This is a genomic window from Stenotrophomonas lacuserhaii (assembly GCF_039674585.1).
Taxonomy (GTDB): Bacteria; Pseudomonadota; Gammaproteobacteria; order Xanthomonadales; family Xanthomonadaceae; genus Stenotrophomonas; species Stenotrophomonas pennii_A.
The window spans coordinates 1-55600 of record NZ_JBDJNU010000024.1 but is presented as its reverse complement, the minus strand read 5'-3'; the positions used below and the strand labels follow the sequence as shown (position 1 = coordinate 55600).

The 55600-nt window shown below is 68.3% G+C and carries 57 protein-coding genes and 1 tRNA gene (1 of these 58 cut by a window edge); 28 read left to right on the top strand and 30 right to left on the bottom strand.

What is annotated here, in order from left to right:
• Positions 1-555, top strand: partial view of an ATP-binding protein gene (locus tag ABE522_RS10915; RefSeq protein ID WP_101099588.1) — the final stretch only. It extends 870 nt beyond the left edge of the window; 555 of the gene's 1425 nt are visible here — the last part of the coding sequence; its start codon lies off the left edge, out of view; it ends in the stop codon at positions 553-555.
• Positions 556-665: 110 nt separating this feature from the next.
• Here the strand turns inward: ABE522_RS10915 and ABE522_RS10910 are convergent, their stop codons facing one another.
• Together ABE522_RS10910 and ABE522_RS10905 are read right to left on the bottom strand one after the other, a co-directional pair.
• Positions 666-1451 carry a M90 family metallopeptidase gene (locus ABE522_RS10910; protein WP_346591713.1) on the bottom strand — a complete coding sequence of 262 codons (786 nt, stop codon included), beginning with the start codon at positions 1449-1451 and terminating at the stop codon, positions 666-668.
• Complete coding sequence (locus ABE522_RS10905) at positions 1418-1696, bottom strand: hypothetical protein (protein ID WP_057507554.1); 279 nt, start codon at positions 1694-1696, stop codon at positions 1418-1420. The genes ABE522_RS10910 and ABE522_RS10905 overlap by 34 nt, the downstream gene beginning before the upstream one ends.
• Positions 1697-1827: 131 nt before the next feature.
• On the opposite strand from ABE522_RS10905, the gene birA reads away from it, so the two are divergent.
• The 8 genes from birA (at position 1828) to ABE522_RS10865 (ending at position 6495) form a co-directional block, all read left to right on the top strand.
• Positions 1828-2793, top strand: coding sequence for a bifunctional biotin--[acetyl-CoA-carboxylase] ligase/biotin operon repressor BirA (gene birA / locus ABE522_RS10900; protein WP_346591712.1), 966 nt, complete (start codon positions 1828-1830; stop codon positions 2791-2793).
• Positions 2790-3530, top strand: a complete 741-nt coding sequence (locus ABE522_RS10895) for a type III pantothenate kinase (RefSeq protein WP_346591711.1) — start codon at positions 2790-2792, stop codon at positions 3528-3530. The genes birA and ABE522_RS10895 overlap by 4 nt, the downstream gene beginning before the upstream one ends.
• A 9-nt stretch (positions 3531-3539) precedes the next feature.
• Positions 3540-4328, top strand: a complete 789-nt coding sequence (locus tag ABE522_RS10890; RefSeq protein ID WP_346591710.1) for an SPOR domain-containing protein — start codon at positions 3540-3542, stop codon at positions 4326-4328.
• 46 nt (positions 4329-4374) lie between these two features.
• Positions 4375-4450, top strand: a tRNA-Thr gene (locus tag ABE522_RS10885).
• 223 nt (positions 4451-4673) lie between these two features.
• The gene (rocF, locus tag ABE522_RS10880; RefSeq protein ID WP_346591709.1) at positions 4674-5591 is read left to right on the top strand and encodes an arginase; all 918 of its coding nucleotides are present in this window, start codon (positions 4674-4676) and stop codon (positions 5589-5591) included.
• A gap of 142 nt (positions 5592-5733) precedes the next feature.
• Positions 5734-5886, top strand: a complete 153-nt coding sequence (locus ABE522_RS10875) for an entericidin A/B family lipoprotein (protein WP_042613759.1) — start codon at positions 5734-5736, stop codon at positions 5884-5886.
• A 65-nt stretch (positions 5887-5951) separates the two neighbouring features.
• Positions 5952-6089: an entericidin A/B family lipoprotein gene (locus ABE522_RS10870; RefSeq protein WP_042613760.1), complete on the top strand. Its 138-nt coding sequence runs from the start codon at positions 5952-5954 to the stop codon at positions 6087-6089.
• Between the two features lie 184 nt (positions 6090-6273).
• Entirely contained in the window at positions 6274-6495 is a 222-nt protein-coding gene (locus tag ABE522_RS10865; RefSeq protein WP_346591708.1) for a CsbD family protein, read from the top strand.
• Between the two features lie 68 nt (positions 6496-6563).
• Here ABE522_RS10865 and ABE522_RS10860 read toward each other — a convergent pair whose 3' ends face one another.
• Positions 6564-7382, bottom strand: a complete 819-nt coding sequence (locus tag ABE522_RS10860; RefSeq protein ID WP_346591707.1) for a hypothetical protein — start codon at positions 7380-7382, stop codon at positions 6564-6566.
• A gap of 111 nt (positions 7383-7493) precedes the next feature.
• On the opposite strand from ABE522_RS10860, the gene ABE522_RS10855 reads away from it, so the two are divergent.
• The 4 genes from ABE522_RS10855 to ABE522_RS10840 all read left to right on the top strand — a co-directional run bounded on the left by ABE522_RS10855 (position 7494) and on the right by ABE522_RS10840 (position 11866).
• Entirely contained in the window at positions 7494-8783 is a 1290-nt protein-coding gene (locus tag ABE522_RS10855) for a tryptophan--tRNA ligase (RefSeq protein ID WP_182656455.1), read from the top strand.
• Positions 8784-8814: 31 nt separating this feature from the next.
• Positions 8815-9117 (top strand): hypothetical protein, encoded by a 303-nt coding sequence (locus ABE522_RS10850; RefSeq protein WP_346591706.1) that lies wholly within the window; start codon positions 8815-8817, stop codon positions 9115-9117.
• Between the two features lie 87 nt (positions 9118-9204).
• Positions 9205-10137, top strand: coding sequence for an MBL fold metallo-hydrolase (locus tag ABE522_RS10845; protein WP_346591705.1), 933 nt, complete (start codon positions 9205-9207; stop codon positions 10135-10137).
• Between the two features lie 76 nt (positions 10138-10213).
• Entirely contained in the window at positions 10214-11866 is a 1653-nt protein-coding gene (locus ABE522_RS10840) for a M28 family metallopeptidase (RefSeq protein ID WP_346591721.1), read from the top strand.
• 44 nt (positions 11867-11910) lie between these two features.
• Here ABE522_RS10840 and ABE522_RS10835 read toward each other — a convergent pair whose 3' ends face one another.
• Complete coding sequence (locus ABE522_RS10835) at positions 11911-13179, bottom strand: uracil-xanthine permease family protein (RefSeq protein WP_346591704.1); 1269 nt, start codon at positions 13177-13179, stop codon at positions 11911-11913.
• Positions 13180-13375: 196 nt separating this feature from the next.
• Here ABE522_RS10835 and yedA point away from each other — a divergent pair, with 196 nt between their 5' ends.
• Complete coding sequence (yedA, locus tag ABE522_RS10830) at positions 13376-14275, top strand: drug/metabolite exporter YedA (RefSeq protein WP_346591703.1); 900 nt, start codon at positions 13376-13378, stop codon at positions 14273-14275.
• On the top strand, positions 14272-15177 hold the full coding sequence (gene rarD, locus ABE522_RS10825; protein WP_346591702.1) for an EamA family transporter RarD: 906 nt from the start codon (positions 14272-14274) through the stop codon (positions 15175-15177). The genes yedA and rarD overlap by 4 nt, the downstream gene beginning before the upstream one ends.
• Positions 15178-15257: 80 nt before the next feature.
• On the opposite strand, the gene ABE522_RS10820 is transcribed toward rarD, so the two are convergent.
• From ABE522_RS10820 to ABE522_RS10805, 4 genes are all read right to left on the bottom strand, one after another.
• Complete coding sequence (locus ABE522_RS10820; protein WP_346591701.1) at positions 15258-16577, bottom strand: ABC transporter permease; 1320 nt, start codon at positions 16575-16577, stop codon at positions 15258-15260.
• A 10-nt stretch (positions 16578-16587) separates the two neighbouring features.
• Complete coding sequence (locus ABE522_RS10815) at positions 16588-17745, bottom strand: ABC transporter permease (protein ID WP_346591700.1); 1158 nt, start codon at positions 17743-17745, stop codon at positions 16588-16590.
• A gap of 14 nt (positions 17746-17759) precedes the next feature.
• Positions 17760-18449 (bottom strand): ABC transporter ATP-binding protein, encoded by a 690-nt coding sequence (locus tag ABE522_RS10810; protein WP_042613307.1) that lies wholly within the window; start codon positions 18447-18449, stop codon positions 17760-17762.
• A gap of 76 nt (positions 18450-18525) precedes the next feature.
• Complete coding sequence (locus ABE522_RS10805) at positions 18526-19752, bottom strand: efflux RND transporter periplasmic adaptor subunit (protein ID WP_346591699.1); 1227 nt, start codon at positions 19750-19752, stop codon at positions 18526-18528.
• Between the two features lie 198 nt (positions 19753-19950).
• Here ABE522_RS10805 and ABE522_RS10800 point away from each other — a divergent pair, with 198 nt between their 5' ends.
• The 4 genes from ABE522_RS10800 to ABE522_RS10785 are packed head-to-tail and all read left to right on the top strand — an operon-like array spanning position 19951 to position 23455.
• Positions 19951-20847 carry an ABC transporter ATP-binding protein gene (locus ABE522_RS10800; protein ID WP_346591698.1) on the top strand — a complete coding sequence of 299 codons (897 nt, stop codon included), beginning with the start codon at positions 19951-19953 and terminating at the stop codon, positions 20845-20847.
• A complete protein-coding gene (locus ABE522_RS10795; protein ID WP_346591697.1) occupies positions 20844-21620 on the top strand; it encodes an ABC transporter permease in 777 nt (258 codons plus the stop codon). Before ABE522_RS10800 ends, ABE522_RS10795 begins: the two co-directional genes overlap by 4 nt.
• Before the next feature lie 6 nt (positions 21621-21626).
• The gene (locus ABE522_RS10790) at positions 21627-22856 is read left to right on the top strand and encodes a sensor histidine kinase (protein ID WP_346591696.1); all 1230 of its coding nucleotides are present in this window, start codon (positions 21627-21629) and stop codon (positions 22854-22856) included.
• On the top strand, positions 22853-23455 hold the full coding sequence (locus ABE522_RS10785) for a response regulator transcription factor (protein ID WP_346591695.1): 603 nt from the start codon (positions 22853-22855) through the stop codon (positions 23453-23455). The genes ABE522_RS10790 and ABE522_RS10785 overlap by 4 nt, the downstream gene beginning before the upstream one ends.
• A 6-nt stretch (positions 23456-23461) precedes the next feature.
• Here ABE522_RS10785 and ABE522_RS10780 read toward each other — a convergent pair whose 3' ends face one another.
• From ABE522_RS10780 to ABE522_RS10740, 9 genes are all read right to left on the bottom strand, one after another.
• A complete protein-coding gene (locus ABE522_RS10780) occupies positions 23462-24001 on the bottom strand; it encodes a cytochrome b (protein WP_346591694.1) in 540 nt (179 codons plus the stop codon).
• Complete coding sequence (locus ABE522_RS10775; protein WP_346591693.1) at positions 23998-25104, bottom strand: catalase family peroxidase; 1107 nt, start codon at positions 25102-25104, stop codon at positions 23998-24000. The genes ABE522_RS10780 and ABE522_RS10775 overlap by 4 nt, the downstream gene beginning before the upstream one ends.
• Before the next feature lie 132 nt (positions 25105-25236).
• Positions 25237-26604: a leucyl aminopeptidase family protein gene (locus ABE522_RS10770; protein WP_346591692.1), complete on the bottom strand. Its 1368-nt coding sequence runs from the start codon at positions 26602-26604 to the stop codon at positions 25237-25239.
• Positions 26605-26608: 4 nt separating this feature from the next.
• Positions 26609-27328 (bottom strand): HAD family hydrolase, encoded by a 720-nt coding sequence (locus tag ABE522_RS10765; RefSeq protein ID WP_346591691.1) that lies wholly within the window; start codon positions 27326-27328, stop codon positions 26609-26611.
• A 31-nt stretch (positions 27329-27359) separates the two neighbouring features.
• Positions 27360-28457: an AI-2E family transporter gene (locus tag ABE522_RS10760; RefSeq protein WP_346591690.1), complete on the bottom strand. Its 1098-nt coding sequence runs from the start codon at positions 28455-28457 to the stop codon at positions 27360-27362.
• 67 nt (positions 28458-28524) lie between these two features.
• Entirely contained in the window at positions 28525-29052 is a 528-nt protein-coding gene (locus ABE522_RS10755; RefSeq protein ID WP_346591689.1) for a protein sip-5, read from the bottom strand.
• Entirely contained in the window at positions 29049-29528 is a 480-nt protein-coding gene (locus tag ABE522_RS10750; protein ID WP_346591688.1) for a phage holin family protein, read from the bottom strand. The genes ABE522_RS10755 and ABE522_RS10750 overlap by 4 nt, the downstream gene beginning before the upstream one ends.
• A gap of 8 nt (positions 29529-29536) precedes the next feature.
• Entirely contained in the window at positions 29537-29902 is a 366-nt protein-coding gene (locus ABE522_RS10745; protein ID WP_042613320.1) for a hypothetical protein, read from the bottom strand.
• Positions 29903-30015: 113 nt separating this feature from the next.
• The gene (locus ABE522_RS10740; RefSeq protein ID WP_346591687.1) at positions 30016-31443 is read right to left on the bottom strand and encodes a Do family serine endopeptidase; all 1428 of its coding nucleotides are present in this window, start codon (positions 31441-31443) and stop codon (positions 30016-30018) included.
• Between the two features lie 425 nt (positions 31444-31868).
• Here ABE522_RS10740 and ABE522_RS10735 point away from each other — a divergent pair, with 425 nt between their 5' ends.
• Both ABE522_RS10735 and ABE522_RS10730 read left to right on the top strand, forming a co-directional pair.
• The gene (locus ABE522_RS10735; protein WP_346591686.1) at positions 31869-32810 is read left to right on the top strand and encodes a histone H1-like repetitive region-containing protein; all 942 of its coding nucleotides are present in this window, start codon (positions 31869-31871) and stop codon (positions 32808-32810) included.
• 106 nt (positions 32811-32916) lie between these two features.
• Positions 32917-33603, top strand: coding sequence for a hypothetical protein (locus ABE522_RS10730; protein WP_346591685.1), 687 nt, complete (start codon positions 32917-32919; stop codon positions 33601-33603).
• Positions 33604-33607: 4 nt separating this feature from the next.
• Here ABE522_RS10730 and ABE522_RS10725 read toward each other — a convergent pair whose 3' ends face one another.
• A complete protein-coding gene (locus ABE522_RS10725) occupies positions 33608-33964 on the bottom strand; it encodes a DUF1428 domain-containing protein (RefSeq protein WP_346591684.1) in 357 nt (118 codons plus the stop codon).
• Positions 33965-34283: 319 nt separating this feature from the next.
• Between ABE522_RS10725 and ABE522_RS10720 the strand changes: the two genes are divergently transcribed.
• Entirely contained in the window at positions 34284-34856 is a 573-nt protein-coding gene (locus tag ABE522_RS10720; protein ID WP_346591683.1) for an OmpO family porin, read from the top strand.
• A gap of 96 nt (positions 34857-34952) precedes the next feature.
• Here ABE522_RS10720 and ABE522_RS10715 read toward each other — a convergent pair whose 3' ends face one another.
• Positions 34953-35342, bottom strand: a complete 390-nt coding sequence (locus tag ABE522_RS10715) for a DUF6165 family protein (protein ID WP_346591682.1) — start codon at positions 35340-35342, stop codon at positions 34953-34955.
• Between the two features lie 177 nt (positions 35343-35519).
• Between ABE522_RS10715 and ABE522_RS10710 the strand changes: the two genes are divergently transcribed.
• Positions 35520-36218: a TorF family putative porin gene (locus ABE522_RS10710; RefSeq protein WP_406846340.1), complete on the top strand. Its 699-nt coding sequence runs from the start codon at positions 35520-35522 to the stop codon at positions 36216-36218.
• A 120-nt stretch (positions 36219-36338) separates the two neighbouring features.
• Here ABE522_RS10710 and ABE522_RS10705 read toward each other — a convergent pair whose 3' ends face one another.
• Complete coding sequence (locus ABE522_RS10705; RefSeq protein WP_346591681.1) at positions 36339-36821, bottom strand: YehS family protein; 483 nt, start codon at positions 36819-36821, stop codon at positions 36339-36341.
• 121 nt (positions 36822-36942) lie between these two features.
• On the opposite strand from ABE522_RS10705, the gene ABE522_RS10700 reads away from it, so the two are divergent.
• A complete protein-coding gene (locus ABE522_RS10700; RefSeq protein ID WP_346591680.1) occupies positions 36943-37428 on the top strand; it encodes a hypothetical protein in 486 nt (161 codons plus the stop codon).
• A 79-nt stretch (positions 37429-37507) separates the two neighbouring features.
• Positions 37508-38260 (top strand): SDR family NAD(P)-dependent oxidoreductase, encoded by a 753-nt coding sequence (locus tag ABE522_RS10695; protein WP_346591679.1) that lies wholly within the window; start codon positions 37508-37510, stop codon positions 38258-38260.
• A 315-nt stretch (positions 38261-38575) separates the two neighbouring features.
• On the opposite strand, the gene ABE522_RS10690 is transcribed toward ABE522_RS10695, so the two are convergent.
• The 4 genes from ABE522_RS10690 to ABE522_RS10675 form a co-directional block, all read right to left on the bottom strand.
• Complete coding sequence (locus ABE522_RS10690) at positions 38576-39451, bottom strand: SPOR domain-containing protein (RefSeq protein WP_346591678.1); 876 nt, start codon at positions 39449-39451, stop codon at positions 38576-38578.
• A 20-nt stretch (positions 39452-39471) separates the two neighbouring features.
• Entirely contained in the window at positions 39472-41160 is a 1689-nt protein-coding gene (argS, locus tag ABE522_RS10685; protein WP_346591677.1) for an arginine--tRNA ligase, read from the bottom strand.
• 138 nt (positions 41161-41298) lie between these two features.
• Positions 41299-42006, bottom strand: a complete 708-nt coding sequence (gene radC, locus ABE522_RS10680) for a RadC family protein (RefSeq protein WP_346591719.1) — start codon at positions 42004-42006, stop codon at positions 41299-41301.
• Between the two features lie 58 nt (positions 42007-42064).
• Positions 42065-42709: a response regulator transcription factor gene (locus ABE522_RS10675; RefSeq protein ID WP_346591676.1), complete on the bottom strand. Its 645-nt coding sequence runs from the start codon at positions 42707-42709 to the stop codon at positions 42065-42067.
• 186 nt (positions 42710-42895) lie between these two features.
• Here ABE522_RS10675 and coaBC point away from each other — a divergent pair, with 186 nt between their 5' ends.
• The 3 genes from coaBC to ABE522_RS10660 all read left to right on the top strand — a co-directional run bounded on the left by coaBC (position 42896) and on the right by ABE522_RS10660 (position 47002).
• Positions 42896-44164 carry a bifunctional phosphopantothenoylcysteine decarboxylase/phosphopantothenate--cysteine ligase CoaBC gene (gene coaBC / locus ABE522_RS10670; RefSeq protein WP_346591675.1) on the top strand — a complete coding sequence of 423 codons (1269 nt, stop codon included), beginning with the start codon at positions 42896-42898 and terminating at the stop codon, positions 44162-44164.
• Positions 44161-44649: a dUTP diphosphatase gene (gene dut, locus ABE522_RS10665; RefSeq protein WP_057687433.1), complete on the top strand. Its 489-nt coding sequence runs from the start codon at positions 44161-44163 to the stop codon at positions 44647-44649. The genes coaBC and dut overlap by 4 nt, the downstream gene beginning before the upstream one ends.
• A gap of 76 nt (positions 44650-44725) precedes the next feature.
• Positions 44726-47002, top strand: coding sequence for a phosphomannomutase/phosphoglucomutase (locus tag ABE522_RS10660; RefSeq protein WP_346591718.1), 2277 nt, complete (start codon positions 44726-44728; stop codon positions 47000-47002).
• A 277-nt stretch (positions 47003-47279) separates the two neighbouring features.
• Here ABE522_RS10660 and ABE522_RS10655 read toward each other — a convergent pair whose 3' ends face one another.
• From ABE522_RS10655 to ABE522_RS10630, 6 genes are read right to left on the bottom strand one after another with little or no spacing between them, the layout of a single operon-like run.
• Positions 47280-47996, bottom strand: a complete 717-nt coding sequence (locus tag ABE522_RS10655) for a response regulator transcription factor (RefSeq protein WP_346591674.1) — start codon at positions 47994-47996, stop codon at positions 47280-47282.
• Positions 47980-50640, bottom strand: coding sequence for a sensor histidine kinase KdpD (locus ABE522_RS10650; RefSeq protein ID WP_346591673.1), 2661 nt, complete (start codon positions 50638-50640; stop codon positions 47980-47982). Before ABE522_RS10650 ends, ABE522_RS10655 begins: the two co-directional genes overlap by 17 nt.
• A 36-nt stretch (positions 50641-50676) precedes the next feature.
• The gene (gene kdpC / locus ABE522_RS10645; protein ID WP_346591672.1) at positions 50677-51342 is read right to left on the bottom strand and encodes a potassium-transporting ATPase subunit KdpC; all 666 of its coding nucleotides are present in this window, start codon (positions 51340-51342) and stop codon (positions 50677-50679) included.
• Entirely contained in the window at positions 51339-53387 is a 2049-nt protein-coding gene (kdpB, locus tag ABE522_RS10640) for a potassium-transporting ATPase subunit KdpB (protein WP_346591671.1), read from the bottom strand. Before kdpB ends, kdpC begins: the two co-directional genes overlap by 4 nt.
• Positions 53388-53397: 10 nt before the next feature.
• Positions 53398-55098, bottom strand: coding sequence for a potassium-transporting ATPase subunit KdpA (kdpA, locus tag ABE522_RS10635; protein WP_346591670.1), 1701 nt, complete (start codon positions 55096-55098; stop codon positions 53398-53400).
• Between the two features lie 12 nt (positions 55099-55110).
• The gene (locus ABE522_RS10630; RefSeq protein ID WP_042613345.1) at positions 55111-55203 is read right to left on the bottom strand and encodes a potassium-transporting ATPase subunit F; all 93 of its coding nucleotides are present in this window, start codon (positions 55201-55203) and stop codon (positions 55111-55113) included.
• Between the last annotated feature and the right edge of the window lie 397 nt (positions 55204-55600).

The following is a 55600-nucleotide window of genomic DNA, read 5'->3' as shown; positions in this document are numbered from 1 at the left end:
CTGCGCGAGGAACTGGACGTGCAGCTGCAGCGCATGAACAACCTGGTGTCCTACCAGCTGGCACGCGCCGCGTCGTCCGGGCACAAGCTGTTCTCCGCGCCGCTGCCGATCGAATCCAACGCCGAAGAAATCGTGCGCGGGCTGGAGAAGGTCTACGCCGCCAAGGGCGTGCTGTGCGAGTTCGACATCGATCCGGGCTCGCGCTTCCACGGTGAACCCGGCGACCTGCAGGAACTGCTCGGCAACCTGCTGGAAAACGCCTTCAAATGGGCCAACCGTCGCGTGCTGCTGACCGCGCAGCCGCAGCCGGCACCGAACACCCGTCGTCCTGGCCTGCTGCTGGCGGTAGACGACGACGGCCCCGGTATCGCTCCGGAAGACATCGCCAAGGTGCTGCAGCGCGGCGTGCGTGGCGATGAGCGCGTGCAGGGCCACGGCATCGGCCTGTCGATCGTGCAGGACCTGATCAAGGATTACCGCGGTGAACTGCTGGTAACGCGCTCTTCCGAACTGGGCGGCGCGCGCTTCGAAGTGCGGCTGCCGGCCGGCCCGTAAGCGCCGCGCGGGGCGCTACCACGGCCGCATCGCCGCATGATCTTCCGGAACGGGTCCGGGTAGTGTCGTGATTGCTCGACACCCCGGCAAACAGTCGAGCAAGCTCGACACTACGCGCCCGCCGGCGGCTCACCGTAGAACCGCCGCAGGTGCACGGCCACGCGCGGTAGCGCCTCGGCCAACACGTCCGGTGCGGAGAAGTGGTATTCACTGACCACCGCGAAGAACTCTTCCGGCGCCTCGGCCGCATACGGATCGATCAGCGTTTCCTCCCCCGCATCCACCTGCACGCAGAACGCGTCGTAGGCGCGCTGGAAATCGGCCGCCCACTCGCGCTGCCAGGCACGTGGCAACGGCGGCGTGCCGTCGATCGCGCCATCCAGCGCATCGATCTTGTGCGCCATCTCGTGCACCGCCACGCAGTAGCCATCGAACGGCGCCTGCAGGTCGGCCTGGATATCCGCCCACGACAGGATCAAGGGACCGCTGTCCCAGCTCTCGCCGATCAGCTCGTCGTCCCACTCGTGCAGTACGCCGGCGGCGTCGACATGGCTGCGCTGCACCCGGAACGCGTCCGGGTACAGGATCAGCTGCGACCAGCCACGCAGGCCGGCGTCGCCCAGCCCCAGCAGCGGCAGGCAGCACACCGCCGCCAGCAGCACGATGTCTTCGTCGCGCAGCACCAGGTCGCCCAGCGGGCTGATGGTCTTTTCGTGCAGGAAGCGGGTCGCCAGCGTGCGCAGCGCATCCAGTCGATCGGCGGGCAGGCCCTGCAGCCACGGAACATCGCGGCAGGCCTGCTGCCACAGCAGTTCGGGAATGGCACGGGGGGCTGGCCGCAGCCAGCGCGACAACGCCTGGATCAGCGGAACATACCCGGCAGGAAGCTGTGCCACTTCGGCGCGCGCAGGCGCTGCAGCACGTCATCGTCGCCCCCGCCACCGCCACTGCTGGTGGCCTGTGCAGGCACCGGCTTGGGCGTGCTGGGCACCGCGGCGGCGGCACTGCGTGCGGTCGGCGGGCGTTCGGCATCGGGCGTTGAGTAGACACAGTCACCGCGCCCTTCACTGGCCATCACGGTAGACGCGGTGGCAAGCAGCGGGGCCATCAACAGGACCAGGCAATGGGCAGAACAGCGCATCGACGACATCCGTGGTTAAGGGCGGGTGAGTTCCCGATTCTAGCCCGAATCCGGGCGCCCATTGGAAGCCCCGCCGGACAGGGGCAATTCCTTTGCCGCATACTTTCCCTGTTTATCTGACGGAAGCTGCCGTGGACGACCGCGAACTGCTGGCAAAACTGGCCGCCGGACCCTTGTCCGGTGACGCCCTGGCGCGCGAGCTGGGCCAGACCCGGGCGGCCATCTGGAAGCGTATCCAAGGGCTCAGGACGGCCGGGGTGGCGATTGAAGGCCGCGCCGGCGACGGCTACACGTTGTCCCAGGCGGTGGACCTGCTGGATGCTGCCCGCATCCGCGCTGCGCTTCCCGCCGCCGCCGAGGCGCTGCTGGACGACCTGCAGGTGACGTGGAGTACCGTGTCCACCAACACCGAATTGTTGCGCTGCAGCGCGCCTCAGCGCGGCAGCCGTGTCCTGTTGGCCGAGCGCCAGACCGGTGGCCGCGGCCGTCGTGGGCGGGATTGGGCCTCGCCGCTGGCCGCGCATATCTACCTTTCGGTGCTGCGCGGATTCGCCGGCGGGCTGGCCCAGCTGGGCGGATTGAGCCTGGTGGCCGGCGTGGCGGTGGCTGAAGCCCTGCGCGGGCTCGGCCATGCCTGTGTGCAGCTGAAGTGGCCGAACGACCTGGTGGTGGACGGCCACAAGCTCGGCGGGCTGCTGGTGGAAGGCGGCGGCGAGTTCGCCGGACCGGCGCGCGCGGTGGTCGGCATCGGCCTCAACGTACACATGCCGCCGGCCTTCGCCGAACGCATCGACCAGCCGTGGACCGACCTGGATCAGGTGGCGGGCGAGCCGGTGCAGCGCAACCAGGTGGCAACCGCAGTGCTGGCCGCGCTGCTGCCCGCGCTGGAACAGTTCGAAGCCGAGGGCCTTTCCCCGTTCCTGCCGCGCTATGCCGCGCTGGACAGCCTGGCCGGGCGCGACGTGCGCGTGGAACTCGGTGGCGCCTGGCAGGACGGCCGCGCGCTGGGGCTGGCCGAAGATGGCGCGTTGCGGGTGGACATCGATGGCCGCGAGCAGCCTGTGCACGCCGGCGAAGTCAGCGTGAGGGCACGATGAGCGACTGGTTGTTCGACCTGGGAAATTCCCGTTTCAAGTACGCCCCGCTGCTGGGAGACCGCGCCGGCGAGGTGCAGGCGTGGACCCACGGCGCCGAGGACCTGCGCGGCGAAGCGCTGCGCACACTGCCGCAGGGCGGTACCGCCTACGTGGCCAGCGTGGCCGCCACCGGACTGACCGCCACCATGCTGGAGATCCTGCGCATGCGCTTCCAGCACGTGCACGTGGCCCGCACCGAAGCGGCGTTCGCCGATGTGCGCATCGCTTACGCCACGCCCGCGCGATTCGGCGTGGATCGTTTCCTGGCCCTGCTGGCAGCCGCGCGCACGCAGCGCCACGTGCTGGTGGCTGGCGTCGGCACCGCGTTGACCATCGACCTGCTGGACGCCCACGGCCAGCACCACGGGGGTCGCATCGCGGCCTCTCCGACCACCATGCGCGAAGCCCTGCATGCGCGCGCGGCGCAGTTGCCGGCCAGTGGCGGGCACTACCGCGAGTTCGCCGATGACACCGATGATGCGCTGGCTTCCGGCTGCGACGGCGCGGCGATCGCGCTGATCGAACGCAGCCGTGAGCAGGCACGGCAGCGGCTGCAGGCGCCGGTGGACCTGCTGCTGCACGGCGGCGGCGCACCGGCGCTGTTGCCGCAGCTGCCGGCCGATGCGGGCCACCAGCCGCTGCTGGTGCTCGATGGGCTGGCCCGCTGGGCCGTTCACCTGCCGACGGCGACAGGCTAGGATCGGCAGATGCTGACCCGTGCCCTGATCGTGTTCCTCGTGCTGCTCAACGTGAGCGTCGCCCTGTGGTGGATGCTGCGCGGTGGGCCGGTCGTGCCGGATGTGCAGCCGCCTTCCGGCGTGGCCGAACTGCAGTTGGTGGATGCGGCGGCACCGGCGACTGCGCCCTCGCCAACGGCGTCCACTGCGCCGTTGACCGATACCACGCCCATCGCTGCCGAACCTGCCGCGGCGGTGGCGGCTTCACCGTCCACCGAAGCGCCCGCCACGGCCCCAGTCGCCGCCGCACCGGCACCGCCGGCACCCGCAGCGGAACCCGCGCCTACCCCCGCAGCGCCCGAGCGTTGTGTCGCGCTGGGTCCGTTCGCGGACCAGGCCGCCGCCCAAGGCGCCCTGGCCAAGGCCGGCGCGGCGCTGACACGAACGCGCCTGCGCGAACAATCAACGCCCGGCGCCACCTCCCGCTACCGGGTGATGATGCCGCCGGCAGAGACCCGCGAAGCCGCCCAGGTCACCGTGCAGCGGATCGTCGCCGCCGGCCTGAGCGACTACTACGTGATTGGCCAGGGGCCGGACGCCAACGCCATCGCGCTGGGCCAGTACCGCAATCGCGAAGGGGCCGAGCGCCGGCTGGCGGCACTGCGCGCGGCCGGATTCCAGGCCCAGCTCAGCGGTGGCGAAGGCGCCTCCACGTGGTGGCTGCAGGGCGCGCTGGCCGACGGCAAGGCCGATCCCGGCCTGCGCCAGCGCAGCGGGGCGGCGCAGCAACGCTCGCTGGACTGCGCCGGTCTGCGGTAGAATCGCCGTGCTTCGCGGCTTGGCCACGAACGCGTCGTACCCCCGTGCCGCTTTAGCTCAGTTGGTAGAGCAACTGTCTTGTAAACAGTAGGTCATCCGTTCGATTCGGATAAGCGGCACCACGCCATTACGCCCCATTCCCACTTGTGCGCCCGGAACCTGCAAGCCGGCCGAGAGGGGCGCGGGGTCATGCGTTTCCTTCCTGCGCAACCGCGACCATGCCCGGCCCTGTCGATGACCGCCGACGCGTCGCCGCGACGGCAAACAGCCGCGCCTGCTGCACCGCCGCGAGTACACCCGGGGCGCGCTGGCTAGACTGCTTCTTTTGTCCAGAACGAGGTCTCCATGTCGCATCAACCTGTCTCGCTGATTGGCGTGCCTACCGATATCGGGGCCGGCGATCGCGGTGCACGCTTGGGCCCCGAAGCCCTGCGCATTGCCGGCCTGGCCGAAGCATTGATTGCCCGCGGCGTGGACGTGCGGGACCTGGGCAACCTGGACGGGCCGCGCAATCCGTGGACCGCGCCGGTGCAGGGCTACCGGCATCTGGACGAGGTGGTGGAATGGAACCGCGTGCTGATGGAGGCCAGCCTGGCCGAGCTGCGCGCCGGTCGCATGCCGATCATGCTCGGCGGTGACCATTGCCTCGGCGTCGGTTCGGTTACCGCCGTGGCGCGCTGGTGCCGCGAACAGGGCAAGCAGCTGCGCCTGCTGTGGCTGGACGCGCACTCGGATTTCAACACCAGCGATGTCACTCCGTCCGGCAACGTCCACGGCATGCCGGTGGCCTGCCTGTGCGGTCTCGGCCCGGATGCATTGACCCGGCTCGGCGGTGATGCGCCGGCGATCCTGCCCTCGCAGGTGCGCCAGATCGGCATCCGCTCGGTGGATCCGGAAGAGAAACGACTGATCAAGACCCACCGCGTGGACGTGTATGACATGCGCTACATCGACGAGGCCGGCATGAAGCGCACGATGGAAGCCGCCCTCGCCGGAATCGACAACAACACCCACCTGCACGTGAGCTTCGACGTCGATTTCCTCGACCCCAGCATCGCCCCCGGGGTGGGCACGACCGTGCCGGGCGGGGTGAACTACCGCGAAGCGCAGCTGGTGATGGAAATGATCGCCGACAGCGGGCGCATGGGGTCGCTGGACATCGTTGAACTCAACCCGCTGCTGGACAACCAGAACGCCACCGCGAAGCTGGCAGTGGACCTGGTGGAGAGCCTGTTCGGGAAGTCCACGCTGATGCGCGATTGAGGTCCGGGTGCGGCATCCCGCTGGCGCCGGATGAACCGATCCACTGCTCGTTCACACTCGCTCCACGCGCCGCGCGCCAGATTGCACTTCACGCGGCACGCCCGGGTCGTTCCGGGCGCCGTGACCTGAGAAGGAGAAGTCGATGAAACGCATTCTTTCCGTACTGCTGCTGGCGCTGTGTACTGCTGGTTCGCTGACTGCCTGCAATACCGTTGCCGGAGCCGGCAAGGACATGCAGGGAGCAGGCGAGGCCGTGCACGATACGGCGCAGGACTGCAAAGACGGCAAGTGCTGATCAACGGCTTTCCCGCCGTCTGCACCGCGGCCGCGGTGGTTTTTTAATCCAACTGGAGAGTCCCTATGAAGCGTGTAATTTCCCTGATGCTGCTGTCGATGTTCTCGGTCGCCATGCTGGCTGGCTGCAATACCGTTGCCGGTGCCGGCAAGGACGTGCAGGGTGCTGGCGAGAAGGTCGAAGACGCCGCCCGCGGCAACTGATCCGCGCAAGCGTGCCAGTGAGGAAAAGGCCGGGATTTCCCGGCCTTTTTTTGTGCCCGCGCGATGGCATCCGTTCAACGAGATGAGCAGCTGTTTCATCTGTGCTTGACCGCTGCCCAACATTCGATGACGCATTCTGCAGGTGCGGTAACACACGACGCATTTCACCAAGAGGCCAACGCACATGAACAAAGACATCATTTCCGGCAAGTGGACCCAGCTCAAGGGCAAGGCCCAAGTGCAGTGGGGCAAGCTTACCGATGACGACTTCGATGTCGCCGAAGGCAATGCGGAGTATCTGTCCGGTCGGCTGCAGGAGCGCTACGGCATCGCCCGCGACGAGGCGGACAAGCAGGTCAGGGAGTTCGACTCCGCGCTGCGCAAGGACTATCCGGATTACAAGTAAGACGGGTGGTTGGAACCGGTAGAGAAACGGGCCCCTGCGGCCCGTTTTTCTTTTTGCGTGATGCAGGCTCAGCGCCGTGGCGGATCGGGCACGAACTGTTCGGGGAACGCGCGGGGTGCGGGCTCCGCGACATGCGCGGGACGATCGAGCACGATGCCGCGGGCGCGCAGGTTGCGCGCACTGTCATAGCGCAGCTGTGTCAGCTGCACCGGGTCGGCCGTGGCGCGTTCGAAGGCGGTGTTGCGGACCGATGACGTTTCGCGTTCGCCGTGCGCGGTACCGAGCCGCTGCGCTGGCGCCGGCGCGGCTTCGGACAGCATCCGCGACTCACTCCTGGCGGCGTCCTGGGACGCGGTCGCCGCAGGCGCGGCACGGCGCTGCGGCATGGCCGGCCGATGCTTCCAGCGCACCGCATCGCGTTCGTTGAACACCGCGATGCCGACTACGCCCAGGTTGTCACCACGCCCGGTGCGTTCGGCATAACTGTCGCGCGGGCTGCTGAAGACGAACTGCGCCACTTCATCGTTGGACTTCCGCCAGCCGGTGATGTCGGTGGTCTGCCAGGGGTTGAGCACGTAGCCGGTCTGGTCGGGCGTGGCCTGTTCGCCACTGATGGCGTTGATGCCGTCCACCGACAGCACCACCAGCACGCGCTGCGGGCTGGCGTTGCGCAGGCGCACGCCGTAGCGGTGACCGCGTTCGCCCGGGGTCCAGCGTTGCCCGTCGTGCGCGTACTGCGGCAGCAGCCCGCCGCTATCGCGGTCCAGCAGGGTCAGGAACACCGGTCCACTCGCGATCCGCGAGGGGGGTGGGGTGATCATCGGCGGCGCCGGCTTGAAGCCGGCCAGCAGGGCGACGCTCAACAGGGGCAGCAGCAGGCGCTTCATCCGGGTTCTCCATGGCAGGGTCCTCAGCACAAACGCCCGGACGGGGCCGACGGGGTTGCGCCAGCAAGGGTAAACTGCAGCCGTTCACCGAAGGTTTCCCGTCGAGCAGTCATGACCACCCGAGTCCTTACCGGCATCACCCCCTCCGGCACCCCGCACCTGGGCAACTATGTCGGCGCCATCCGCCCCGCCATCGCCGCCAGCCGTGCGCAGGGCATCGAGAGCTTCTTCTTCCTGGCCGACCTGCACAGCCTGATCAAGGCGCAGGAGCCGGCGCGCACCCAGCGTTCCACGCTGGAAATCGCCGCCAGCTGGCTGGCCTGCGGGCTGGATCCGGAACAGGTGTGGTTCTACCGGCAGAGCGACATCCCGGAAACCAACGAGCTGATGTGGTTCCTGACCGTGGTCGCCAGCAAGGGCATCCTCAACCGTGCGCATGCCTACAAGGCGGCGATCGACAAGAACGAGGCCGAGGGGCTGGACCCGGACGCTGGCGTGAGCGCCGGGTTGTTCATGTACCCGGTGCTGATGGCCGCCGACATCCTGATCTTCAAGGCCAACCGCGTGCCGGTGGGCCGTGACCAGATCCAGCACATCGAGATGGCACGCGACTTCGGCCAGCGCTTCAACCACGTCTACGGCAAGGAATACTTCCCGCTGCCGGAGGTGGTGATCGACGAGCAGGTCGCTACGCTGGCAGGCCTGGACGGCCGCAAGATGAGCAAGAGCTACAGCAACACCATCCCATTGTTCGCCCCGCGCGAAGAGCTGAAGAAGCTGGTGTTCTCGATCCTGACCGATTCGCGTGCACCGGGTGAGCCGAAGGACACCGAAGGCTCGGCCTTGTTCCAGATGTACCAGGCGTTCGCCACGCCGGAACAGACCGCCGGCTTTGCCAGGGCGTTCGCCGAGGGCATCGGCTGGGGCGATGCCAAGCAGCAGTTGTTCGAGCGCATCGATGCCGAACTGTCGCCGCTGCGCGAGCGCTATGAAGCGCTGATGGCCGAACCGGAGAAGATCGAAGCGCTGCTGCGCCGGCGTGGCCAGCAGTTGCGCGAACAGTACGCGGTGCCGCTGCTGAAGGAGCTGCGCCATGCGGTAGGCCTGCGCGACCTGGCCGACGTGCCGAAGGCCGCCGCCGCTGAACTGGCCCGCAGCGCACCGCCGGTGTTCAAGCAGTACCGCGAGAAGGACGGCCGGTTCTACTTCAAGCTCACCGACGGCGAAGGCACGTTGCTGGTGCAGAGTGCGGGCTTTGATTCACCGCGCGACGCCGGCCAGCTGATCGCCGTGCTCAAGCAGGCCGAACAGGGCGATGCGCTGCAGAGCGAACTGTTCACGCTGGAAGCCGAAGTGGACGCCGTGCTGGCCGCCCTGGCCACCCTGCGCGACGCCGGATAACGCGCGACCCCTTTCAACCGAGGATCTGCTGATGGCCTGGTTGTCGCTGCTGCTGTTCCTGCCCTGGTTCGTGCTGCTCGGTGGATTGTTCTGGTGCTACCCGCGCCAGCCGCGTTGCGCGCGGCGGCGCGCGTTCGACACGGCCGCGCTGCTGCTGGCCCTGCTGCTGAGCGTGCTGTCCATGCACTGGGGATTCCAGCTGGGCAGGGCGCAGTCCGATACCGGCCCGATCTGGCCGCAGGTGCTGGCGGTGCTGTATGCCTACGGCGCGTTCCTGGCGGTGATGGTGGCCGCGCTGCTGCTGCGCCCGCGCTGGCTGCTGCGCGCGCCCTGACGCGGTCTCCGACCAAAGCCGCATCGAACGCCTGCGCCGGCGCGCCTACCATGGGCGTCTGTCCCTGATCCTGCCAGGTGTGCGTTGATGACCGCAGATTCCAGCATCCACACCATCGATACCGGATTCCAGCGCGCCGACTTCGACGCGGCCTACCTGGTGGTGGAGAACGGCCGTGCCGCCTTCATCGACTGCGGCACCTCGCTGGCGGTACCAGCGATGCTGCAGGCGCTGGCCGATGCCGGGCTGGAGCCGCACGCGGTGGACTGGCTGCTGTTGACCCACGTGCACCTGGACCACGCCGGTGGCGCCGGCACGCTGATGCAGCACCTTCCCAATGCGCGCGCGGTACTGCATCCGCGCGGTGCGCCGCACATGATCGATCCCGCACGGCTGATCGCCGGTGCTACGGCGGTGTACGGCGAGGAGGAAATCGCGCGCAGCTACGGCCGCATCGAGCCGATTCCGGCAGAGCGCGTGGTGGTGGCCGAAGATGGCCAGCGCATCGACCTGGCCGGGCGCGCGCTGGTGCTGATGCACACGCCCGGCCATGCGCAGCACCATTACTGCGTGTGGGATGCGCGCAGCCGCAGCTGGTTCACCGGCGATACCTTCGGTCTGTCCTACCGCGAACTGGACAGTGCGCAGGGGGCCTTCATCATTCCCACGTCCTCGCCGGTCCAGTTCGATCCCGAGCCGTTGAAGGGTTCCATCCGCCGGATGCTGGCTTACCAGCCCGCCGCCATGTACCTCACCCATTACGGGCGGGTGGACGCAGTGGAAGCGCGCGCTGCGGACCTGTTCGAGCAGATCGATGCGATGGTGGCGATCGGGCGCCAGTGCGACGGCCGCCCGGACCGTCATCGCCATCTGCTGGCGGCACTGCGCGCGCTGTACCTGGAACGCGCGCTGGCGCATGGCTGTGCGCTGGACCAGGATGCGGTAGCTGCGGTGCTGGCGATGGACGTCGAGCTCAATGCGCAGGGCCTGGCGTGCTGGCTGGACCGCGAACGGCGCTGATCATTCCGCGTCATCGTGCTGTCACGTACACTCGGGGCATCCCTGTTTCCTTGTCCCCCGGTGATCCGTGAACCCGATGCGCGTGCTGTTGTTGTCGTCCTGCCTGTTCGTCGGTGGCCTTGCACATGCGGCCAATGATCTTCCCGGCGGCGGCATCGATCCGCAGGCGCTGTCGCGCCACGTGCGCGTGCTGGCCTCGGACGAATTCGAAGGCCGTGCGCCGGCCAGCGAAGGCGAAGAACGCACGGTGCAGTACCTGATCGAACAGTTCCGCAGCTACGGCCTGCAGCCGGGCGGCGTGGACGGCAGCTGGGTGCAGCCGGTGCCGCTGGTGCGCGCGCAGCTGGACGGCGCGGCCACCGCCACGCTGTCGCTGAAGGGCGGCAAGCGCACCCTCGCCAACGGCGCGGACGTGACCCTGCAGAGCCTGCAGCCGCGCGCGCGGGTACAGATCAAGGATGCGCCGCTGGTGTTCATCGGCTATGGCATCGATGCGCCCGAGCGCAGCTGGGACGATTACAAGGGCGTCGACCTGCGCGGCAAGATCGCGGTGGTGCTGATCAACGACGCCGACTTCGAGACCGACGCGCCCGGCGCCTTCGATGGCAAGGCGGTGACCTACTACGGCCGCTGGACCTACAAATTCGAAGAGGCCGCGCGCCGCGGCGCCGAAGGCGTGCTGATCGTGCACGAGACCGCGCCGGCCGCGTATGGCTGGGCCACGGTGAAGAGCTCGGGCACCTCGCCACTGTTCGACATCCAGCGCAGCCAGGATGAAGCCATGACCCAGCACACGCCGCTGCGCGGGTGGATGCAGCGTTCGCTGGCCGAGGCGATCTTCGCCGATGCCGGACTGGATTTCGAAGCGGAAAAGCGCAAGGCGCAGCGCGCCGATTTCAAGCCGGTGCCGCTGGACAACGCCCGCCTGAGTGCTGCTTTCAAGCTCAAGCGTGAAGAGGTGGTCACCCGCAACGTAGTGGCCAAGCTGCCCGGGGGCGAGCACGGCGACGAGGCGGTGATCTTCTCTGCCCACTGGGATGCGTTCGGCATCGGTGAGCCCGATGCAAAGGGTGACCGCGTGCGCCGCGGCGCCATCGACAACGCCACCGGCGTGGCCACCGTGCTGGAACTGGGCCGCGTCTTCGCCGCCGGCCCGCAGCCGCAGCGTTCGCTGTATTTCGTCGCGCTGACCGCTGAAGAGAAGGGCCTGCTCGGCGCCAGCTACTACGCACAGCATCCGCTGGCGCCGCTGGAAAAGACGGCCGCCGTGCTGAACATCGAGATGTTCAGCCCGGACGGCGCGACCCGTGACATCGCCTCGTGGGGCAAGGGCCGGGTATCGCTGGAAGGCGACCTGGAGCGCGTCGCCAAGGCCCGCGGCCGCGGCTACAGCCCGGATCCGAACCTGGAAGCGGGCTTCTTCTATCGTGCCGACCACTTCGCGTTCGCCCGCCTGGGCGTACCGGCGATCACCATCGGTCCGGGCCTGGACAAGCTGGACGGTGGCGTCGAAGCCGGCCGTGCGCTGCGCGAGAAATACTTCAAGGACTGCTACCACCAGGCCTGCGATGCATGGACCCCGAGCTGGGACCCGGCCGGCCACGCTGCCGATACACTGCTGGTCTATGACCTCGGCCTGGAGCTGGCCAACGGCCGCCGCTGGCCGCAGTGGGAAGAAGGCTCGGAGTTCCGCAAGGCGCGCGACGCCAGCGAAGCGGCACGTCGCTGATCGGGTGGGTGACGACCGTTGGTCGTCACTCCTTCCGCGCAGCCTCAGACCAACGGCGGACCGGGCTGCTTCCAATGGTTGTTACCCGGCAGCAGCAGGTTCAACGCGATCGCCACCACTGCGCAAAGCGCGATGCCCTTCAGGCCGAAGTCGTCCGGACCGGTGCCGGTGCCGACCAGTACGCCGCCGATACCGAACACCAGCGTCACCGACACGATCACCAGGTTGCGTGCTTCGCCCAGGTCGATCCGGTGGCGGATCAGGGTGTTCATGCCGACCGCGGCGATGGAGCCGAACAGCAGGCACAGGATGCCGCCCATCACCGGTACCGGGATGCTCTGCAGCAGCGCACCGAACTTGCCGATGAAGGCCAGGCTGATGGCGAAGACCGCCGCCCAGGTCATGATCTTCGGGTTGTAGTTCTTGGTCAGCATCACCGCGCCGGTGACTTCGGCATAGGTGGTGTTGGGCGGGCCACCGAACAGTCCCGCCGCAGTGGTCGCCACGCCATCGCCGAACAGGGTGCGGTGCAGGCCGGGCTGCTTCAGGTAGTCGCGCCCGGTGACGCTGCCGACGGCGATGACCCCGCCGATGTGTTCGATCGCCGGGGCCAGCGCGACCGGCACGATGAACAGGACCGCCTGCCAGTTGAACGCCGGGGCGGTGAACCGTGGCAGGGCAAACCACGGTGCCGCGGCGATGCGCGCGACATCGACCACGCCGAATGCGAAGGACAGCCCGAAACCCACCAGCACGCCGAACATGATCGGCAGCAGCCGGAACATGCCACGACCGAACACCGCGACCACCAGCGTGGTCAACAGCGCCGGCATCGAAATCAGCATCGCGGTCTGGTACGGAATCAACTGCGCCCCATCGGCGTCCTTGCCCATGGCCATGTTGGCGGCGATCGGCGCCATCGCCAGGCCGATCGAAATGATCACCGGGCCGATCACCACCGGCGGCAGCAGCCGGTCGATGAAACCGGTGCCCTTGATCTTCACCGCCGCGCCCAGGAAGGTGTAGACGAAGCCAGCGGCCATCACCCCGCCCATGGTTTCAGCCAGGCCGAACTGCTGCTTGGCCAGGATGATCGGGGTGATGAAGGCGAAGCTGGAAGCCAGGAACACCGGCACCTGTCGGCCGGTCATCAACTGGAACAGCAGCGTGCCCAGCCCGGCGGTGAACAGCGCCACGTTCGGGTCCAGCCCGGTGATCAGCGGCATCAGCACCAGCGCGCCGAAGGCCACGAACAGCATCTGCGCGCCGGACAGCACTTGGCGCCAGAGCGGGTCGTTGAATTCATCCTGCATCGTCGGGAGTTCCTGGGTAGGCGCCGGCAAGCAGTTCGTCGGCAGGGGCGGGGTGGATGATATAGGCCTTGTCCGCGCTCCGCTGGAGATGCGGCACCAGCATGCGCCGCGCGCCGAAAACAGCATGCCGCGTTCCTGACTGCTGCGCGGCGCCGCAAAGCCCTAGAATCCCCCTTCCCCCGCACCGTGGTGGCCCATGGCCGTCGTCACTCAATCCCCCGCCGCGCCGCGTCCCGGTGCCGTTGCCCTGGCGTTGCTGCTGGTCTACGTGGTCTGGGGCTCGACCTACCTCGGCATTGCCAAGGCCCTGCAGGCCGGCGTGCTGCCGCTGACCTCGGTCTCCGGTGCGCGCTTCATCATCGCCGGCAGCCTGATGTACGCCGTGCTCCGGTTGTTCAGGAAGATGCCGCGGCCGACCCTGCGCCAGTGGCGCAACCTGACCATCATGGGCTTCACCATGCTGCTGCTGGGCAACGGCATGGTGGTATTGGCCGAACGTGACGTGTCCTCCGGCCTGGCCGCCACCGCGGTGGCTTCGGTGCCGTTGTGGATGGCGCTGTTCTCGGCGGTGCGCGGCCAGCACGCCAGCCGTGGCGAGTGGCTGGGCATTGCCATCGGCTTCCTCGGCGTGGTGTGGCTCAACGCAGGCAGCAGCCTGGCGGCCTCGCCGACCGGTCTGGTGCTGTTGCTGGTGGCACCGGTCGGCTGGGCGTTCGGCTCGGTCTGGGTACGTGGCCAGGACCTGCCGGGACCGTTCATGACCGCTGCCGGGCAGATGATCTGCGGCGGCATCCTGCTGGTCATCACCGGGCTGGCGGTGGGTGAGCGGCCGACCGCGCTGCCGAGCCTGGACGGCCTGCTGGCGGTGGCCTACCTGTGCGTGTTCGGCTCGATCGTGGCCTTCACCGCCTACGTGTGGCTGCTGCACAACGTACGTCCCGCGCTGGCCGGCAGCTATGCCTACGTCAACCCGGTGATCGCCGTGCTGCTGGGCGTGCTGCTCAATGGCGAACACTTCGGCTGGCGTGACCTGGTGGCGATGGCGGTGATCCTGTCCGGCGTGCTGGTGCTGGCCCTCGCCAGGACGCGCAAGTGAGCGCGGTACTCACCAGCGAGCAGGAGCAGGAGCAGCGCCGTGGCTTCGCCGTCACCGCCTTCACCTTCGTGCTGTGGGGACTGGTGCCGGTGTACTGGCACCTGCTGCGCGAAGTGCCTTCGTTCCAGATCATCGCCCACCGCATCATCTGGAGCACGGTACTGGTGGTGGGTTGGCTGCTGCTGAGCAGCCGCCTGCGGTGGTGGAAAGCGGTCGCCGCGCAGCCGCGTGCGCTGGCCACGCTGGCGGTGAGCAGCCTCGCCATCGCGTTCAACTGGGGCCTGTACATCTGGGCGATCAACGCCGGCCACGTGATCGATACCAGCCTGGGCTACTTCATCAATCCGCTGGTCAGCGTGGTACTGGGCGTGGTGGTGCTGAAGGAACGCCTGCGTCGCCTGCAGTGGCTGGCGGTGGCCTGCGCGTCGGCCGGCGTGGGCTGGCTCACGTGGCAGGCCGGTGCACCACCGTGGATCGCGCTGGGGCTGGCCGGCTCGTTCGGGCTGTATGGGCTGCTGCGCAAACTGATATCGGTCGATCCGGTGGCCGGCCTGGCGGTGGAAAGCCTGTATCTGTTCCTGCCGGCGCTGGGCTTCGCGCTGTGGAGCGAAAACGGCCACGGCGGCGCCTTCTTCGGGGGCTGGGGCTGGCGCAACGACCTGCTGCTGGTGTTCGGCGGCGTGGTCACTGCCGCGCCGTTGATCGGCTTCGCCTACGGCGTGAAGCGCATCGCACTATCCACCGTCGGCGTGCTGCAGTTCATCGCGCCCAGCCTGGGCCTGGTGCTGGGCGTGTTCTTCTTCAACGAACCCTTCGATGGCGCACGCGCGACCGGCTTCATCGCGATCTGGATCGGCCTGGGCCTGTTCGTCTTCGACGGCCTGCGCCGCGCCCGCCGCTGAAAAAGGGGACGGAGGGCCTTAAGTCGTTTTTGGCACGCGAAATGCCAAAAACGACTTAATGCCCTCCGTCCCCTTTTTTCTCAGACCTCGCGCAGGGCGGTGGTGATCGGCAGGCGGGCGGCGCGCAGGGCGGGGAACAGGCCACCGACCAGGCCGATGCCCAGTGCCCACTTCAGCCCGCTCCACAGCAGTTCCGGGGAGACGTGGAACTTGAACACCACCGCGCTGAAATTGCTGCCGATCGTGGACACGCTGTAGCCGTTGAACAGCAGCCAGGCGATCGCGCAGCCCAGCAGCCCGCCCAGCAACGCCAGCAGCATCGTCTCCAGCATCACTGCGGTCACGACCGGCAGCCCGCGGAAGCCGATCGCACGCATCGTGGCGATCTCGCGTGCCCGCGTGGCCACGGCGGCATACATGGTATTGAGCGCACCGAACACGGCGCCGATGGCCATGATGGTGCCGATGACCTTGCCGAGGATGTTGATCAGCGTGGTCAGTCCGCCGCCCTGCTTGCTGTAATACAGCCGCGTCGATTCCACCTCCAGCTTCAGGCGCGGGTCGCCGGCGACGGCGGCCTTGAACTGCTCGAATCCCGGCTTGCCGTCGGTGCGCACCGTCACCGATTGCAACGCGCCGCGCTGGTAGGTGGTGGCCAGCGTATCCACGTCGGTCCACAGCTCCGAATCGTGCGCGTCGCCGGAAGCGAACACGCCGACCACCGTCCATGCCTGGTTGCCCAGGGTCAGCGTGCTGCCCACGTCCATGTCGCGGAACTGGGTCTTCGCGCCCTGGCCCACCACCATCTCGCGCTTGCCGGTGGCGAACCTGCGGCCTTCGATGATGCGCACCCGGTCATGCACCGCCCAGGCCATTTCACCGACGCCGCGGAACTGCGCGTTGACATCGGTGCGGTCGGAGCGGGACACCAGGTTGACCACCTGCGACAGCTCGGCGGACAGCAGCGCGCGGCCCTTTTCGTCGCGTGCCACGCCGGGCAGGGTGGACAACAGCGGAATCTGGTCGCGGGTGATCACCGAGTTGGTTTCCGCTTGCGAGCCACCGCGCAGCACGATGGCGGTGGTGTCATCGCCAGTGCTGTTGAGCGTGGACTGGAACCCCGCGCCCATCGCCAGCATCGCCACCAGCACACCCACCACGCCGGCGATGCCGACCACGATCACCGACGAGGCGCCCCAGCGTTGCGGCAGGCTGGCGATACCGATGCGGGTGGCGGCCAACGCCAGCCGTCCGCTGCGGGTCAGCACCAGCCACAGCGCGACCAGCACCGCCACGATCAGCACGCCCTGCCACGGCAGCCAGATCCATCCCGCCAGGCCCACCGCCAGCACCACCAGCATCGCGCCGTTGAGCAGCCACTTCTTCAGTGTGTTCTTCATATGCGGGTCCTCAGCGTCCGGCCAGGGCGTCGACGATCTTCAGCCGCTTGGCGCGCAACGCCGGCAGCAGTCCGACCACGATGCCGATCACGATGATCAGTCCAATTCCCACCAGCCAGGTGGCGGTCGGCACATGCGGTGGCAGCAGGCCGCGTGTCTGGGGTGCCAGCACCGGCAGGATGGTCGCCGCCAGGCCCATGCCGATCGCACCGCCCAGCCCCACCAGCAGGATCGATTCCACCATCACCAGGGCCAGTACGGTACGGTCCTGGAAGCCGAGTGTCTTCAGCGTGGCCAGTTCCGGGATGCGTTCGCGCACCGCCTGCGCCATGGTGTTGCCGGTCAGCAACAGCAGGGTGAAAAACACCGCGCCCATGATCGAGGTGACGATCATGCCGATGTCCGCGAACTGCTTGACGAAGGCCTGCTGGAACGCCGATTCGGTCTGGGTCTTGGTTTCGTGGTCGGAGTTGGCCGATATCGCGTCGATGGCCTGGGCCACGCGCGAGGCGTGGTCCGGGTTGTCCAGGGTGATGGTGTACCAGCTGACCTGGTTCTTGATGTAGTCGTTGGACTCATCGAAATACGTCCAGTTCATCATCAGCTGCCGCTCCTCGTTGCCGGCCACTGCGCGGTCCTTGGAGCGGAACGTGCCGACCATTTCCAGCGGCCAGTCATTGCTGCCGCCGCGCGGGAAGATGGTGGCCTGCAACGGGATGGTGTCGCCGATCTTCCAGCCGAAATCCTTGGCCAGCGATTCGCCGACGATGGCGCCGGTTCGGGTGTCCTGCCAGCGCTTGAGCTGGTCCGGGGCGACCTCCAGTTCGCCGTAGATGTCGAAGTAGTTCGGTGCTACCGAGAAGTTCGGGAAGAAGTCCTTGGGGTCGCGGTAGATGCCACCGAACCACATCCCATAGGTGACGTCGCGCACGCCGGCCACCTGGCGGATCTGTGATTCCAGGCGGATCGGCAGCGACTGGGTGATCGACAGCCGCGAGGCGGTGATCAGCCGGTTGGCGCCCTCCACGCTGCCACCGGACATGAAGGCCACGCGCACCGAATCGAGCATGCCGAACAGCAGGAACGCGGCCACCACCGACAGCAGGGTCAGCAGGGTGCGGGTGCGGCTGCGGAACAGCTGCGCCCAGACCAGGGAGAAATATTTCATCGCCGTGCCCTCGGTCAGTGCGCCAGTGGCGCGTCGGCAAGTTCGCCCTTGTCCAGGTGCACCGTATGGGTCGCGTACTCGGCGGCCTTCGGGTCGTGGGTCACCATGATGATGGTCTTGCCGTGTTCACGGTTGAGCTGCTGCAGCAGCTGCAGGATCTCCTCGGCGGACTGGCGGTCCAGGTCGCCGGTCGGTTCATCGCAGATCAGGAAGGTGGGATCGGAAACGATCGCGCGGGCGATTGCCACGCGCTGCTGCTGGCCGCCGGACAGTTCGTTGGGCCGGTGGCTGCGGCGGTCGGCCAGGCCGACCAGGGTTAGCGCGATCTCTGCGTTGCGCTTGCGCTGCGCAGCACCCAGGTGGGTCAACAGCAACGGCAGTTCGACGTTCTTCTGCGCGGTCAGCATCGGCATCAGGTTGTAGAACTGGAACACGAAGCCAACGTGGTGGCTGCGCCAGGTGGACAGCTGGCCGCCGCTCATCTGGTCGATGCGCTCGCCTTCGATGGTGATCTCGCCGCCGCTGGGCGAGTCCAGTCCACCGATCAGGTTCAGCAGGGTGGTCTTGCCGGAACCGGAGGGGCCCATCAACGCGACGAAGTCGCCCTTCTCGATGTCCAGGTCGATGCCGTGCAGCACCTTCACCTGCTCCGGGCCCCGCTGGTAGGTCTTGGTGATGCTGCGCAATGAAACCAGGGTCGACATGCCGATTCTCCGAATGCGGTAATGGCGGCGACTGCCGTCATTGGTAGTGACGGCCGCTGGCCGTCAGACTGGAAACCTACGGTTTTACCTTCACCTTGCTGCCATCGCGCAACGTATCCGGCGGGCTGGTCACCACGAGCTCACCCGGGCGGATGCCCTGCAGCAGTTGTCGATCCGCGTTCAATGCCAGGCCGGGCTTCACGCTGCGCTGCTGCACGGCATCGTCCACCAGCACGAACACCACGCTGCCACCCTCGCGTTCCACCACGGCATTGGCCGGCACCCGCACGCCCTGCGGCTTCTGCGGTGCATCGGCCTTGGCCTGTTCCAGGAAGCTCACCCGCACGCCCATTTCCGGCACGATGCGCGGGTCGCGGTTCTTGATCGCCACGCGCACCTTCACCGTGGCCTTGCCGCGGTCGGCGGTGGGAACGATGGCGATCACCTCGGCCGGGATTTTCCAGTCGGGATAAGCGTTGAGCGTGGCTTCCACCGGCATCTTCGGCTGTACGCGGCCGATGAACGCTTCGCCGACCTCGACTTCGATCTCCAGCGACTCCATGTCCACGATGGTGCCGATGCCGGTGCGGGTGAAGCCGCCGCCGGCCGACAGCGGCGAGACGATCTCGCCTGGCTGCGCGGCCTTGGCAGTGACCACGCCGGAGAACGGGGCGCGGACGATGTTGTTGTCCACACCCAGGTCGGCGATCGCCAGTTGGTTGCCGGCCACCTGCACGTTGCGCCGGGCGGTATCCAGCTGCGCACGCAGGCTGTCACGCTGGGCCACGGCCTGGTCGAACTGCGAGCGCGATACCAGCTGCTGGCCGACCAGTGCCTGCAGCCGGGTGGCCTCGGCATCGGCCTGGGTGAGCTGCGCCTGCAGGCCGGCGACCTGGCTGCGCGCGGCCTGCACTTGCGAAGCATAGAGATCGCGCTGGGCGCCGGCATCGATCGGGTCCAGCGTGGCCATGACCTGGCCTTCCTCGACCCGCATGCCTTCTTCAATCATGACTTCGCGCACCTTGCCGGTGATCTTGGCCGATACGGTCGCCATGCGCCGGGCCACCACGTAGCCGCTGGCATCCAGCACAGACGCACTGCCGCCTGCCTCGCCCAGCGCCACCGCGGGTGCGGTCTGCACTTCGAGGGCCTGCGGACGCAGCGTCCATGCGGCCGCGGCGGCACCCAGCAGCACCACCACGGCGATCACGATCCACAACCAGCGGCGGCTGCCCGGCGTGGGCGGCGGCGGCGTCCTGCGGTCGATGCGAAGTTCCTTCAACAGTTCAGCAGAGGCGTTCATAGGCACCAGGACGTTGGATCGAGCGGAGTGTGACTCCAACACCCGCGAGGGGCAAACGGCGGCCCCGCGGTCGACACAGGATGCGCGAAGGCGGACAGCCACGGCAGTGACAGCTGTCACCTGTGGTACCTGACGCCGGCCACTGCCGGCGCGCCCCCCGGTGGCGCACCGTCGTACCCACTTCCCTGGAGTACCGCCATGTCTCCCCATGCCCCTTCGCTCGCCGCACTGCACGAGGTGCAGGTGCGCTATCGCACTACCCAGGCCCTGGCCGGTATCAGCCTGCAGGTGCGTCCAGGCGAAGTACTGGCCCTGCTCGGCCGCAATGGTGCCGGCAAGACCACCGCCATCGCCGTGCTGCTGGGACTGCGGCGGCCGGACGCGGGCAGCGTGGAGCTGCTGGGCGGTGACCCGCAACGTCGATCCCAGCGTGAGCAGGTGGGCGTGATGCTGCAGAACACTGCGCTGCCGCCAAAGCTGCGCGTGGGCGAGCTGGTGGACCAGTTCCGCGCCAGCTATCCGCAGCCGCGCCCATTGGCCGACTGCCTGGCCATGGCCGGCGTGCAGGACCTGCAGCGGCGTTCCTACGGCCAGCTTTCCGGTGGCCAGCAGCGACGCGTGCAGTTCGCCATCGCGCTGTGTGGTGGCCCGCGCCTGCTGTTCCTGGACGAACCGACCACCGGCCTGGACATCGAAGCGCGGCAGGCCATGTGGCACGCCATCGCGCAGCTGCGCGCGGAAGGCTGCGGGATCGTGCTGACCACCCATTACCTGGAAGAAGCCGAAGCGCTTGCCAGCCGTGTCGTGGTGCTGGAGCAGGGACGCGTGCTGGCCGACGGCCCTTTGGCCACGTTCCGGCCGCAGCTGGCACCGCGGCGGGTCCGTTGCCGCAGTGGGTTGGACCTGGCGCTGCTGCATGGTTGGCAGGGCGTGATCGAAGCACGCCGTGCGGGCGATTACCTGGAACTGCTGGCCGAACCTGCCGAGCCGGTGGTCGCCCGCCTGTTGGCCGAGGATCCCCGGCTGAGCGAGCTGGACGTGCGCGGCGGCGGCCTGGCCGAAGCCTTCGTCGAACTCACCCGGGAGGTCGCATGAACATCCAGCGCGTTGCCGTCGATCCACCGCGCCGTCCGCTGGCGCGCGTGCTGGCGCCGTACTCCGCAGAGCTGAAGGCCGAGCTGCGGCGGACCTGGCGCACGCCGGCCTTCGTGCTGCCGTGCCTGCTGTTCCCGGTGCTGTTCTACCTGATGTTCGGGGTGATGCTGGGGCGCGGGCAAGCGGCACGCTATCTGTTGGCCACCTACTGCGTGTTCGGCGCGATGGGGCCGGCCTTGTTCGGCTTCGGCGTGCAGCTGGCGATGGATCGTGCCGGCGGCCTGCTGACCCTCAAGCGCGCATTGCCCGTGCCGCCGTTGGCACCGCTGCTGGCGCGCCTGTCGATGGCGGTGATCTTCGCGGTGGTGGTCGCGATCCTGCTGATCGCCGCCGCGCGCATGCTGGGCGGGGTCAGCCTGGCACCGCTGCAGATGGCCGGGCTGGTGGCGGTGGCGGCGCTGGTGGCGCTGCCGTTGGGCGCGATCGGTCTGCTGATCGGCAGCCACGTGGGGTCCGACGCGGCGCCGGCAGTGGTCAACCTGGTCTACCTGCCGTTGGCGTTGCTGTCCGGCTTGTGGGTGCCTTTGTCGATGCTGCCGCAGGTGTTCAACACGCTGGCGCCCCTGTGGCCGACCTGGCACGCCGCACAGCTGGCGTTGCGCGCCACCGGCCAACCCGCAGGCGGCAGCGCGCTGATGCACGCGGGGGTGCTGTGCCTGGTAACCGTCGTCGGCGCCATGCTGGCGGCGCGGCGCCTGCGCCGCATTGGCTGACATGGCATGATCGGCCGCGACCGTCTCCTGCTGGAATCCGCCGTGCTGTCCAAGTGGTTCGCCACCCTGCTGCGCCCCGCGCCGGATTCCGCTGCAGCCGACCATCGGCGGCGCGGCCAGTCCGGCTGGAATGATTACATCCACCTGCTTTGGACGTCCTGGGTATTCCTGACGCCGTTGTTCGGCGGCGGGTATACGGCGCGCTGGGCGCTGCTGACCCTGCTGAGCTATCCCACCTTCCTGTTCCTGTATGCACGCGCGATGCTGGGGCCACGCCGCCATGCACCGCGCCATGCACTGGCGATGGTCGCGATGAGCCTGGCGCTGGTGCCGTGGTATCCGTCCGGCATCAGCTACTTCGTGTTCGGCTGCGTGATGCTGCGGGTGTGCCGCAACGGCAGTACCTGGCGCTACCTGTTGCAGTTGCTGGTGCTCAACGTGGTGTATGTCGGCACCGCGTGGCTTGCGGGCTGGGCGTGGCAGAACCTGGTCTGGATCCCCTTCATGTCGGTGGTGATCGGCCTGATATCAAACACGGAGGCGGTCAACAACGAGCGCGATGCGCAGCTGCAGCTTTCCCAGGAAGAGGTGCGCCGGCTGGCGGCCACCGCCGAGCGCGAGCGCATCGGTCGCGACCTGCACGACCTGCTCGGCCACACGCTGTCGCTGATCACGCTGAAGCTGGAGTTGTCGCGCAAGCTGTATGACCGTGGCGACGTGCGTGCACGGCAGGAGATCGGCGAAGCGGAAGACATCGCGCGGCAGGCGCTGGCGCAGGTCCGCAGTGCGGTCACCGGCTTCCGCTCCAGCGATCTCGCCGGCGAGCTTGCCTCGGCGCGGCTGCTGCTGGAATGCCAGCAGGTCCACCTGGACTACCTGCCACCACCGCCGATGCCGCTGGAGATCGAGCGCGCGCTGGCGCTGGTGCTGCGCGAGGCGGTGACCAACATCGCCCGCCACGCACGCGCCGGGAACGCAAGCGTGCACTTCGAACGCGAGGGCAACGCCCTGCTGATGCAGGTCCGCGACAATGGACGCGGCGGGATCGCGACGGAAGGCAACGGCCTGGCCGGAATGCGTGAACGCATGGCCGCACTGCGCGGTACGCTGCAGGTGGGGCCGCTGCCACAGGGCGGGACCTGCCTGACCGCGCGCGTGCCGATGCCGGCCGCATCGAAGTCGATCGACGGCGTGCCTGATCCATCGGGTGCCCTCCTGTCGGGGGGAACACCATGATCCGGATCGTGCTCGCTGAAGACCAGGCCATGGTGCGTGGCGCGTTGTCGGCGCTGCTGGGGCTGGAGCCGGACATCGAAGTCCTGGGCACCGCAGCCGATGGCGAAGCCGCCTGGCGGCTGCTGCAGCAGGTGCAGCCGGACATCCTGGTGACCGACATCGAGATGCCCGGCCTGACCGGGCTGGAACTGGCCCAGCGCATCGCGCGCCAGCAGCTGCCGATCAAGGTCGTGATCGTCACCACCTTCGCGCGTACCGGCTTCCTGCGCCGCGCCCTGGACGCAGGCGTGCTCGGTTACCTGCTGAAGGACGCGCCGGCCGACCACCTGGCCGATGCCCTGCGCCGCGTGCAGCAGGGCGCCCGCGCCATCGACCCGCAACTGGCACTGGACGCCTGGTCGCAGGCCGATCCCTTGACCGACCGCGAGCGTCGCGTACTGCGCCTGGCAGGCGAAGGAAAGACGGCCGGCGAGATCGCCACCGAGCTCGGCCTGTCGCACGGCACCGTGCGCAATTACCTGTCCGAATGCATCGGCAAGCTGGGCGTGGCCAACCGCATCGAAGCCTACCGGCTGGCCCGCCAGAAGGGCTGGCTGTAGCGCCTGTTACTTCTTCGCCATCGACTCGAACACGCCGTCGCGGCGCACCCAGGCGTGGTAAAGCGCGGCACCCAGGTGCATCAGCACGGTGGCGAACAGCACATAGGCCAGCAGGCTGTGGGCACTGCGCAGCGCCGTGTACAACGCCGCCGAATGCGCGGCGATCGGGGGCAGGTTGACGCCGCTCCACAGCACGATCGGATAGCCACCGGCGGACAGCATCGACCAGCCCAGCAGCGGCATCGCCAGCATCAGCGCATACAGCAGCCAGTGCGATGCCTTCGCCGCCAGCGCCTGCCACCACGGCAGGTCGGCCGGCAGCGGCGGTGGTGGGTGGCGCAGGCGGTTGTACAGCCGCAGCAGCACCAGCAGTCCGATCGCGATGCCGAGTGGCCGGTGGATGTCCACCAGGGTCGGCCGCAGGTGCAGCGAGGCCATCATGGTCACGCCGATGAACAGCATCGCCAGGATCATCACGGCCATCGTCCAGTGCAGCACGCGGGCCAATCGATTGAAGTGGCCGGGCGTGCGATCCGCTGCGCTCATTTCGATACCCCTGCGGCATCGCCGGCTTTGCCACGCGCGGTCTCACGTTCGCGCCGGTTGAACGAATGCGAATACACCGCCGAACGCGCCGCCAGCACCGCATCGTCGCTGCCGCTGATTCCATCGGGCAGGATCAACGGATCGAAGTTCAGGTCGTCGCAGGCGCCCCCCGCCTGCGGCTGCATATGCGCCAGCGACAGCACGCCGGCCTGCACGCGGGTGCGTCCGGCCGGCCACGGGGTGGAGGGGTCCTCCACGACATCGCCGGGCCCAGCCAGGGTCACCACCAGGTTCCAGCGCACCGGCCCGCTGGCCAGCCGCGTGGCGAACTCGTCGGCCAGGTAGTCCAGTCCGGCCCCAGCGCGCGCCGTTTCGTCCAGCACCTCGACCGCAGCCTGCGGTTCCCAACTCCAGCGCACCGCCTGGCGGGTGCCGTCGGCGGCGGTGAACCAGAAGCTGTTGACGCTGTTGAACTGCGTGTTGGCCCAGCTGGTGGTCCACGGGGCGGTCTTCGCCCACTGTTGGAATGCCCGCGCGCTCGGATATTTTTCCAGCACCGCGGCCATCTTCGCCGGGTCCGGCTTGCCGGTGGACGGGTCGGGCAGCTGTGCCCGGGTCTGTTCCAGGAAGGCCTCGGGACTGGGCACGGCGAAGAAGGGGAAGCTGTTCATCGCCATCCGCCACTCCTGTCCATTTTCGCTGACCAGCTGCAGGGCGATGCTGCGCACCCGTGCCTGTGCATCGGCACCGTGCGGGTCGCCGCCGCCGATCGACAGCCGTCCCAGCACCGGCACGCGTGCCTGGTGGAACACCTGGGCGCGGGACAGCGCCGCGCCCTGCGGCGTCGGTTCGAACCAGCCGCCCACGCACACGCCCTTGCTGTGCGCCCGGCGGAAGCCGGGATGCGCCGCGCCAGTTGCTTCGATGGTGTCGGTGAAGCGCTGCGCGGTGGGTCGATCAGGCCCGACCCAGCCGGCCAGCCACGCAAAGGCCAGCGCGATCAGGCCCACGATCAACGCGATGAGCGCGATCCAGGGCAGCGGTGAATGCGGCCTTGGGCCGTGCGAGAGTCCGCCTTTGCGGGTGAAGCGGAACAAGGGCATCGACGGTTCCTGCCTGGCATGGAAATGCGCGGTGCCCACATCCTAAGCAAAAAAGGGGACGGAGGGGATTAAGTCGCAAACGACCCTATCTGGCCACTCGCGACTTAATCCCCTCCGTCCCCTTTTCAGGAGTCAGGCGTAGCGTGTTTTCAGCATGGCCCAGGCCGAACGCAGGGCCAGGGCTTCGCCGCCGGCGGGGCGGCCGGGGCGTTCGCCGTCGTTCCAGGCATACACGTCCAGGTGGGCCCAGCGCTGGCCGTCGGCCAGGAAGCGTTCCAGGTACAGCGCTGCGGTGACCGCGCCACCCATCCGCGAACCGGCATTGGCCAGGTCGGCGATGCCGCTGTGCAGGTAACGCAGGTACGGCCGCCACAACGGCATCCGCCACACCGGGTCACGGGTCTGCTCGCCGGCCTGCAGCCACTGCTGGGCCACCGTGTCATCGTTGCTGAACAGCGCCGGCAGGTCCGGACCCAGCGCGATGCGTGCCGCGCCGGTCAGGGTGGCGAAATCCAGCACCAGGTCCGGCTGCTGTTCGCTGGCGAAGGTCAGGGCGTCAGCCAGGATCACCCGGCCTTCGGCATCGGTGTTGTCGATCTCAACGCTCAGCCCCTTGCGCGTGGCGATCACTTCGCCCGGACGGAACGCATCCGGGCCGATCGCGTTTTCCACCGCAGCCACCAGCAGCGTCAGCCGCACCGGCAGGCCTTGCCCCATCACCAGTCCGGCCAGTGCCAACGCATGTGCCGCACCGCCCATGTCCTTCTTCATGTTGCGCATGCCGTCGGCCGGCTTGATGTCCAGCCCGCCGGTATCGAAGCACACGCCCTTGCCGACCAGCACCAGTGAAGGATCGGTTTCCCTGCCCCAGCGCAGCACCACCAGCCGGGGGGCGCGGTGCGAAGCGCGGCCCACCGCGTGGATGGCCGGGAAGTTCTGCGCCAGCAGTGCATCGCCGGTGATCGCTTCAAGCTCCGCACCATGGGCGTCCGCAAGGGCGCGCGCGGCGTCCTCCAGCTGCTGCGGGCCCATGTCTTCAGTAGGCGTGTTGACCCAGTCGCGCACGCGCAGGCTGGCGGTGACCAGCGCGGCCGCCTCGGCGGACAGGGTCGCCAGCAGCTGGGCCGGTGCCCGGTTGCGTGCCTTGTAGCGGTCGAAGCGGTAACTGCCCAGTCCCCAACCCAGTTGCAGCAGCTCCTCTTGCGCCGGCTCCAGGGCGGTGGCCAGCTTCCACACGGTGCCTGCGGGCAGTGCGTGCGGCGCATGCGCATAGCTGTACGCATCGCCCACGTCGCCGATCCCGATCACCGCGCCGGCAATGCCGTGTTCGCCCGGCAGCAGTGCCACGCTGTGGCCGCTGGCGGTGAAGTTCTGCGCCTGCAGCCAGGCCTGCAACGCGGGCGGCTGGGCGGCATTCCAGGCCTTGAACTGTTCGCGGTCCAGTACGTGCAGCGGCAACGCCTGGTCGGAGGTGGCAACGAAACCGGTGATGTCGGTCATGGGGTCAGGCGCTCCTTGGTGCGGTGGCGGCGGGATTGGCATCAAGCCAGTCGGCCAGCCCGGTGAGGGTGTCGAACTGCAGGTCGGGCTGCAGCGAAGGGTGCTCCCAACGGGCCGCTTCGCGGTTGATCCAGCACCCGCGCAGGCCTGCGGATATCGCGCCGGCCACGTCCATTTCCACGTGGTCGCCCACATGCAGCACGTGCTCCGGCGCCACGCCCAGGCGCTCGCAGGCAGCGTGGAAGATGCTGGCGACCGGCTTTGCCGCACCGTGTTCGCGGGCACCCAGCTGGAAGGCGAACAGGTGCGCCACGCCGATCCGCTCCAGGTCGGCGTTGCCATTGCTCAGCGCCGCCACCGGCACCCGGGCCGCGATGCGCCGCAGCGCTTCCAAAGCGTCCGGGTAGTACTCCACCTGGTTGCGCGCGGCATGGAAGGCTTCGTACGCAGGATCCAGCAGCGCCAGGTCGGCGCCGCTGTCCTGCAATGCCTGCTGCAGTGCCAGGCGGCGCAGCGCACCCAGGTCGTGGTGCAGGTGGGGATTGTCGACGTAGGCGCGCTCGCGCAGTCCACGCATCGCGGCCTGCGGAAACATCGCGGCCGTGGCGGGGCTGTGCTGCAGCATCCAGTCGTGCAGGACCTGGTCGATGCGTGCGCCGATCGGAGCGAAGGGCCACAGGGTGTCGTCGAGGTCGAGGGTGATGGCTTGGATGGGGAAGTTCACCCGGCCATTCTACGCCCGTCGCTATCGGCTTTCATTCCAGCAGCCGCGACCAGCCCTGCATGCCCTCCAGCCGTGCCAGCACCAGCTTGACGCAGACCAGCAGCGGCACCGCCAGCAGCAGGCCGACGAAGCCCCACAGCCAGCCGAAGATCATCAGCGCCAGGATCAGCACCAGCGGTGACAGCTTCATCCGCCGGCCCAGCACGATCGGAGTGATCAGCTGGCCCTCCAGCGCATGCAGGGCGAGGTAGCAGGCCGCCGGCAGGATCGCCTTGAGCGGATCGGGGAATTCCACGAAGCCGACCAGCAGCATCAGCGCCACGCCGATCAGCGGACCCACGTAGGGCGCGAAGTTGAGCAGCGCGGCCATCGTGCCCCACAGCAGCGCATCCTGCATCTCCAGGCCCAGCAGCATCAGCGTGCCGGCGAACACCAGGCCGACCAGGCTGTTGATCACGGTGATGGTCAGCACATAGCGCGACACCTCGCGTTCGATGGAGCGCAGGATGTCGGTGGTGAAGCGCTGTTGCTGGCGGCTGGGGAACAAGGCAATGGCATGCCGCTGCAGGTCCTGGCCGTAGATCATGAAGAACAGGGTCAGCAGCACCACGGCAAGCACCGAGGCGAGCAGGCGCGGGGCCTGGGTGATCGCACGGTACGGGTCGTCCAGCTGGGTGCGCACCACCTGCACGCGACGGGTGCCTTCACCGGCCGCCACGCGGGCGAAGTTCTCGGCAGCCTGGTTGGCCTGCTGCACCGGCTTGGTCAGGTTCTGCACCTGCCGACCGATCTTGCGCAGCTGCTGCGGTGCTTCCTGCGCCCACTCCATGGTCGGCACGACCAGCTGCACGGCCAGTGCGGTGGTGGCGCCCAGGCCGACCACGATCACCAGGATGGCCCCGAGCGCGCGGGGTACCCAGATGCGTTCCAGCATGCGCAGGATGGGGTTGCCCACCAACGCGAAGAACATCGCCAGCAGGATCGGCAGCACCACCGGCTGCGCCGCCCACAGCGTGAACGCAACCGCCAGCGTAGCAAGCACGACCAGCGAAACCGGGGCCCGCGGGCGGGTGGGGGGCAGCGCACCGGCCGCCGGATCGACGGCGATGCTGGAAGGGGACTCGCTCATCGGCGCACCGTCGGGGAAAAGTTCCGCATTATCCGCCCGCCGCGATCAACGCGGCGGGTGCACCGTGTCAACGTTCGGACAACTCGGTTGCCGCCTCGGCGGGTTGCGGGCCGATGGACGCTTCCGGGCCTGCAGGCGCCGGGCGGCCCTGCGGCTGCGCCCCAGCCTGCGCCGGCGTCCGTTGCACCGATGCCGCAGCGGCGGCACCTGCGGCCGCACCGGCCGCTGCCGCCGCGCCCGGATCGACTGCATCACCTACCTTGTCGGCGGCCGCGTCGGCCTGTTCGGCGGCATCGTCTGCCGCACCAGCGGCATGCGCGGCCATCGCCGAAGCGAACGCCGCCTGGCCACTGGCCAGCAGGTTGGAGACCGAGCCGGCCATCTGCAGCCAGCGTGCGCCATTGATCTTGCCGGGCACTTCCAGCTTGCCGACCACGAAACCACTGGCCACGCCGGCAATGATGATGCGCAACGGCGACCAGCCACTGCGCCAGACCTGGCTCAGCACGCCCCAGTTGTCCTGGGTATCGGCCAGCCGCACTGCGACCACCTGCTCGCAGCGCTTCACCCGGTTGCGCAGAACGCTGAACTTCATGGCTTGCCCTCCGGGATCTTGACGCCCGCGTCGGGGTCCTCTTCATTGCCGGGCTCATCGAACAGACCCAGCTTGGACAGCTGCCGTCGGGTGGAATGCATGCCGGTATGGTGGAAGAAGTAGGACACCCGCCACGCCGCGAATCCGGTTACCGCCAGGCTGAGCAGCGAGGTGATCAGCAGTGCATGCAACCAGGACATGCCCCAGCTCTGCAGCAGGGCGATCATCGTGGCGGCCATCAGCAGCCATGCCGATGCGCCGAACACGATCGCTACCCCGGACCACGCCAGCGCACGACCGAACGCGCTGCGCGCCAGCGCGAAGTCAGCCGAAGCCAACCGACGCAGCGAGCGGAACGAATGCTTCGCTGCATCGACCGTCGCGCGGCTGGCCTGGCTGACCTGGCGGATGCTTTCATCCAGCGGCGGGGTAGCCGCTGGATCAGGCCCACGGGCGTTGTCGTCGCTTTCGCTCACGCCGCGGCTTACTTGTCGCCGCCGCTACGGGCCAGCTTGGCGATCAGCCAGCCGGCGGCGAAGGCCACGCCGAACGAGGCCAGGGGACGCTCGCGGATCAGTTCGGCCGCGCTGTCGACCAGGTCCTTGCCCTTGTCCATCAGGGCATCGACCTGTTCCTTGGCAGCAGCGCCGCCGAACTCGGCAGCGGCCAGGCCGGACAGGGCGGTGTCGGACAGTTCGGCCTTGACGTTGGCCTTGCCGATCCGCAGTTCATCGCCGGCCGCACCCGTGGCGCCCTTGATGGCGCTGCCTGCCGCGTTGGCGGCCGACTTCAGGTGGGTGGAGGCTTCGCCCAGGTGGTCCTTCAGGTTTTCGGTGTTGGTGGGGCTCATCGCAATCTCCTGCTTCAGTGAATAAGGCGGCCGCCATCCGGACGTGCGGGATGGCCACGGACGACATGGATACCATCGCCCGGGTATAGGGGGCGTTACGGTACGCCATGCCATCAGCGCATGACCAACTGCCCCCTGGCATTACCCCGCACGATGCGCAGTACCAACTGCTGTGGAGGCTGCTGGAAATTGGCCCGCCAGCTGGCGAGGTCGGCGAATTCACCTGCGCTGGCCTCGGTCACGATGTCACCTTTGGCAAGGCCGGAAGCGGCAGCGCGACTACCCCGGGTGACCTCGTTGACCAGCACGCCGCTGATCCCGGACTGGCGCAGCGACTCGGGCAGGTTGACGAAGGTCGCCCCGCCCAGGCGTGGATCCAATGTGTCGCCACTGATTGCGCGCGCCTGCTCTTTCAGGGTGGCCTTGACCTGCACCGGCTTGCCATCGCGACGCAGTTCCAGGGTCATCGTGCTGCCGACCGCCGCGAGTCCTTCGATGTTGTGCAGCGCCTGCGCGCTGTCCACGCGCTGGCCATTGGCGGTCACCACCACGTCGCCGGCACGCACGCCGGCCGCCGCTGCGGCCGATCCCGCCAGCACCCGGGTGACCAGCGCACCACGCGCCTCGCTCAGGCCCAGGCCCTGCGCCAGCTGCGCGGTCAGGTTCTGGCTTTCGATGCCCAGCGTGCCGCGCACCACCACCCCATGCTTGACCAGCTGGTCGACCACGTTGCGCGCCAGGTTGGACGGAATGGCCAGGCCCAGGCCGATGTTGCCGGCCATGCTGCCCTGCGGGTTGAAGCTGGCGGTGTTGATGCCCACCAGCTGCCCCTGCAGGTTGACCAGCGCACCGCCGGAGTTGCCGGGATTGATCGAGGCATCGGTCTGGATGAAGTTCTGGTAGCCCAGCCCGCGGATGCCGCTGCGGCCGACGGCCGACACGATGCCCGAGGTCACGGTCTGGGTGAAACCGAATGGATTGCCGATGGCGACCACGAAGTCACCGACGCGCAGCTGGTCGCTGTTGCCGAGGGTGATGCCGGTCAGGCCCTGCGCGGGGATGCGGATCAGCGCGATGTCGGTGTCCGCATCCGAACCGAGGAACTCGGCCTTCACCGTGCGTCCGTCGGACAGGGTGACCTGCACGTCGTCGGCGTTGTCGATGACGTGGTGGTTGGTCAGTACCAGGCCCTCGGCGGCGTCGATGATCACCCCCGAACCCAGCGATTCGTTGATGCGTTCCTGCGGCACGTCCGGGAACAGGCGGCGGAAGAACGGGTCTTCGAAGAACGGGTTGCGCACCCGCACCACCTGTTTGGTGTTCACGCTGACCACGGCCGGCGTGACCTTTTCCAACATCGGTGCCAGTGAAGGAACCGGTTGCCCGGCGACCGCAGCGGGCAACGCGCTGGTGGCCGGGATGGTGACCGGTGCCGGCGCTGCTTCGGCGCGGTTGTCCAGGTGTGCATTGATGCCGCTGGCGACGAAGCCGCCGAAGGCTGCGGCCAGTGCAAGCGTGAGCAGGGTCGGAATCGGTCGCATGGGAATCGGTGTCCGGGCAGGAAGGTGGAGTAGGGCGCGCTCGATGCTGCAGGCGAGGCCCGCAGGGAGCTGCGGCAGGGCCGCAGAAGTGTCTCCCGCGCTGGATAAACATGCCATGAAAGATGCGGTCCGGCACATGGGAAGTTGCGCAGTTCCGCGCAAACTCCGCTGCCGGTGTCGTATCGGCAAGCGGTCCTGCAGGATCGCGGAGGCTGCCCACGGTGACGCCCGCCGTGCAGGACGCCTCGCCCCAAACCCCTTGAAAACGTGCGTTTTCGAGTTGCCGTGCGCGTCGATGGTCGTGCCTCGTCGCAGCCATCGTAGTGGCGCGCGCTTGCGCCTGCGCAGTTTCCCGTTCCACGATGCAGCTTGCCGGTATAGCATCGCCTCCGTTTTGACATTCCAGCCCCCCAGGAGGGCAAATCATGAGCAACGGTAATGGTGTGACGACGACATTGAGCGAGACCGTCGAGACAGTAAAGGAAGCTGCAACCAACGTTGGCGAGACCATCGCCCACACCGCCGAAGACGCCGTGGCTGCGGTCAAGACCACCGCCAAGCGCGTGCGCAAGGCTGCCACCACCCGCGTGGATGCCGCCAGGAAGGCCGTTGCCAAGGTCGAGAAGACCGTTGCCAAGAAGGCTGACAACGCTGCCAGGTCGGTCGGCAAGTCGATCTCCAAGGCCAAGCAGAAGCTGGAAGCCGCCAAGCAGAACGCGCAGGCCGAAGCGGCCGCGCTGACCAAGGTCGTCGCCAAGAAGAAGGCCGCCGCCACCAAGACCGTTGCTAAGAAGGCTGCCGCAGTGAAGAAGACCGCAACCAGGAAAGCGGCCGTGGCCAAGCCCGCTGTCGCCAAGAAAGCCGTGGCGAAGAAGGCTGTTGCCAAGAAGGCTGTTGGCAAGAAGGCTGTTGCCAAGAAGGCTGTTGCCAAGAAGGCTGTTGCCAAGAAGGCTGTTGCCAAGAAGGCCGTTGCCAAGAAGGCCGTTGCCAAGAAGGCCGTTGCCAAGAAGGCAGTAGCCAAGAAGGCAGTAGCCAAGAAGGCAGTAGCCAAGAAGGCAGTAGCCAAGAAGGCAGTAGCCAAGAAGGCAGTAGCCAAGAAGGCAGTAGCCAAGAAGGCCGTCGCCAAGAAGGCCGTTGCCAAGAAAGCAGTAGGCAAGAAGGCCGTAGCCAAGAAGGCTGTCGCCAAGAAGGCCGTAGCCAAGAAGGCCGTAGCCAAGAAGGCAGTAGCCAAGAAGGCCGTAGCCAAGAAGACCGCCGTCGCGCGCAAGGGCGTTGCCAGGAAGGCAGCACCGGTGAAGAAGGCCGCCCGCAAGGCGCCCGCCCGGAAGGTTGCCACCCGCAAGGCCGTGACCAAGCGCGGCAGGTAAGCGCGCCGGACGCCCCTGTCGCCGGTTGGCGGCAGGGACGCCGATGATGATGGGCCTGCACACGTGGCAGGCGCATCATGGGAGCCTCGCCAAGGAGTGCTCCCGCATGCGTGGTCTCTATTTCAGTTCATGGCAGGCCGTGCTGTCCACGCTGGGTGGACTGGCCCTCATCACCCTGCTGGGCGTGGGTATCCGCCTGCTGGTGATGCAGACCCTGCAAGCGCGCCGCGAGCGCGAAAACCGCCAGATCAATGAACGGCTGCGCACCTTGATGGCGGCCTACAAAGTGCTGGGCGGATCCTTCACCGGTGATCTGGACGTGGATCCTTCGCACCTGCGCCAGCTGCGCGAACGCGCGCACGAGCAGGGCATCGCCGAGCCAGGTTCGGACCGTGCGCGACGCATCCGCGATGCCGTGGAAGCGGCGCTGTCGGACATCCTGCTGCTGGGCACCGACGACCAGGTGCGGCTGGCCGCGCACGCCGCTACCGAACTGGCGCAAGGGCGCCCCGTGCATACCCATGCACTGGTGGTCTCGCTGCGCGACTTCATCCGCGAGGCGCTGGACCTGGCACCGATTCCCACGGGGCTGGAGATTCCGCACCAAGGGCCCACACGTCCCGCATCGGGCGGTGCGGCAAAGGGCCGGTCGGACGCTGCCGACCGCGGCGGCAAGGGCGCTGGTGGCGGTGGCGGTGGCGGCAGCGGTGCAGGGGTGGGCGCGATGGGCGGACTGGGCGCCGGCTTGGCGGTCGGCACCCAGGGCGCCAGCGAGGCGCCGGAAACCCACTGACCGGTTACGGCAGTTCGACGATCGGCGCGAACCCGCCGAAGATCATCCGCTGTCCATCGAACGGCATCGGGTTGTTGGCCGGGTCCATCCGCGGATCGTCCATCATCTTCGCCATGCCGCTGTCGCGGGTGGCCTTGTCCGGCCATTCCACCCACGAAAACACCACCGTTTCGTTCTCCTTCGCTTTCACCGCCCCGTAAAAGTCCGTGGTCTTGCCGTGCGGCACGTCGTCGGCCCAGCACTCGACCACCCGCGTCGCACCCAGTTCCAGGAATACCGGATCCATGCTGCGCGCATGGTCGATGAAGGACTGCTTGTTGGCGGTGGGGACGGCCAGCACGAACCCGTCGATGTAGCTCATTGCCTGTTCTCCGGATGGCCTGCGGATGCAGGGCCTTCATGGGTATGACGAACCAGAAGCGTGCAGAACGACATGCCTTGGCGGCATCGGCTGCATCCGGGCTGTTTACGCTGGGTCACCGTCGACGGGCGTGAACGTCGCTTGCACATCAGGAAATGGAAGGCGCGCGCGTATGCCTGAAAAGAGCTGAATAGCAGCCAAAAATCGCTTTCCTGCTTTCAGGATGGGGTTAGGTCAAAAAACGGAAACTTTACATCCCCCGATGCGATGGCGTTCCGGCGCCGCTGCAACAACACCAGAAAGACAAGAGGTTGTACCCATGAAGATGTCCCTGATTGCCCTGGCCCTGGCTTCCGCGCTGCCGTTCGCTGCTTCGGCCGCCGAGAACCTGTCCTACAACTACGCCGAAGGCAACTACGTAAAGACCGACGCCGATGGTGGCAAGGCAGACGGTTGGGGCGTCAAGGGTTCCTACGGCGTGCTGCCGAACATGCACGTGTTCGGTGAGTTCAACCAGCAGGAAGTGGACGCGACCAGGCAGGACGTCGACCAGTGGCGCGTGGGTGTCGGCTACAACGTCGAGATCGCCCCGTCGACCGACTTCGTCGCGCGCGCTGCGTACAACAAGTTCGACGCCAAGCACGGCCTGGATTTCAATGGCTACAGCGCTGAAGCGGGTATCCGCACTGCCTTCGGCCAGCATGCCGAAGTCTACGCAATGGCTGGCTACGAAGACTTCAGCAAGAAGCACGGCATCAGCCCGGAAGGCGAGTGGTACGGCCGCCTCGGCGCGCAGGTCAAGTTGAACCAGAACTGGGGCATCAACGGCGACATCAAGATGAACCGCGATGGCGACAAGGAATGGTCGGTCGGCCCGCGCTTCAGCTGGTGATTCGGCAGCGGCATGCTTCGCGCATGCCGTGTGCTTGAACCAACAGGCCCGGCATTGCCGGGCCTGTCTTGTTTCCGGTGCGGCGCCGCGCGCTGCTCATTCGCCCTGGTACTGCTTCTCTTCCACCAGTGCCGAGCCGGCCACCCGGTTGATCTCGTTCTTGACCTGCACGCGTTCGCCGTTGGTGCCGTAGACACCGCGCGCCAGCTGCACGAAAGCATCGTCGAACACCTGCGCTGCCTCCTTGTCGCGCAGCTGGTCCTGGATGTCCCACATGCGCTGGTTGATTACCTTCAGCTGCTGCTTGAGCGCGTCCAGCGCCGGCTGGTTGCCGCGCTGGGCCTCGAACAGCGGCAGCAGGCCGTCGAGTTCGGTGCGCACGTTGGCCAGCTTGGCCGCATCTTCGATGCGTTCGGCCTTGATTTCCAGGATGGTGATCTTGTCGATCAGCTCACCGATCGATACAGGGGTCAGGATCGCGTCCACGCAGGTGCTCCGTTCAACAGGCCTGCATGATAGCGCGCAGCCGCCAGGCCGAGGCGAGGCATGGCTTTACGCAGGCTTTGCGCGAAACCGCCCCCGGCGCCCTCGATCGGTTACGCCGCCGGCTTCCACACTGCGCAGCTCCGGCGGCAACGCCGCTCAGCAGACAAGGGTGATGGAATGAAGTGGCAAGCACTGCGTGGCGTGGCCGTGGCCGGCGTGATGGCAATGGGCCCGGGGGCCTCTGGAGCGGCGCAGGCCGATGTCGGCGGCACCCTCGCGCTGACCAGCGATTACGTCTGGCGTGGCAGCTCGCAGACCGGCGAAGATCCCGCCGTGCAGGCAGGCGCGCGTGCCACCCGTGGCACCGGCCTGTATGCCAGCGTGTGGGGATCCAACGTAGCGTTCGAACCGGACAGCGGCGCACGCAGCGAGTTCGATGCGGTGCTCGGCTGGAGTGGCGAACTGGCGCCGAACTGGAGCCTGGATGCCAACGCCACGCGCTATCTGTATCCGGGAACGGGACGCGCGCTGGACTGGACCGAGCTGTCCGCCACGGCGACCTTCAGGCAGCGAGCCTGGCTGCAGCTGGCGCACTCGCGCGACGCGCTGGCCGGCGGCCACCCCGGCACGTATGCACAGATCGGCATGCGGCTGCCATTGTCAGGCGCGACGCGCCTGGAAGCGGCCTACGGCCATTACCGGTTGGCCAGCGCACAGGCACGCGACTACCAGCACGTGCAGCTCAGCGTGATCCACGCCATCGCCCCGAAGTGGGAGCTGCGTGCCACCGGCCACGCCACCGATAGCGCCGCTCGCCAACTGTTCCCCGGCAACGCCGGCAGCCGCCTGGAGGTAGCGTTGCAGGCCAGCTTCTGATCCCGGCAAGCGCCGCCGAGCCTGGTCAGAATCCCGCCGAGCATGGCTCGGCGCTACCGCACTTCTCCAAGCCCACCCCGCCCGACCCCGGCACCGTATGCAGCTGTAGCTCTGAGCGACTCAGCCGTTCGAAGACGAACCGCGCACGCGCAGCACCAGGCCCTTCAGGAAGTAGCGCATCAACTGGTCACCCGCCTTGCGGAAGTGCTTGTGGTCGCGCTGGCGGAACACCGCGCTCAGCTCCGGCTTGGAGACTGCAAAGCCGGCCGCCTGGAAAATCTCCTGCAGGTCCACGTCACGCAGCTGGAACGCCACGCGCAGCTTCTTCAGGATCAGGTTGTTGTCGATCCGCGTCTCGATCGCGCGCTGCGGCTGGCTCTCGTCACGACCGCGCAGGTGCACGATCAGGCCGTCCAGCACATGGGCCAGCGCTTCATCGCTGCAGGGCTCCGAGCCTGCTTCGTTGTCCGGCTTCAGCCAGGCATTGACCTGCTCGGCGGTCACCGGGAAGGCGGGGTCGGCCAGCTCGCACAGCACCACCATGTGGTTGTCGCTCAGGTCCAGGGCAAAGCGCAGGCTGCGCAGCACATCGTTGTTGATCATTGTCTTCCACACCGCCGGCAGGGAGCGCCGGGACCTGCATTGTACCGCCCGCGCCGCTGTCATCCTGCGGTCACCGGACTGCAGCATAGTGCGCCTCTCGACCCCTGAAGCAGGATTGCCCGTGACGCGCCCCTGGATCCCCTCGCTGCTGGCCGCCCTGCTGGCTGCGTGCCCTGCGGCAGCGCAGGACCGCTACGTGCCGCTGGAGCAGCGCATCGATGCGGCACGCCTGGCCGACGTCGGCCTGACCCCGGCCCAGCTGCAGCAACTGAACCGCCTGCTGCGCGAGACCCAGCCGCAGGCGCTGACGGCAGCCGACGCGCCGCCGCCTGCCGACCGCGCCACGCCGACCGCTGCGGCCCCGATGTTCATCGGCCTCGACGACGGCCCGATCAAGGCGCACGCCACCGGCACCATCACGGGTTGGCAGCCAGGCATGCTGTTCACCCTCGACAACGGCCAGCAATGGCAGGTGCTGAAGGGCGAAATGACCCTGCGCCGACCGCTGCAGGATCCGCCCATCGAGGTGGTGCCCGGCATCGCCGGCCGCTGGTTCCTGCAGGTGGATCCGGACCTGCCGAAGGCGCGCGTGTTCCGCGTGCGCTGAGTGCGCGCAGCCGATCCGGCAAGGCAGGCAGCGGCCGACAGTGCCAGAATATCGGCCTGGATCTTCCTGGAGTTGCCTGATGACCCGTACCGTCCTGATCACCGGCGCCACGTCCGGCTTTGGTGCTGCTGCCGTCCACCGCTTCGCCAAGGCGGGCTGGAAGGTGATCGCCACCGGCCGTCGCGGTGAGCGACTGCAGCCGCTGGTGGACGCCTATGGCGCCGACCAGGTGCATACGGCGGTGTTCGATGTGCGCGATGCGGCCGCCATGGAAGCGGCATTGCTCGCGTTGCCGCCAGCATTCGGTCAGATCGACCTGCTGGTCAACAATGCCGGCCTGGCGCAGGGCACGCTTCCGGCCCAGCACGCCAGGCTGGAAGACTGGCGCACCATGATCGACACCAATGTCACCGCGCTGGTCACGCTGACCCATCGCCTGCTGCCGCTGTTGGTGGAGCGCAAGGGCGCGATCATCAACATCTCCTCGGTCGCCGGCGTGTATCCCTATCCCGGCGGCAATGCGTACGGCGGCACCAAGGCCTTCGTCAGCCAGTTCTCGCTGGGGCTGCGATCGGACCTGCACGGTACCGGTGTGCGGGTGACCACCATCGAACCGGGCATGGCGGAAACCGAGTTCACCGTGGTACGCACCCACGGCGACCAGGCGGCATCGGACAAGCTGTACACCGGCGCCAACCCGATGACCGCCGAAGACATCGCCGAGCAGATCTACTGGGTGGCCAGCCTGCCGCCGCACCTGAACATCAATCGCCTCGAACTGATGCCGGTCAGCCAGTCCTATGCCGGCTTCCAGGTGGCGCGCGAAGGCTGAGGCCGCCCGGCGAGCGAACTGGTGGGCGAACTGCTGGGCGAACGGCCGAGCCCCTCGTGGCGGGTCGCGGGACGGCAAAAACCGCTCCTGCGGGCCTCGTCTCGCGCCATCAATGGCGCTCCACGCCCCCGCCCACCCTTACCGCCCGGCCCTGCCACAGATCGGTTGGCGCCCACCACCAGCCCAGCCGCATGATCCATCCAAGGTCGAGAGCCACGAGGGGGATCGGCCGCCCGGCGAACCATCGGCTGGCGCATGAAAAAGCCGGGCAATGCCCGGCTTTTCCGTCGATGCCGCAGCAGCCGCAAACCCGCGTTACTGCGCCTTGATCGCCATCGCCTGCAGGCCGGTTCCATCCAGCTTCTGCTTGGCTTCGGACAGCTCGCCTGCGGTGCCATACGGGCCCATGCGCACGCGATACACCGTCTTGCCGTTGATCTGCGCCGATTCCACCCGTGCGGCCAGCCCGATCATCGCCAGCTTCGCCTTGGTGGCCTCGGCATCGCCGGACGCACCGAACGCGCCGGCCTGCAGGATGTAACGCACGTTGCTGTCTGCTGGCGCGGCCACGGCGGCGGGCGTGGCCGCTGCCGTCGTCGGCGCGCTGGCTGCCGCCGCGGGCGGCGTCGCGGTCGTGGCCGGCGCGGCGGGACGTTCGCTCAACGGCGCCGGGAGTGCGCCGGCGCGTGTCGGCGCCGTGCTTGCCACCGTCGCCGTGGCACCGGTGGTGGTGGCTGCCGTGGAAGCCGGCGCAGGCGCGGCGGCCGGGACCGGCTTGCCTTCCAGCGCGGCCTGCGCACGCTGCGCCTCGCTGCGTGCCAGGCGCTGTTCCTCGGCGCGGGTGCTGGCGGCCAGCTCGGCGTCGGACATCTCCACTTCCTTGCCCGGCAGCAGCGTGTAGAAGTCGTACTGGGTTGCCGGTGGCTTGGCCGGGGTGGCCGGCTTGGCCGCCGCAGGCGTCTCCACCTGCGTGCCGACATCGCCTTCGGCTTCCACCACCGGGGCCGGCTGCGCGTTCGGATCCGGTCGCGGACCTGCCCGCAGGAAGCCATCGGCATCTCCCTTGAACAGGTTGGGCGCGGCCAGGAACACCACGGCGGCGATCGCCACGCCGGCGACCAGCCACACCCATCCCGGCGTTCCCTGGCTGCTGTTGCGCCGTGCCTGACTCTTGCCGCGTCGTGCTGCCATGTCTACTGCTTCTCCAATGCTTACATTTTTTCCGGGGCGCCGACGCCCAAGAGTTCCAGGCCGTTGCGCAACACCTGGCGCGCTGCGCTGGCCAGGGTGAGCTTGGCATCGCGGTCGGCGGCGTCTTCCACCAGCACCGGTGTCCCGTGATACCACGTGTGGAAGGCGTGCGCCAATTCACGCAGGTACTGCGCCACCAGGTGCGGTTCGAGCGCGATGCCGGCCGCTTCCACCACCTCCGGGTAACGCGAGATTTCGTTCATCAGGTTCAGCGACGCCTCGTCCTGCAGGGTGCGCAGTGCGGCCAGCCCCTGTTCCTGCGAATACACCAGGCCCTTCTCCTGCGCCTGGCGATGCAGGCTGCAGACGCGGGCATGGGCGTACTGCACGTAGAACACGGGGTTGTCGTTGCTCTGCTGGCGTGCCAGGTCGATGTCGAACGTCAGCTGCGAATCCGGCTTGCGCGCGATCAGGAACCAACGCGTGGCATCACGACCGGCTTCATCGATCAGGTCGCGCAGGGTGAAGTAGCTGCCCGCGCGCTTGGACAGCTTCACTTCCTCGCCGCCGCGCATCACCGTCACCATCTGGTGCAGCACGTATTCCGGCCAGCCCTGCGGAATGCCCACGCCCATCGCCTGCAGGCCGGCGCGCACGCGCGACAGCGAGCCATGGTGGTCGGCGCCCAGTTCGGTGATCGCGCGCTCATAGCCACGCTGCCACTTGGTCAGGTGGTAGGCCACGTCGGGCACGAAGTAGGTGAAGGTGCCGTCGGACTTGCGCATCACGCGGTCCTTGTCGTCACCGAAATCGGTGGAGCGCAGCCACAGCGCGCCACCCTCTTCATAGGTATGCCCGGAATCCTGCAGGCGCTGCACCGCTTCGGCGACCTTGCCGTCGTTGTACAGCGAGCTTTCCAGGAAGTAGATGTCGAAATCCACGCCGAACGCGGCCAGGTCCAGGTTCTGCTCGTTGCGCAGGTAGGCCACGGCGAAGCGACGGATCGCGGCCATGTCATCCGGGTCCTTGGCGCCGACCACGGTGGTGCCTTCCAGGTCCACGCTGGCGCCACGCAGGTAGGCGTCGGCCACGTCCTGGATGTAGTCACCGCGGTAGCCACCTTCCGGCCAGCCTGCTTCATCGGGCTTGATGCCCTTGGCCCGCGCATGGGTGGACAGCGCCAGGTTTTCGATCTGCACGCCGGCATCGTTGTAATAGAACTCGCGCTTGGCGTTCCAGCCGTTGGCATCGAGCACGCGTGCGATGCAATCGCCGATCGCGGCGGCGCGGCCGTGGCCCACGTGCAGCGGGCCGGTCGGATTGGCCGACACGTATTCCACGCCGACCGTACGGCCGTTGCCGGACAGGTTGCGGCCGTAGTCGTCGCCTTCCTTGATCACGCTGGCGGCTTCGCGCTGGAACGCGCTGCCGGCCAGGTGGAAGTTGATGAAGCCGGGGCCTGCGATCTCCACCTTGCTGACATCCGCACTCTGCGGCAGCGCATCCAGCAGGGCCTGGGCGATCGCGCGCGGGTTGCTGCGCGCGGCCTTGGCCAGCAGCATGGCGGCATTGGTGGCGAAGTCGCCATGCTCGCGGGTCTTCGGGCGTTCAACCACGAACTCGGGCGGAATCGAGTCGGCGGGCAGGGTGCCATTGGCGCGCAGGGCTTCGATGCCTTGGCTGATCAGGGCGCGGAGGAGATTTTTCACGTGGCCTGCTGTGAAGTGCGGCGGAATCCCCCATTTTAGCCGATCTGCCCCGCCCCGGCAGACGTGGGTAAACCGTGGGGGTTCAGCCCCGCGCCGGCGGCGGCCCGGTGGGGGGGCGCCTGCGGTTCCTGTGGCGGTTCAGCTTCGCGATGGCGGGGCGCTGGCCGGACCCAGCCATCCCCGTTCAGCAAACGACACGGGCGCGCCTTCCCCTATCACCAGATGGTCCAGCAGGCGCACGTCCAGATGGGCCAGCAGGGATTGCAGCTCCGCGGTGACCTGGTGGTCGGCGGCCGATGGCTCCGCATCCCCGGAAGGGTGGTTGTGGCTGACGATGACGGCGGCCGCGTTCAGCGCCAGCGCCCGGCGGACCACTTCGCGCGGGTAGATGGACGCGGCATTCACCGTGCCCTGGAACAGCTCCTCGTAAGCCAGCAGGCGATGCTGGTTGTCCAGGAACAGGGCGACGAATACCTCGTTGGAACGTCCGCGCAGCCGATGCTGCAGGAAGCGCGCGGCCACCGCAGGCGACTGGCCCACGCATTCGCCGCGAACCAGTTGCGCGGCAAGATGGCGCTGCGCCAGTTCCAGCGCGGCGGCCAGCGCGCAGCTGCGCGCCGGACCCAGCCCAGGCAGGCGCGCCAGCGCAGGGGCGGGGAGGTCGAGCAGCCTGCGCAGCGGCCCATGCTGGGCCAGCAGATCGCGGGCGGTCTGCACGGCATCGCGCCCGCGTGTGCCCGAGCCGAGGAAGATGGCCAGCAGTTCCGCATCCGAGAGCACGCCGGGGCCCTGCGCGAGCAGGCGTTCGCGGGGTCGTTCCTGCGCGGGCCAGTCATGGATCGTCATGCCGACAGTGTGGCCACCCACGCTGCGGACGGCCATGGGGCAGCCGCAGCGTGGTGGGTCAGGAAGGGCGCGGGCCCTTGATCGGGTAAGTGCGCAGGAACGCATGCAGCTCGTGGTTGCTGGTCAGTCCCAGCTTCCGCATCGCGTCGGACTTCTGTCGGCTGACGGTCTTCGGGCTGCGCCCCCGCTGCTGGGCGATCATGCTCAGGTTCAGGCCGCGCCCCAGGCCGTCCAGCACGTCACGCTCGCCCTTCGACAACGAGGCGGGCGTGGCCCGGTGGGCCAGGTCGCGGGCTTCCAGGTGGGAGCGAAGATGCTGGGACACATAGGTCTGCCCGGCGGCGGCGCTGCGTACCGCCTGCGCCAGTTCGTCGAAATCCACCGCCTTGTCCAGGGCGCCGTGCACCCCGCAGCGCAGCAGGGTGATCAGCACGGTGGGGCTGGCGGTGCCGGTCAGCACCACCAGCGGCAGCCAGGGGTGCGCCACGCGGATGCAGTCGAGCAGCTCGGGTCCGTCCGGGCCTTTGCCGGGCATGGTCAGGTCGGTGAGCACCACGTCGCACGGTTGGCGGTCGAGCAGGGCGAGCAGGTGGGTGCCGCCGGAGGCCTCGCCGACCACGTCGATGCGTGCGTTCTCCAGCACCACGCGTGCGCCGTGGAGGATGATCGGGTGGTCGTCGGCAATGATGGTGCGGATGTACACGGTTGGTCCTGCGGTACGGCGGAGCAGGGGTCCCGGCAGCCACTTCGTGCAAGCGGATGACGCGACACCTAGCATCGTTAAATGCTGTCATACATGTACTTATATCCGTCGGTCATATCGCCCCGAATAGGGGCACTACGGGGCTTTCGGCTAAGCTAATGTCTTTGCGTGCATAGGATTTCCCCGGTGGCTGACTCACCCAAGACTTCCCCGGCGCGGCAGCGCCCGCTGGAAGGGCGCAGGCTGCTGTTGTGCGTGGGCGGCGGAATCGCGGCGTACAAGGCGTTGGAGCTGGTCCGTCGGCTGCGCGATGCCGGGGCGCTGGTGCAGGTGGCGATGACCGCCGGTGCACAGCAGTTCGTCACCCCGTTGAGCTTCCAGGCACTGTCCGGCCAGCCCACCCGCACCACGCTGTGGGACAGCGCGGCAGAACAGGCGATGGGGCATATCGAACTGGCGCGCTGGGCCGACCGCATCGTGGTCGCCCCGGGCACCGCCGACCTGCTGGCACGCCTCGCGCAGGGCCATGCCGATGACCTGGTGACCACGCTCTGCCTGGCCAGTACCGCCCCGCTTACCGTGTGCCCGGCGATGAACCACCGCATGTGGCTGCACCCGGCCACCCAGGCCAACATCGCCCTGCTGCGTACGCGCGGGGCGCAGGTGGTGGGGCCGGTTGATGGACCGTTGGCGGAGGGCGAGTCCGGTCCCGGGCGCCTGGCCGAGCCGGACGACATCGTGGCCGCGCTGGTGGCCATTGAACGCGCCCCGGATGCCACGGGCGATGGCGCGCCGGGTCCGTCCACGCTGGCGGGACTTCGCGTGTTGATCAGCGCCGGTCCGACCTACGAAGACATCGACCCGGTCCGCTACGTGGGCAACCGCAGCAGCGGCAAGATGGGCTACGCGCTAGCCGCGGCGGCCGCCCGGCTCGGTGCCGATGTCGTGCTGGTCAGTGGCCCGGTCAACCTGCCGACGCCGGCGGGCGTGCAGCGGATCGACGTGCGTTCGGCCGCGCAGATGCGCGATGCCGTGCTGGGTGCGCTGCCTGCGGATATCTATATCGGTGCCGCCGCCGTATCGGATTACACCCCGCGCCAGGTCGCACCGCAGAAGTTGAAGAAGACCGCCGACAGCCAGTCGCTGGTGCTGGAGCTGGTCCGCACCGCGGACATCCTGGCCGAGGTGGCCACCCAGACCCAATCGCTGAAACTGGTGGTCGGCTTCGCCGCGGAAACCCACGACGTGGAGAAATACGCGCGCGGCAAGCTGGTGGACAAGCGGCTGGACCTGGTGATCGCCAACCAGGTGGGCCAGGCAGGCGCGGGTTTCGAAAGTGACGACAACGCCGCCACGGCCTATTGGCAGGACGGCGAACAGGTATTCCCGGCCACCTCCAAGACCGAACTGGCCACGCAACTGCTCGCGCTCATCGCGCAAAGGCTTACCGCATGAACGCTGCATCGCATCCCGTTCCGCCCTCGCTGCAGCCGCTGCAGGTGAAGCTGCTCGATCCGCGCTTCGGCGACAGCTGGCCGCTTCCGGCCTATGCCACCGAAGCCAGCGCCGGCATGGACCTGCGCGCGGCAACCGAAGCGCCGCTGGTGCTGGCCCCGGGTGATACCGCCCTGGTTCCCAGTGGCCTGGCGATCCACGTGGCCGATCCGAACCTGTGCGCGATCATCCTGCCGCGCTCCGGGCTGGGCCATCGGCACGGCATCGTGCTCGGCAACGGCACCGGCCTGATCGACGCCGATTACCAGGGGCCGCTGCTGATCAGCGTCTGGAACCGCGGCCGCGAGGCCTTCACCATCGAACCCGGCGACCGCATCGCACAGCTGGTTGTCGTTCCCATCGTGCGTGTTGCCCTGCAGGTAGTGGATACTTTCACCGACAGCACGCGGGGCTCGGGTGGGTTCGGGCATACCGGAGTGCGCTGACTCGGGGGACAGGATGATCGGCAGCAAGGGGAAGGGCGTGGCGGTCACGGGACGTACGGGGCCGCTGCTGGCGGCGATGCTGTTGCTGTTGGCAGGGTTGTTCGGCTGGAGCGCGGTGCAGCAGTGGCGTCAGGCCAACACCGGCACCCAGCTGGAACAGGCGCGCGACAGCGCATTGCAGGGCCTGCAGAAGGCGCTCGACGGCCAATTGCTGCAGTTCGCCAAGCATCTGAAGTCCGCACGCGTTGAACAGGCACTTGCTGCCGGGGACGGGGCCGCCGCCGCGCTGGCGCTGCGCGAGACCTGGACCGGCGTGGAAGACGTGCAGGTCTGGCCGGCCTCGCTGGAGACCGCCTATGCCGATCCGGCCGCCTTCGGCTATGCCCGGCTGGCGCTGCTGGAAGCGGCGCTGGTCAGTGACAAGCCCGTGGCGCGCGTGGTGCGCGATGCCGGTGGCGCCCGGCTGGGCCTGGCGGCGGGCGTGCCGTTGGGCTCCGACGGGCTGGCGCTGGTCTACGTGCGGCAGCCGCTGATGCAGCTGACCGGCCCGCTGGATGCGGTGCGTGCACCGGCCGAAGGCTATCTGGCCCTGCGCCAGGGCAGCTACAACGTGCTTGAACGCGGTGACCGCAAGCTGGCCGACAGTGGCGAAGTGCTGGCACGGCCGCTGGCCAACAGCAGCCTGCGGCTGGCCGCGGGCGTGCCGTCGATCGAGCCCGGCCCGCTGGGACTGGGGGCGCTGGCCGCTTCCATCGTGGCGCTGCTGCTGGTGCTGATCGCGGTGCTGCTGCTGGTGGGCAAGTCCCGCCTGCCGCTGCCCCGGCGGGCCGCGCGCGAAGGCGCAGAAGAGCAGGGTCCGACCCTGAGCGAGAGCCTGGCGCAGTCAGCCGCCGAGGTGTCGACCGGCGCGTCGGCGGAGCAGGGCGCCGGTGCCGCAGTGGAGCCGCCGCCCTTGGCCGCGAGCCTGGCGGCGGGCATTTTCCGTGCCTACGACATACGCGGCGTGGTCGGCGACGAGCTGACGCCCAAGGTGGCGGCCCTGATCGGCCAGGCGATCGGCAGTGAAGTGCTGGCGCAGGGCCTGCGCGAAGTGGTGATCGGCCGGGATGGGCGCCTGTCCGGCCCGGAGCTGGCCGCTGGCCTGGCCGAAGGCCTGCGCCGCGCCGGTTGCGATGTCATCGATATCGGCCTGGCGCCGACGCCGGTGGTGTACTTCGCCAGCCACCACCTGCGCACCGGCAGCTGCGTAGCGGTGACCGGCAGCCACAATCCGCCCGAATACAACGGCTTCAAGATCGTGATCGCCGGGCAGACCCTGTCCGGTGATGCGGTGACCGCGCTGTACCAGCGCATCGTCGAAGGCCGGCTGGCGCAGGCGCCATCGCCGGGCAACTACCAGCAGCGCGAGGTCGGCGATGACTACGTACGCCGGATCGCCGACGACGTGCAGCTGGAGCGGCCGCTGAAGGTGGTGGCGGACGCCGGCAACGGCGTGGCCGGTGCCCTGGTGCAGCCGCTGCTGGAAGCCATCGGTGCCGACGTCATCCCGCTGTACTGCGATGTCGATGGCAGCTTCCCCAACCATCATCCCGACCCCAGCGATCCGGCCAACCTGCAGGACCTGGTGCAGACGGTGAAGCGCTTCGACGCCGACCTCGGCATCGCCTTCGATGGCGACGGCGATCGCCTCGGCGTGGTGACCCCGGATGGCACGATCATCTTCGCCGACCGCCTGCTGATGCTGTTCGCCGCCGACGTGCTGCTGCGCAACCCGGGCGCGATGGTGATCTACGACGTCAAGTGCACCGGCAAGCTGGCCGACTTCGTGCTGCGCCACGGCGGCAGCCCGATGATGTGGAAGACCGGCCATTCGCTGATCAAGGCGCGCATGGCGGAGACCGATGCCGAACTGGCCGGCGAGATGAGCGGGCACTTCTTCTTCCGCGAGCGCTGGTTTGGTTTCGATGACGGCCTGTACGCCGCTGCGCGCCTGCTGGAAATCCTCGCGCTGCGCGAAGAAACCCCGCAGGAGGTGCTGGAAGAGCTGCCGCAGAGCATCTCCACCCCGGAGATCAAGGTGCCGGTGGCCGATGGCACGCCGCACGCGCTGGTTTCACTGGTGGTGAGCGCAGCGCAGTCTGCGGACAACCCGTTCGTGGGTGGCCGCATTTCCACCATCGACGGCCTGCGCGTGGACTTCGCCGACGGCTGGGGCCTGGTCCGCGCCTCCAACACCACCCCGGTGCTGGTCCTGCGTTTCGAAGCCGACAGCGAAGACGCCCTCGAGCGCATCAAGGCCCAGTTCCGCGCCCAGCTGCAGCCCCTGCTCGGCGCGCAGGACCTGGGCTTCTGAGACCGCGCCGAAGGATCCGGTAGCGCCGACCCATGGTCGGCGAGCGCAGCGGCCGCAGTGCGCGGAAGGATCCGGTAGCGCCGCCCCTGGGTCGGCGAGCGCAGCGGCCGCAGTGCGCGGAAGGATCCGGTAGCGCCGACCCAGGGTCGGCGAGCGCAGCGGCCGCAATGCACGGAAGGATTCCGCCGAGCATGGCTCGGCGCTACCACGCCTGCCCCCCCCCCCTGCCGGCCCGTAGCATCGAAGACACCAACGCACCACGCCGGCAAGGAATATCTCATCCCTTGAACCGCAACCCCACGCCGGGCTCGGTGAACACATACCGCGACTCCAGCGCCGAATCGCCCAGCTTCTGCCGCAGCTTGCCCACCAGTATCCGCAGGTAGTGCGTATCGTGCTGGTGCGTCGGGCCCCAGATTTCCTTCAGGATCTGAGGCTGGGTCACCACCCGCCCGGCATTGACCAGCAACAGCGACAGCAGCGCGTACTCCTTGCGCGTCAATGGCACCGCAACGCCATCCAGCGTGACCGCGCGGTGCACCAGGTCGATCCGCAGGTGTCCGTCATCGAACACCGGCGGTTGTCCGTCCAGTGGCGCGGCACGCGTGCGCAGCAGCATCCGCACCCGCGCCATCAGCTCCTGCGTGCCGAACGGCTTGGTCACGTAGTCGTTGGCGCCGGCATCCAGCGCACGCACCTTTTCGGCTTCGCCGGCCCGCACGGTCAGCATGATCACCGGCAGCTGGCTCCATTGGCGCAGTTCGGCCAGCACCTGGTGGCCTTCCATGTCCGGCAGGCCGATATCCAGGATCACCAGGTCCACGCTCTCGCCCACCAGCCGCTCCAGTCCCTCCTGTCCGCTGGACGCCTGCAGCACCCGGTAGCCCTGCGCACGCAGGCTGATGTCCAGGAACCGGCGGATCTGCGCTTCATCGTCGATCACCAGCACGCAGGCAGGCGGGATCGACGGCGTGCTGTCAGGCGTCAGGGGCATCGGGGTGACCGGCAGGAGTGAGCAGGGGCAGGGTAATCCGTATCAGCGTACCGCGTCCGTCCTCGCCCGCCAGCGCCTGCACGCTGCCGCCATGTGCACCGATCATCCCCTGGCAGATCGCCAGCCCCAGTCCGGTGCCGTGGCGCCCGCGGTCGCCGCGTTCGACGCTGTAGAACATGTCGAAGATGCGCGCGCGCTCGTCGGCTGGAATACCGGGCCCGCGGTCGAGCACGTCGATCACCAGATCACGCGACTGCAACCGCGCGCTGACCGTGACCGGCATGCTGGGCGGGGAGAATTTGGCGGCGTTCTCCAGCACGTTGAACAGCGCCTGCTCGACCAGTGCCGGATGCACCCAGATCGGCGCCAGCGACGCAGGAATATCCAGCTGCAGCTTCACCTCCGGCTGGTAACGCTGCAGCCGACGCGCGGCAGATCCGACCAGTTCGTCCACGCCGATCCAGTCGCGGTTGATCTTCAGTCCGTCATGGCCGAGCCGGGTCATGTCCAGCAGGTTCTGGATGTAACGGTCCAGCCGTTCGCCTTCCAGCATGATGGTGTCCAGCAGGGCGCGACGGTCCGCCGCATCCATTGCCTGGCCGTAACTGGCGAGGCTGTCGGCCGAGCCGATCATCGCCGCCAGCGGCGAGCGCAGGTCGTGCGACACCGATGACAGCAGCGCCGAGCGCAGCCGCTCGGTCTCGTTGCTGACATGCGCCTGTTCCAGTTCGGCCACCAGCCGCGTACGCAGCGCAGCCTGGGCGATGTCGTCGACCATCGCCATCGCCAACTGGCGCTGCTCCGGCGCCAGTCGAGCAAGTGCCGGCGGGAACTGCAGCGCCGCCACGCCGATGCAGCGGGCCTCGCCGTCGAGCAGCGGCAGGCACCACCACTGCGCCCCGGCCAGGGTATCGGTATAGCGGCCACTGGGCTGCCCGTGGCGCTGCGACCAGTCCGCCGCGGCCAGGTCGGTATCGCCGGGCACGGCGCTGCCGCTGGCGGTCACGTCGGTGCCGATGCGCAGCCACGCCGGCGCATCCAGGGCCTGTTCCAGCGCCTGCCGCCCGGCATCGGCGACCGCCTCGTTGCTGGCTGCACTGCTGAGCTGGCGGCCCAGCTGCTGGCGGGCGTTGGCATGGCGGTTGGACGCGCGCAGGGCGATGACCTGCGTGCGCAGGCGCGATGCCAGCCGGCCGGCCACCAGCGCGGCAGCCAGGAACAGGAAGACCGTGATCACGCCCTGCCGCGCGCTGATCGCAAAGGTGAAGCGCGGGGCGATGAACAGGAAGTTGTAGGCCAGGAAACACAGACCGGCCGCCAGCACCGCGGCACTGGCGCGGGTGCGCGCGGCCACCAGCACCACCGCCACGATGAACACCATCGACAGGTCGGCCATGCCGACCCAGCGTTCGGCAACCCAGGCCACCAGGCAGGCCAGTGTGCAGGCCAGCACCGCCTGTGCCAGTTCCGCCGCGTGGCCGGGCACCGGCGCCAGCAGGCGATCGCGGCGTGCGCGTGCCCGTGCGCGCGGCGTGCTGATGATGGTGATCTCGTAATGCGCGCCGTGCTGGATCAACTGCTGGGTCAGCGTGCGGTTGAGCATGCGCGCCACCGGCCGTTCGCGCGTGCGGCCGAGCACCAGCGTGGACACGTTGTTGTGCGCGGCATGGTCGAGCAGCGCGTCGGCCACGCTGGATCCCTGCAGGACGTCGGTATCTGCGCCAAGCCGGCGCGCCAGCGCGAAGGCGCTGTCGATCTCGCGTTGCGTCGCTTCATCGGCACGCCGGCGCTGCACGGTCACCACCGTCCATGGCGCATCGCGGCGTTCGGCGATGCGCCGCGCCACGCGTACCAGGTACTCACTCTGGCCGCCGCCGTCGATCGCCACCAGCACGCGTCGGCGCAGCGGCAGGGCGCCTTCGCCACCGGCCGCGCGGACTTCGCGCAGGCTGCTGTCCACGCGGTCGGCTGCCTCCTGCATGGCCAGCTCGCGCAGGGCGGTCAGGTTGGCGGGGGTGAAGTAGGACTGCAGCGCCTGCGATGCCTGTTCCGGGACATAGACCTTGCCCTGCTGCAGCCGCGCGATCAGTTCGCGTGGCGGCAGGTCGACCAGCACGATGTCATGCAGGCGGTCCAGCACCCCATCCGGCACGGTCTCGCTGACCCGGATGCCGGTGATGCGCAGCACCACGTCGTTGAGGCTTTCCAGATGCTGGATGTTGACGGTCGTCCATACGTCGATGCCTGCATCCAGCAGCTCCATCACATCCTGCCAGCGCCGCTCGTGGCGGCTTCCCGGTGCATTGCGATGCGCCAGTTCGTCCACCAGCACCAGCGCGGGACGCCGCTGCACGATCGCATCCAGGTCCATTTCGTCCAGCAGCCGCTCGCGGTAGGCAACCTGCCTGCGTTCAACCAGCGGCAGGCCCTGCAACAGGGCTTCGGTGTCGGCACGGCCGTGGGTTTCGACCACCCCCACGACCAGGTCCACGCCACGGCGCAGCTGCTCCTGCGCGCGCGTGAGCATGCTGTAGGTCTTGCCGACGCCGGGGGCGGCGCCGAGGAACACGGTCAGGCGCCCGCCGGCATCACGCTGCAGGCCTTCGATGAGGGCGTCGGCCTGGCGGCTGCGGGTATCGGTCATGCCGGCGATTGTGCGCCAGCCCAGGCACGCATGGCATCAACGTGCATGCGCGGCTGACTCCAACGCTCGGTTGAGCTGCATCACGTTGACCCGGGGCTGGCCGAACACCCCCCACTGCGGGCCCTCGACATGCGCCTGCACGATGGCCTGCAACTCGGCTTCGGAAAGCCCCCGCGCCTGCGCCACGCGGCGCACCTGCACCTGCACGGCGGCCGGTGACAGATGGGGATCCAGGCCGCTGCCGGACTGCGTCACCAGGTCGGCGGGAACCTGCGCGGGCGCGATGCCTTCGCGCAGGGCGACGGCGGCGGTGGCGTCGGCCACGCGCCTCGCCAGTGCCGGGTTGCTGCGCGCCATGTTGGAGCCCGCCGCAGCCATCGGATCATGGCCCGCCGCGGATGGCCGCGGCTGGAACCAGCCGTCACCGGTGAACGGCTGGGCCAACAGGGCCGAGCCGCGCACGCGACCATCGGCATCCACGATCAGGCTGCCGTCGGACTGCACGGGGAAGGCAAGCCGCGCCAGCCCGGTACCGGCGGCCGCGTACAGCGCGCCAGCCAGCAGCAGGCTGCCGAGGCCGAGCACGATCGCCGGACGCCAGCTGGCGGTGTGTTGCAGGCGGGCCTCGCGTTCGGCAGCCGCGCGCGCCAGTGCCCGCGGCGCAACGGGCGGGGATACGGAAGGGGTCGTTGAAGTGTTCATGCAGCAGATACCGTCATCAGCAGGAAGTCGATTGCCTTGATCGCCACGAACGGCAGCAGCACGCCGCCGAGCCCGTACACCAGCATGTTCCGCCGTAGCAGGCTGGTTGCCGTTGCCGGACGGAAACGCACGCCGCGCAGCGCCAGCGGGATCAGCGCCGGGATCACCAGGGCATTGAAGATCAACGCGGCCAGCACCGCGTTGCGCGGACTGGACAGGCCCATCACGTTCAACGTGGCCATCCCCGGCACGGTGGCGGCGAACAGCGCCGGCAGGATCGCGAAGTACTTGGACACGTCGTTGGCCAGCGAGAAAGTGGTCAACGCGCCGCGGGTGATCAGCTGCTGTTTGCCCACTTCCACCACGGCCAGCAGCTTGGCCGGATCCGAATCCAGGTCGACCATGTTGCCGGCCTCCTTCGCGGCCTGGGTGCCGGAGTTCATCGCCAGGCCGATATCGGCCTGGGCCAGCGCCGGCGCATCGTTGGTGCCGTCGCCGACCATCGCTACCAGCCGGCCACCGGCCTGTTCCTGGCGGATGCGTGCGAGTTTGTCTTCCGGCCGCGCTTCGGCGATGTAATCGTCCACGCCGGCCTCGGCCGCGATCGCTGCGGCGGTGAGTGGGTTGTCGCCGGTGATCATCACCGTGCGGATGCCCATCGCACGCAGCTGGGCGAATTTTTCCCGCATGCCGTGCTTGACCACGTCGGACAGTTCCACCACGCCCAGCACGTGGCGACCTTCCGCCACCACCAGCGGCGTGGCGCCATTGCGCGCCACCTGCTCCACGCGCCCGGCCAGCTCGGCCGGAACCTCGCCGCCGAGGGACTGCACGTGTGCGCGGATCGCATCGGCGGCGCCCTTGCGGATGCTGCGGCCGCCTGCCAGGTCGACACCGGACATGCGGGTCTGCGCGCTGAAGGCGATGTAGTGCGCATGCTCGGGCTCGGCGCTGCGGCAGCCCTGCTCGCGGCCCAGGCGCACGATCGATTTGCCTTCCGGTGTCGGGTCGGCCAGCGAGGAAAGCAGCGCCGCCTCGCGCAGCCGCGCCACGTCCACCCCGGCCAGTGCATGCAATGCGGTGGCCTGGCGGTCGCCGTGGGTGATGGTGCCGGTCTTGTCCAGCAACAGCACGTCGATGTCACCGGCCACCTCCACCGCCTTGCCGGACTTGGCCAGCACATTGGCCGCCAAGGCACGGTTCATGCCGGCGATGCCGATGGCCGGCAGCAGGCCGCCGATGGTGGTGGGGATCAGGCAGACCAGCAGCGCGATCAGCAGCAGGGGATCGACGCTGACGCCGACCGATGCGCCGATTGCCGGCAGCGTGGCCACCACCACCAGGAAGGTCAGCGTCATCGCCGCCAACAGCAGCGTCAACGCCACCTCGTTCGGCGTCTTCTGCCGGTTGGCGCCTTCCACCAGCGCGATCATCCGGTCCAGGAAGCTGTGGCCGGGCTCGGCGGTCACCCGCACCACGATCTGGTCGGACAGTACCTTGGTGCCGCCGATCACGCCGGATCGGTCGGTGCCCGCCTCACGCAGCACCGGTGCCGATTCGCCGGTCACAGCGGCTTCGTTGATGGTCGCCAGCCCCTGCACGATCTCGCCATCGGCCGGCACCAACTCACCCTCGCCGACCAGCACGTGGTCCCCCGGGCGCAACTCGGCTGCGGGCACCTGTTCCTGCGCTGCGGCGGGATGTGCGGACTGCAGGCGACGCGCCACCAGGTCCTGGCGGGCGCGCCGCAGCGACGCGGCCTGGCCACGGCCGCGGGCTTCGGCCACGGCTTCGGCGAAATTGCCGAACAGCACGGTCAGCAGCAGGATCGCGCTGACCGCCAGCCCGAAGCCCAGCGGTGCATTGCCGCTCAGGGTGACCACCAGGGCGAGCAGCGTACCGGCCATCACCACGGCCATCACCGGACTACGCAGCAGGTGCAGCGGCGAGAGCTTGCGGAATGAATCAAGCAGCGCACGGCGGAAGCCGGCGCCATCCAGCAGCGCCGGACGGCGCGGCAGCTGGGAAGTCGCAACAGTATTCATGGGGAGTGCCTCAATGCAGGCCAAGGCTGAGGTGGTCGGCCACCGGGCCAAGCACCAGAACCGGCAGGAACTGCAGGACGGTCAGGATGACGATCACGCTGAGCAGGGTCAGCGCGAAGGTAGGGGTTTCGATCTGCAACGTGCCCGGCGATTCCGGCGCGCGACGCTTTGCCGCAAGCTGCGCGGCGATGACCAGCGGCACCACCAGCAGCGGGAACCGGCCCAGCAGCAGCACCAGCGAACAGGTCAGGTTCCACCACGGCGTGTTGTCGCCCAGCCCTTCGAAGCCGGAACCGTTGTTGGCATAGGCCGACGCATACTCGTAGAAGACCTGGCTGATCCCGTGGAATCCCGGGTTGGAGGTGCCCGACAGACCCGGCACCGCCAGGGTGACGGCGGTAAGGGTGAGCAGGGTGATCGGCTGCAGCAGCACCAGCAGCGCCAGCAGCCGCACCTGCGGGGTTTCCAGCTTGCGTCCCAGCAGTTCCGGCGTGCGCCCGGTCATCAGCCCGGCCAGGAACACGCCCAGCAGCAGGTAGACGATGAACTGCTGCAGTCCGCAGCCGACGCCGCCCCAGATGGCACTGACCAGCATGTTGACCAGCGATACGGCGCTGGCCATCGGGCTCATCGAATCCAGCATCCCGTTGACCGATCCGTTGGACACCTGGGTGGTCACTGCCGCCCATAGTGCGGTGGCGTCACTGCCCAGCCGGACTTCCTTGCCTTCCATCAACAAGGCGCTGGCTGCCGTGGGCGAATGGCCTTCCAGCCACACGGTGCCCGCGATCGACACCGCCGACATGCTGGCCATGCAGCCCAGCACCAGCCAGCCGAAGCGGCGGCGGCCGGTGAACGCCCCGATCATGAAGACGACGGCGATCGGAATCAGCAGGATGCCAACCAGTTCCAGTGCATTCGACAGCGCGGTCGGGTTCTCCAGCGGGAACGCACTGTTGGGGCCATACCAGCCGCCACCGTTGGCGCCGAGCTGCTTGGCCGCCACCATCGCGGCAACCGGGCCGAGCGGTATCTTCTGCTCCTGCAGGCCGGTCGACGCATCCATCGGCGCGGCCTGCGGACCCCCGGCGAAGGTGGACGGCACGCCCTGGCTGGCCAGCAGCATGGTCCACAGCAGGCACAGCGGCAGCATGAAGCGCACGCACAGGCGCAGCACGTCGGCATGGTAGTTGCCTACGTCGATGCGGCGGTCACCATCGGCGACCACGTCCTGGCGCGGCGGCGCGAACAGGGCGCGCAGGGTGGCCACGGCCAGGGCAAGGCCCATCATCGGCGTCACCACCTGCAGGCCGGTGATGCCGGTCATCTGCGAAAGGTAGGAAAGCTGCGCCTGCCCGGAATAGTGCTGCTGGTTGGTGTTGGTCAGGAAGGACACCATGGTGTGCAGCGCGGTGTCCCAGCGCAGGTTGGCGATGCCGTCCGGATTCAGCGGCAGCCACGCCTGGGTCATGAACACGGTGATCGTCAGCAGCGCGATGACCACGTTGCTGAGCACGAACGCGCCGACGTAGCCGCGCCAGGACATGCCACGCGCGGGATCCACGCCGAGCAGGCGGTAGAGCGGTTTTTCAATCCAGTGGAACAGCGGGTCGATGCGCATCGGTCCACCGCGCATCACCCGTGCCAGGTACAGGCCGAGGGGCCAGGCCAGCAGCACGCTGGTGGCGAGGAGAAGGAGGATTCCGGTCATGTCCATGGCCCGTCAGAATGCTTCGGGCCGCAGCACGGCATAGACCAGGTAGGCGGCGGCGACCAGCACCAGTACGCCACTCAGCAGGGAGAGCCAGCCGGGCATGCTCAGCACCCCGCCCGGGAAGAAAGGCCACAACGCGACAGACAAGACATGACGGTGATCGTCCTGGTGGAACCGCTCCACCTCAGGCCGTCATGGTCCGCCTGGGCCGCGTAAAGCCTCCATTTCTCCGCGCCTGCGGCGGCATAAAGTCAGCGTAAAAGCTGCGGCGAACGGCGGAGCCCCTCGTGGCGGGTCGCACAGAGCCGGATTTCTGGTTTGGCACGGGCGGGAGGGATTGGTGGGGGACGGCAAGAACTGCATCCATGCGGGCCTCGTTTCGCGCCATCCATGGCGCTCAACGCCCCCACCAACCCCTCCCGCCCCGCCCGGACAGTCCGCGCGCGCGGCGCGCCACGGTCAAAATAGAGGAAAAGCGGGTGCGGGGGCACCCGGGGGG

Coding starts and splice junctions, on each gene's coding strand:
- ABE522_RS10905 (WP_057507554.1), bottom strand. CDS start 1,696: ATGCGCTGTTCTGCCCATTGCCTGGTCCTGTTGATGGCCCCGCTGCTT.
- ABE522_RS10895 (WP_346591711.1), top strand. CDS start 2,790: ATGAGCGACTGGTTGTTCGACCTGGGAAATTCCCGTTTCAAGTACGCC.
- ABE522_RS10890 (WP_346591710.1), top strand. CDS start 3,540: ATGCTGACCCGTGCCCTGATCGTGTTCCTCGTGCTGCTCAACGTGAGC.
- rocF (WP_346591709.1), top strand. CDS start 4,674: ATGTCGCATCAACCTGTCTCGCTGATTGGCGTGCCTACCGATATCGGG.
- ABE522_RS10875 (WP_042613759.1), top strand. CDS start 5,734: ATGAAACGCATTCTTTCCGTACTGCTGCTGGCGCTGTGTACTGCTGGT.
- ABE522_RS10870 (WP_042613760.1), top strand. CDS start 5,952: ATGAAGCGTGTAATTTCCCTGATGCTGCTGTCGATGTTCTCGGTCGCC.
- ABE522_RS10865 (WP_346591708.1), top strand. CDS start 6,274: ATGAACAAAGACATCATTTCCGGCAAGTGGACCCAGCTCAAGGGCAAG.
- ABE522_RS10860 (WP_346591707.1), bottom strand. CDS start 7,382: ATGAAGCGCCTGCTGCTGCCCCTGTTGAGCGTCGCCCTGCTGGCCGGC.
- ABE522_RS10855 (WP_182656455.1), top strand. CDS start 7,494: ATGACCACCCGAGTCCTTACCGGCATCACCCCCTCCGGCACCCCGCAC.
- ABE522_RS10850 (WP_346591706.1), top strand. CDS start 8,815: ATGGCCTGGTTGTCGCTGCTGCTGTTCCTGCCCTGGTTCGTGCTGCTC.
- ABE522_RS10845 (WP_346591705.1), top strand. CDS start 9,205: ATGACCGCAGATTCCAGCATCCACACCATCGATACCGGATTCCAGCGC.
- ABE522_RS10840 (WP_346591721.1), top strand. CDS start 10,214: ATGCGCGTGCTGTTGTTGTCGTCCTGCCTGTTCGTCGGTGGCCTTGCA.
- ABE522_RS10835 (WP_346591704.1), bottom strand. CDS start 13,179: ATGCAGGATGAATTCAACGACCCGCTCTGGCGCCAAGTGCTGTCCGGC.
- yedA (WP_346591703.1), top strand. CDS start 13,376: ATGGCCGTCGTCACTCAATCCCCCGCCGCGCCGCGTCCCGGTGCCGTT.
- ABE522_RS10820 (WP_346591701.1), bottom strand. CDS start 16,577: ATGAAGAACACACTGAAGAAGTGGCTGCTCAACGGCGCGATGCTGGTG.
- ABE522_RS10815 (WP_346591700.1), bottom strand. CDS start 17,745: ATGAAATATTTCTCCCTGGTCTGGGCGCAGCTGTTCCGCAGCCGCACC.
- ABE522_RS10810 (WP_042613307.1), bottom strand. CDS start 18,449: ATGTCGACCCTGGTTTCATTGCGCAGCATCACCAAGACCTACCAGCGG.
- ABE522_RS10805 (WP_346591699.1), bottom strand. CDS start 19,752: ATGAACGCCTCTGCTGAACTGTTGAAGGAACTTCGCATCGACCGCAGG.
- ABE522_RS10800 (WP_346591698.1), top strand. CDS start 19,951: ATGTCTCCCCATGCCCCTTCGCTCGCCGCACTGCACGAGGTGCAGGTG.
- ABE522_RS10795 (WP_346591697.1), top strand. CDS start 20,844: ATGAACATCCAGCGCGTTGCCGTCGATCCACCGCGCCGTCCGCTGGCG.
- ABE522_RS10790 (WP_346591696.1), top strand. CDS start 21,627: ATGATCGGCCGCGACCGTCTCCTGCTGGAATCCGCCGTGCTGTCCAAG.
- ABE522_RS10785 (WP_346591695.1), top strand. CDS start 22,853: ATGATCCGGATCGTGCTCGCTGAAGACCAGGCCATGGTGCGTGGCGCG.
- ABE522_RS10780 (WP_346591694.1), bottom strand. CDS start 24,001: ATGAGCGCAGCGGATCGCACGCCCGGCCACTTCAATCGATTGGCCCGC.
- ABE522_RS10775 (WP_346591693.1), bottom strand. CDS start 25,104: ATGCCCTTGTTCCGCTTCACCCGCAAAGGCGGACTCTCGCACGGCCCA.
- ABE522_RS10770 (WP_346591692.1), bottom strand. CDS start 26,604: ATGACCGACATCACCGGTTTCGTTGCCACCTCCGACCAGGCGTTGCCG.
- ABE522_RS10760 (WP_346591690.1), bottom strand. CDS start 28,457: ATGAGCGAGTCCCCTTCCAGCATCGCCGTCGATCCGGCGGCCGGTGCG.
- ABE522_RS10755 (WP_346591689.1), bottom strand. CDS start 29,052: ATGAAGTTCAGCGTTCTGCGCAACCGGGTGAAGCGCTGCGAGCAGGTG.
- ABE522_RS10745 (WP_042613320.1), bottom strand. CDS start 29,902: ATGAGCCCCACCAACACCGAAAACCTGAAGGACCACCTGGGCGAAGCC.
- ABE522_RS10740 (WP_346591687.1), bottom strand. CDS start 31,443: ATGCGACCGATTCCGACCCTGCTCACGCTTGCACTGGCCGCAGCCTTC.
- ABE522_RS10735 (WP_346591686.1), top strand. CDS start 31,869: ATGAGCAACGGTAATGGTGTGACGACGACATTGAGCGAGACCGTCGAG.
- ABE522_RS10730 (WP_346591685.1), top strand. CDS start 32,917: ATGCGTGGTCTCTATTTCAGTTCATGGCAGGCCGTGCTGTCCACGCTG.
- ABE522_RS10725 (WP_346591684.1), bottom strand. CDS start 33,964: ATGAGCTACATCGACGGGTTCGTGCTGGCCGTCCCCACCGCCAACAAG.
- ABE522_RS10720 (WP_346591683.1), top strand. CDS start 34,284: ATGAAGATGTCCCTGATTGCCCTGGCCCTGGCTTCCGCGCTGCCGTTC.
- ABE522_RS10710 (WP_406846340.1), top strand. CDS start 35,520: ATGAAGTGGCAAGCACTGCGTGGCGTGGCCGTGGCCGGCGTGATGGCA.
- ABE522_RS10705 (WP_346591681.1), bottom strand. CDS start 36,821: ATGATCAACAACGATGTGCTGCGCAGCCTGCGCTTTGCCCTGGACCTG.
- ABE522_RS10695 (WP_346591679.1), top strand. CDS start 37,508: ATGACCCGTACCGTCCTGATCACCGGCGCCACGTCCGGCTTTGGTGCT.
- ABE522_RS10690 (WP_346591678.1), bottom strand. CDS start 39,451: ATGGCAGCACGACGCGGCAAGAGTCAGGCACGGCGCAACAGCAGCCAG.
- radC (WP_346591719.1), bottom strand. CDS start 42,006: ATGACGATCCATGACTGGCCCGCGCAGGAACGACCCCGCGAACGCCTG.
- dut (WP_057687433.1), top strand. CDS start 44,161: ATGAACGCTGCATCGCATCCCGTTCCGCCCTCGCTGCAGCCGCTGCAG.
- ABE522_RS10660 (WP_346591718.1), top strand. CDS start 44,726: ATGCTGTTGCTGTTGGCAGGGTTGTTCGGCTGGAGCGCGGTGCAGCAG.
- ABE522_RS10655 (WP_346591674.1), bottom strand. CDS start 47,996: ATGCCCCTGACGCCTGACAGCACGCCGTCGATCCCGCCTGCCTGCGTG.
- ABE522_RS10650 (WP_346591673.1), bottom strand. CDS start 50,640: ATGACCGATACCCGCAGCCGCCAGGCCGACGCCCTCATCGAAGGCCTG.
- kdpC (WP_346591672.1), bottom strand. CDS start 51,342: ATGAACACTTCAACGACCCCTTCCGTATCCCCGCCCGTTGCGCCGCGG.
- kdpB (WP_346591671.1), bottom strand. CDS start 53,387: ATGAATACTGTTGCGACTTCCCAGCTGCCGCGCCGTCCGGCGCTGCTG.
- kdpA (WP_346591670.1), bottom strand. CDS start 55,098: ATGACCGGAATCCTCCTTCTCCTCGCCACCAGCGTGCTGCTGGCCTGG.
- ABE522_RS10630 (WP_042613345.1), bottom strand. CDS start 55,203: ATGCCCGGCTGGCTCTCCCTGCTGAGTGGCGTACTGGTGCTGGTCGCC.